51 protein-coding genes and 1 pseudogene (2 of these 52 cut by a window edge) are annotated in these 56,205 nt (G+C 71.5%); 18 read left to right on the top strand and 34 right to left on the bottom strand.

Annotated features, from left to right (window positions below; translation table 11 throughout):
• The 17 genes from dxs to LMU33_RS09825 all read right to left on the bottom strand — a co-directional run.
• Positions 1 to 1,812, bottom strand: the 5' portion of a protein-coding gene (gene dxs / locus LMU33_RS09900) for a 1-deoxy-D-xylulose-5-phosphate synthase (RefSeq protein ID WP_228619261.1). It extends 87 nt beyond the left edge of the window; the window shows 1,812 of its 1,899 coding nt (coding positions 1-1,812); the start codon lies at positions 1,810 to 1,812; its stop codon lies off the left edge, out of view.
• Between the two features lie 39 nt (positions 1,813 to 1,851).
• Positions 1,852 to 2,979 carry a flavodoxin-dependent (E)-4-hydroxy-3-methylbut-2-enyl-diphosphate synthase gene (ispG, locus tag LMU33_RS09895; RefSeq protein WP_228619259.1) on the bottom strand — a complete coding sequence of 376 codons (1,128 nt, stop codon included), beginning with the start codon at positions 2,977 to 2,979 and terminating at the stop codon, positions 1,852 to 1,854.
• A gap of 4 nt (positions 2,980 to 2,983) precedes the next feature.
• A complete protein-coding gene (hpnH, locus tag LMU33_RS09890; protein WP_228619257.1) occupies positions 2,984 to 4,009 on the bottom strand; it encodes an adenosyl-hopene transferase HpnH in 1,026 nt (341 codons plus the stop codon).
• Between the two features lie 5 nt (positions 4,010 to 4,014).
• Positions 4,015 to 4,656, bottom strand: a complete 642-nt coding sequence (locus LMU33_RS09885; protein WP_228619256.1) for a phosphorylase family protein — start codon at positions 4,654 to 4,656, stop codon at positions 4,015 to 4,017.
• A gap of 2 nt (positions 4,657 to 4,658) precedes the next feature.
• Positions 4,659 to 6,686, bottom strand: coding sequence for a squalene--hopene cyclase (gene shc, locus LMU33_RS09880; RefSeq protein ID WP_228619255.1), 2,028 nt, complete (start codon positions 6,684 to 6,686; stop codon positions 4,659 to 4,661).
• A gap of 121 nt (positions 6,687 to 6,807) precedes the next feature.
• The gene (locus tag LMU33_RS09875; protein WP_228619747.1) at positions 6,808 to 7,872 is read right to left on the bottom strand and encodes a polyprenyl synthetase family protein; all 1,065 of its coding nucleotides are present in this window, start codon (positions 7,870 to 7,872) and stop codon (positions 6,808 to 6,810) included.
• Between the two features lie 71 nt (positions 7,873 to 7,943).
• Complete coding sequence (gene hpnE / locus LMU33_RS09870) at positions 7,944 to 9,377, bottom strand: hydroxysqualene dehydroxylase HpnE (protein ID WP_228619253.1); 1,434 nt, start codon at positions 9,375 to 9,377, stop codon at positions 7,944 to 7,946.
• Positions 9,374 to 9,502: a DUF6380 family protein gene (locus LMU33_RS41925; protein WP_372477912.1), complete on the bottom strand. Its 129-nt coding sequence runs from the start codon at positions 9,500 to 9,502 to the stop codon at positions 9,374 to 9,376. Before LMU33_RS41925 ends, hpnE begins: the two co-directional genes overlap by 4 nt.
• The gene (hpnD, locus tag LMU33_RS09865) at positions 9,502 to 10,464 is read right to left on the bottom strand and encodes a presqualene diphosphate synthase HpnD (protein ID WP_228619252.1); all 963 of its coding nucleotides are present in this window, start codon (positions 10,462 to 10,464) and stop codon (positions 9,502 to 9,504) included. Before hpnD ends, LMU33_RS41925 begins: the two co-directional genes overlap by 1 nt.
• The gene (gene hpnC, locus LMU33_RS09860) at positions 10,461 to 11,357 is read right to left on the bottom strand and encodes a squalene synthase HpnC (RefSeq protein ID WP_228619251.1); all 897 of its coding nucleotides are present in this window, start codon (positions 11,355 to 11,357) and stop codon (positions 10,461 to 10,463) included. The genes hpnD and hpnC overlap by 4 nt, the downstream gene beginning before the upstream one ends.
• A 360-nt stretch (positions 11,358 to 11,717) precedes the next feature.
• Complete coding sequence (locus LMU33_RS09855; protein ID WP_228619250.1) at positions 11,718 to 12,530, bottom strand: ABC transporter ATP-binding protein; 813 nt, start codon at positions 12,528 to 12,530, stop codon at positions 11,718 to 11,720.
• On the bottom strand, positions 12,523 to 13,452 hold the full coding sequence (locus LMU33_RS09850; protein WP_228619249.1) for an ABC transporter permease: 930 nt from the start codon (positions 13,450 to 13,452) through the stop codon (positions 12,523 to 12,525). The genes LMU33_RS09855 and LMU33_RS09850 overlap by 8 nt, the downstream gene beginning before the upstream one ends.
• A gap of 125 nt (positions 13,453 to 13,577) precedes the next feature.
• Positions 13,578 to 14,450 (bottom strand): glycosyltransferase family 2 protein, encoded by an 873-nt coding sequence (locus tag LMU33_RS09845; RefSeq protein WP_249813604.1) that lies wholly within the window; start codon positions 14,448 to 14,450, stop codon positions 13,578 to 13,580.
• Between the two features lie 8 nt (positions 14,451 to 14,458).
• Entirely contained in the window at positions 14,459 to 15,238 is a 780-nt protein-coding gene (locus tag LMU33_RS09840) for a CDP-alcohol phosphatidyltransferase family protein (RefSeq protein ID WP_228619246.1), read from the bottom strand.
• Positions 15,216 to 16,277: an iron-containing alcohol dehydrogenase family protein gene (locus tag LMU33_RS09835; RefSeq protein ID WP_228619245.1), complete on the bottom strand. Its 1,062-nt coding sequence runs from the start codon at positions 16,275 to 16,277 to the stop codon at positions 15,216 to 15,218. The genes LMU33_RS09840 and LMU33_RS09835 overlap by 23 nt, the downstream gene beginning before the upstream one ends.
• Positions 16,265 to 17,017, bottom strand: a complete 753-nt coding sequence (locus LMU33_RS09830; RefSeq protein WP_228619243.1) for a phosphocholine cytidylyltransferase family protein — start codon at positions 17,015 to 17,017, stop codon at positions 16,265 to 16,267. The genes LMU33_RS09835 and LMU33_RS09830 overlap by 13 nt, the downstream gene beginning before the upstream one ends.
• Complete coding sequence (locus LMU33_RS09825; RefSeq protein ID WP_228619240.1) at positions 17,014 to 18,819, bottom strand: DUF5941 domain-containing protein; 1,806 nt, start codon at positions 18,817 to 18,819, stop codon at positions 17,014 to 17,016. Before LMU33_RS09825 ends, LMU33_RS09830 begins: the two co-directional genes overlap by 4 nt.
• 358 nt (positions 18,820 to 19,177) lie before the next feature.
• Between LMU33_RS09825 and galE the strand changes: the two genes are divergently transcribed.
• The 3 genes from galE (at position 19,178) to idi (ending at position 22,041) form a co-directional block, all read left to right on the top strand.
• A complete protein-coding gene (galE, locus tag LMU33_RS09820) occupies positions 19,178 to 20,149 on the top strand; it encodes a UDP-glucose 4-epimerase GalE (protein ID WP_228619239.1) in 972 nt (323 codons plus the stop codon).
• A 182-nt stretch (positions 20,150 to 20,331) separates the two neighbouring features.
• Positions 20,332 to 21,273: a cation diffusion facilitator family transporter gene (locus LMU33_RS09815; RefSeq protein WP_228619237.1), complete on the top strand. Its 942-nt coding sequence runs from the start codon at positions 20,332 to 20,334 to the stop codon at positions 21,271 to 21,273.
• A 174-nt stretch (positions 21,274 to 21,447) separates the two neighbouring features.
• Positions 21,448 to 22,041, top strand: coding sequence for an isopentenyl-diphosphate Delta-isomerase (gene idi, locus LMU33_RS09810; RefSeq protein WP_228619234.1), 594 nt, complete (start codon positions 21,448 to 21,450; stop codon positions 22,039 to 22,041).
• A gap of 880 nt (positions 22,042 to 22,921) precedes the next feature.
• Here the strand turns inward: idi and LMU33_RS09805 are convergent.
• Complete coding sequence (locus tag LMU33_RS09805) at positions 22,922 to 23,416, bottom strand: ATP-binding protein (protein ID WP_228619745.1); 495 nt, start codon at positions 23,414 to 23,416, stop codon at positions 22,922 to 22,924.
• 174 nt (positions 23,417 to 23,590) lie between these two features.
• On the bottom strand, positions 23,591 to 24,190 hold the full coding sequence (locus tag LMU33_RS09800) for an HdeD family acid-resistance protein (protein WP_228619232.1): 600 nt from the start codon (positions 24,188 to 24,190) through the stop codon (positions 23,591 to 23,593).
• A gap of 129 nt (positions 24,191 to 24,319) precedes the next feature.
• Between LMU33_RS09800 and LMU33_RS09795 the strand changes: the two genes are divergently transcribed.
• Entirely contained in the window at positions 24,320 to 25,075 is a 756-nt protein-coding gene (locus LMU33_RS09795; RefSeq protein WP_228619230.1) for an enoyl-CoA hydratase/isomerase family protein, read from the top strand.
• Here the strand turns inward: LMU33_RS09795 and LMU33_RS09790 are convergent.
• Both LMU33_RS09790 and LMU33_RS09785 read right to left on the bottom strand, forming a co-directional pair.
• Complete coding sequence (locus tag LMU33_RS09790) at positions 25,062 to 25,697, bottom strand: DJ-1/PfpI family protein (protein ID WP_228619229.1); 636 nt, start codon at positions 25,695 to 25,697, stop codon at positions 25,062 to 25,064. The two genes, LMU33_RS09795 and LMU33_RS09790, sit on opposite strands and share 14 nt — an antisense overlap.
• Positions 25,698 to 25,885: 188 nt before the next feature.
• A complete protein-coding gene (locus LMU33_RS09785; RefSeq protein WP_228619226.1) occupies positions 25,886 to 26,845 on the bottom strand; it encodes a GlxA family transcriptional regulator in 960 nt (319 codons plus the stop codon).
• Between the two features lie 126 nt (positions 26,846 to 26,971).
• On the opposite strand from LMU33_RS09785, the gene LMU33_RS41360 reads away from it, so the two are divergent.
• From LMU33_RS41360 to LMU33_RS09770, 4 genes are all read left to right on the top strand, one after another.
• Positions 26,972 to 27,103: an LPFR motif small protein gene (locus tag LMU33_RS41360; protein WP_308280767.1), complete on the top strand. Its 132-nt coding sequence runs from the start codon at positions 26,972 to 26,974 to the stop codon at positions 27,101 to 27,103.
• Positions 27,104 to 27,206: 103 nt separating this feature from the next.
• Positions 27,207 to 29,606, top strand: a complete 2,400-nt coding sequence (locus tag LMU33_RS09780) for a Tex family protein (RefSeq protein ID WP_228619224.1) — start codon at positions 27,207 to 27,209, stop codon at positions 29,604 to 29,606.
• Positions 29,607 to 29,696: 90 nt separating this feature from the next.
• A complete protein-coding gene (locus LMU33_RS09775; protein ID WP_228619222.1) occupies positions 29,697 to 30,272 on the top strand; it encodes a DinB family protein in 576 nt (191 codons plus the stop codon).
• A 97-nt stretch (positions 30,273 to 30,369) separates the two neighbouring features.
• Entirely contained in the window at positions 30,370 to 31,158 is a 789-nt protein-coding gene (locus LMU33_RS09770) for a calcium-binding protein (RefSeq protein ID WP_228619220.1), read from the top strand.
• An 11-nt stretch (positions 31,159 to 31,169) separates the two neighbouring features.
• Here the strand turns inward: LMU33_RS09770 and LMU33_RS09765 are convergent, their stop codons facing one another.
• Together LMU33_RS09765 and LMU33_RS09760 are read right to left on the bottom strand one after the other, a co-directional pair.
• Positions 31,170 to 32,810, bottom strand: a complete 1,641-nt coding sequence (locus tag LMU33_RS09765) for an ABC-F family ATP-binding cassette domain-containing protein (RefSeq protein WP_228619219.1) — start codon at positions 32,808 to 32,810, stop codon at positions 31,170 to 31,172.
• Positions 32,811 to 32,879: 69 nt separating this feature from the next.
• Complete coding sequence (locus LMU33_RS09760) at positions 32,880 to 33,911, bottom strand: oxidoreductase (protein ID WP_228619217.1); 1,032 nt, start codon at positions 33,909 to 33,911, stop codon at positions 32,880 to 32,882.
• 101 nt (positions 33,912 to 34,012) lie between these two features.
• On the opposite strand from LMU33_RS09760, the gene LMU33_RS09755 reads away from it, so the two are divergent.
• Positions 34,013 to 34,939: an FAD-dependent oxidoreductase gene (locus LMU33_RS09755; RefSeq protein WP_228619743.1), complete on the top strand. Its 927-nt coding sequence runs from the start codon at positions 34,013 to 34,015 to the stop codon at positions 34,937 to 34,939.
• A 133-nt stretch (positions 34,940 to 35,072) separates the two neighbouring features.
• Here the strand turns inward: LMU33_RS09755 and LMU33_RS09750 are convergent, their stop codons facing one another.
• Positions 35,073 to 37,052 (bottom strand): Xaa-Pro dipeptidyl-peptidase, encoded by a 1,980-nt coding sequence (locus LMU33_RS09750; protein ID WP_228619214.1) that lies wholly within the window; start codon positions 37,050 to 37,052, stop codon positions 35,073 to 35,075.
• Between the two features lie 199 nt (positions 37,053 to 37,251).
• Here LMU33_RS09750 and LMU33_RS09745 point away from each other — a divergent pair, with 199 nt between their 5' ends.
• Positions 37,252 to 38,754: a M1 family metallopeptidase gene (locus LMU33_RS09745; RefSeq protein WP_228619212.1), complete on the top strand. Its 1,503-nt coding sequence runs from the start codon at positions 37,252 to 37,254 to the stop codon at positions 38,752 to 38,754.
• A 160-nt stretch (positions 38,755 to 38,914) separates the two neighbouring features.
• Here LMU33_RS09745 and LMU33_RS09740 read toward each other — a convergent pair whose 3' ends face one another.
• Genes LMU33_RS09740 through LMU33_RS09730 form a run of 3 tightly spaced genes read right to left on the bottom strand, consistent with a single transcriptional unit; the run spans position 38,915 to position 41,835 of the window.
• Positions 38,915 to 39,832: an adenosine kinase gene (locus LMU33_RS09740; protein ID WP_228619210.1), complete on the bottom strand. Its 918-nt coding sequence runs from the start codon at positions 39,830 to 39,832 to the stop codon at positions 38,915 to 38,917.
• Positions 39,829 to 40,317: a macro domain-containing protein gene (locus tag LMU33_RS09735; protein ID WP_228619207.1), complete on the bottom strand. Its 489-nt coding sequence runs from the start codon at positions 40,315 to 40,317 to the stop codon at positions 39,829 to 39,831. The genes LMU33_RS09740 and LMU33_RS09735 overlap by 4 nt, the downstream gene beginning before the upstream one ends.
• A 42-nt stretch (positions 40,318 to 40,359) precedes the next feature.
• Entirely contained in the window at positions 40,360 to 41,835 is a 1,476-nt protein-coding gene (locus LMU33_RS09730) for an amino acid permease (protein WP_228619206.1), read from the bottom strand.
• A gap of 234 nt (positions 41,836 to 42,069) precedes the next feature.
• Between LMU33_RS09730 and LMU33_RS09725 the strand changes: the two genes are divergently transcribed.
• Positions 42,070 to 42,807, top strand: a complete 738-nt coding sequence (locus tag LMU33_RS09725; protein WP_228619204.1) for a MerR family transcriptional regulator — start codon at positions 42,070 to 42,072, stop codon at positions 42,805 to 42,807.
• Here LMU33_RS09725 and LMU33_RS09720 read toward each other — a convergent pair.
• The 3 genes from LMU33_RS09720 to LMU33_RS09710 form a co-directional block, all read right to left on the bottom strand.
• Positions 42,793 to 44,976, bottom strand: a complete 2,184-nt coding sequence (locus LMU33_RS09720) for a 3-hydroxyacyl-CoA dehydrogenase NAD-binding domain-containing protein (RefSeq protein ID WP_228619202.1) — start codon at positions 44,974 to 44,976, stop codon at positions 42,793 to 42,795. The two genes, LMU33_RS09725 and LMU33_RS09720, sit on opposite strands and share 15 nt — an antisense overlap.
• A gap of 50 nt (positions 44,977 to 45,026) precedes the next feature.
• Positions 45,027 to 46,241: an acetyl-CoA C-acetyltransferase gene (locus tag LMU33_RS09715; protein WP_228619199.1), complete on the bottom strand. Its 1,215-nt coding sequence runs from the start codon at positions 46,239 to 46,241 to the stop codon at positions 45,027 to 45,029.
• Between the two features lie 72 nt (positions 46,242 to 46,313).
• Complete coding sequence (locus LMU33_RS09710; protein ID WP_228619197.1) at positions 46,314 to 47,471, bottom strand: CaiB/BaiF CoA transferase family protein; 1,158 nt, start codon at positions 47,469 to 47,471, stop codon at positions 46,314 to 46,316.
• A gap of 369 nt (positions 47,472 to 47,840) precedes the next feature.
• Between LMU33_RS09710 and LMU33_RS09705 the strand changes: the two genes are divergently transcribed.
• Together LMU33_RS09705 and LMU33_RS09700 are read left to right on the top strand one after the other, a co-directional pair.
• On the top strand, positions 47,841 to 49,040 hold the full coding sequence (locus tag LMU33_RS09705; RefSeq protein WP_228619195.1) for a saccharopine dehydrogenase family protein: 1,200 nt from the start codon (positions 47,841 to 47,843) through the stop codon (positions 49,038 to 49,040).
• Positions 49,041 to 49,156: 116 nt separating this feature from the next.
• Positions 49,157 to 49,345: a hypothetical protein gene (locus LMU33_RS09700; protein ID WP_228619192.1), complete on the top strand. Its 189-nt coding sequence runs from the start codon at positions 49,157 to 49,159 to the stop codon at positions 49,343 to 49,345.
• Here the strand turns inward: LMU33_RS09700 and LMU33_RS09695 are convergent.
• Positions 49,309 to 50,049, bottom strand: coding sequence for an endonuclease V (locus LMU33_RS09695; protein ID WP_228619190.1), 741 nt, complete (start codon positions 50,047 to 50,049; stop codon positions 49,309 to 49,311). The two genes, LMU33_RS09700 and LMU33_RS09695, sit on opposite strands and share 37 nt — an antisense overlap.
• Positions 50,050 to 50,111: 62 nt before the next feature.
• Here LMU33_RS09695 and LMU33_RS09690 point away from each other — a divergent pair, with 62 nt between their 5' ends.
• On the top strand, positions 50,112 to 50,408 hold the full coding sequence (locus LMU33_RS09690) for a YciI family protein (RefSeq protein ID WP_228619188.1): 297 nt from the start codon (positions 50,112 to 50,114) through the stop codon (positions 50,406 to 50,408).
• 10 nt (positions 50,409 to 50,418) lie between these two features.
• Here the strand turns inward: LMU33_RS09690 and LMU33_RS09685 are convergent, their stop codons facing one another.
• Together LMU33_RS09685 and LMU33_RS09680 are read right to left on the bottom strand one after the other, a co-directional pair.
• Positions 50,419 to 50,757, bottom strand: coding sequence for a plasmid stabilization protein (locus LMU33_RS09685; protein ID WP_228619185.1), 339 nt, complete (start codon positions 50,755 to 50,757; stop codon positions 50,419 to 50,421).
• Positions 50,758 to 50,813: 56 nt separating this feature from the next.
• A complete protein-coding gene (locus LMU33_RS09680; RefSeq protein WP_228619183.1) occupies positions 50,814 to 51,917 on the bottom strand; it encodes a WD40/YVTN/BNR-like repeat-containing protein in 1,104 nt (367 codons plus the stop codon).
• A gap of 207 nt (positions 51,918 to 52,124) precedes the next feature.
• Here LMU33_RS09680 and ssgD point away from each other — a divergent pair, with 207 nt between their 5' ends.
• A complete protein-coding gene (gene ssgD, locus LMU33_RS09675) occupies positions 52,125 to 52,541 on the top strand; it encodes a spore wall synthesis regulator SsgD (protein ID WP_228619180.1) in 417 nt (138 codons plus the stop codon).
• Between the two features lie 336 nt (positions 52,542 to 52,877).
• Here the strand turns inward: ssgD and LMU33_RS41920 are convergent.
• Positions 52,878 to 53,072, bottom strand: a pseudogene (locus LMU33_RS41920) (hypothetical protein); the annotation flags it as partial.
• Positions 53,073 to 53,299: 227 nt separating this feature from the next.
• On the opposite strand from LMU33_RS41920, the gene LMU33_RS09665 reads away from it, so the two are divergent.
• From LMU33_RS09665 to LMU33_RS09655, 3 genes are all read left to right on the top strand, one after another.
• On the top strand, positions 53,300 to 54,925 hold the full coding sequence (locus tag LMU33_RS09665; protein WP_228619178.1) for an ABC-F family ATP-binding cassette domain-containing protein: 1,626 nt from the start codon (positions 53,300 to 53,302) through the stop codon (positions 54,923 to 54,925).
• Between the two features lie 131 nt (positions 54,926 to 55,056).
• The gene (ddaH, locus tag LMU33_RS09660; protein WP_228619177.1) at positions 55,057 to 55,833 is read left to right on the top strand and encodes a dimethylargininase; all 777 of its coding nucleotides are present in this window, start codon (positions 55,057 to 55,059) and stop codon (positions 55,831 to 55,833) included.
• A 259-nt stretch (positions 55,834 to 56,092) separates the two neighbouring features.
• A protein-coding gene (locus LMU33_RS09655) for an acyl-ACP desaturase (RefSeq protein WP_228619175.1) crosses the window boundary here: on the top strand, positions 56,093 to 56,205 show its beginning. The gene runs 862 nt beyond the window's last position; only the first 113 of its 975 coding nucleotides appear in the window; the start codon lies at positions 56,093 to 56,095; the stop codon falls past the right edge of the window.

Here is a 56,205-nt window from a genome sequence, read left to right as displayed (position 1 = left end):
GATGTCGGCCAGCACCTCACCGCGTTTGGCGTGCGCGAGGAACTGCTCCGGAATGCCGAACCGCCGTACCGGCACGTCCACGTCGGCATCGCCGAGGGCCAGCGCCACGGCAGAACCGACGCCCGCGGCACGGCTGTTGTCCTCCACCACGGCCACCAGCCGGTGTTCGGCGGCGAGGCCCGGCAGCGAGGGGTCGACGGGCTTGACCCAACGGGGGTCCACCACCGTGCAGTTGATGCCGCGTGCCTGGAGCAGGTCGGCGGCCTGCAGGCACACCGGGGCCATCACGCCGACGGCCACCAGCAGCACCTCGGGACGTTCGGCGCGGTGCAGGACGTCCATGCCGCCGACCCGGTCGACCGCCGGGACGTCCGGGCCGACCGACTCCTTCGGGAAGCGGACCAGGGTGGGCGCGTCGTCCACGGCGACGGCCTCGCGCAGCTGGGCGCGCAGCTGGCCCGCGTCGCGCGGCGCGGCGATCCTCAGGCCGGGGACGACCTGGAGGACCGACATGTCCCACATGCCGTTGTGGGAGGCCCCGTCGACGCCGGTGACGCCGGCCCGGTCCAGGACGAAGGTGACCCCGCAGCGGTGCAGCGCGACGTCCATCAGCAGCTGGTCGAAGGCGCGGTTGAGGAAGGTGGCGTAGACGGCGACGACCGGGTGCAGCCCGCCGGTGGCGAGGCCGGCCGCGGAGACGGCCGCGTGCTGCTCGGCGATGCCCACGTCCCACACGCGGTCGGGGAAGCGCTCGGCGAACCGGCCGAGGCCGACCGGGTGCAGCATGGCCGCGGTGATGGCGACGACGTCGTCCCGTTCCTCGCCGATCTTCACGATCTCGTCGCCGAACACCGAGGTCCAGGACGGGCCGCCCGCCGGTGCGAGGGGCTCGCAGGTCAGCGGGTCCATCACGCCGACGGTGTGGAAGTGGTCCTCCTCGTGGTTGAGGGCGGGCTCGTAGCCGCGGCCCTTCTCGGTGAGGCAGTGGACGAGAACCGGGCCGTGGAAGCGTTTCGCCCGGCGCAGCGCCGACTCGACGGCCTTGATGTCGTGCCCGTCGATCGGGCCGACGTACTTCAGGCCCAGGTCCTCGAACATGCCCTGCGGGGCGAAGGCGTCCTTGAAGCCCTTCTTCGCGCCGTGCAGGGACTCGTAGATCGTGTTCCCCACGACCGGGGTGCGCAGCAGTACGTCCTTGCCCCAGGCGAGGACCTTCTCGTAGCTGTCGGTGGTGCGCAGGGTGGCCAGGTGGTTGGCGAGGCCGCCGATGGTCGGGGCGTAGGAGCGCTCGTTGTCGTTGACGACGATGATCAGTGGGCGGTCCTTCGCGGCCGCGATGTTGTTCAGCGCCTCCCAGGCCATGCCGCCGGTCAGCGCCCCGTCGCCGATGACCGCGACCACATGGCCCTTCTCCCCCTGCACCTGGTTGGCCTTGGCGAGGCCGTCGGCCCAGCCGAGCGCGGTGGAGGCGTGGCTGTTCTCGATGACGTCGTGCTCGGACTCCTCGCGCGAGGGGTAGCCGGACAGCCCGCCCTTGCCGCGCAGCTTGGAGAAGTCCTGACGTCCTGTCAGCAACTTGTGGACATAGGACTGATGACCGGTGTCCCACAGGATGCGGTCGACCGGCGACTCGAAGACCCGGTGGAGCGCGATGGACAGTTCCACCACCCCCAGATTGGGCCCGAGGTGACCACCGGTCCTCGATACCGCCTGCACCAGGAACTCGCGTATCTCGTGGGACAGTTCGCCGAGTTCCGCCTCGGACAGCGCCTTCAGGTCGCGTGGTGTCCGGATGGTCTCCAGAATGGTCACGCTGGGCCCCCTCTCGGTCCGTGCCGTGCTGTGCTCAACTCATTCGTCTGCGGGGCTCGTCCGCTCGGCGAGCTTCATGGCCTCCTCGATGAGGGTCTCGACGATCTTCGACTCGGGGACGGTCTTGATGACCTCGCCCTTGACGAAGATCTGCCCCTTTCCGTTGCCTGAGGCAACTCCGAGGTCGGCCTCACGGGCCTCGCCCGGACCGTTCACCACGCACCCCATCACCGCGACCCTGAGCGGCACTTCCATGCCGTCCAGGCCCGCCGTGACCTCCTCCGCGAGCTTGTAGACGTCCACCTGGGCGCGCCCGCAGGACGGACAGGAGACGATCTCCAGGCGCCGCTGCCGCAGGCCGAGCGACTCCAGGATCTGGATGCCGACCTTGACCTCCTCGGCGGGCGGGGCGCTCAACGACACCCGGATCGTGTCGCCGATGCCCCGGGAGAGCAGCGCCCCGAAGGCGACGGCCGACTTGATCGTGCCCTGGAACGCCGGGCCGGCCTCGGTGACCCCGAGGTGGAGCGGGTAGTCGCAGCTCTCGGCGAGCTGCCGGTAGGCCTCGATCATCACGACCGGGTCGTTGTGCTTGACCGAGATCTTGATGTCCCGGAAGTCGTGCTCCTCGAAGAGGGAGGCCTCCCAGAGAGCGCTCGCGACCAGCGCCTCGGGGGTGGCCCTGCCGTACTTCTGCAGCAGCCGCCGGTCCAGGGAACCGGCGTTGACCCCGATCCGGATCGGCGTGCCGTGGTCCTTGGCGGCGCGCGCGATCTCCTTCACCTGGTCGTCGAACTTCTTGATGTTGCCCGGGTTCACCCGGACCGCCGCGCAGCCGGCCTCGATGGCCGCGAAGACGTACTTCGGCTGGAAGTGGATGTCTGCGATCACCGGGATCTGGGACTTGCGGGCGATGGTCGCGAGGGCGTCCGCGTCGTCCTGGGTGGGGCACGCCACGCGGACGATCTGGCAGCCGGACGCCGTCAGCTCGGCGATCTGCTGCAGGGTGGCGCCGATGTCCGACGTGCGGGTCGTCGTCATCGACTGCACCGACACCGGGGCCCCGCCCCCGACCGCCACCGGCCCGACCTGGATCTGCCGCGACTGCCGCCGCGGCGCGACCGGCCGGGCCGGCACCTCGGGAACGCCCAAGGGCACGGCGGTCATCGCCTCAGCCCTGCTTCCCGCTCGTCATCGTCTCGCGCGCGGCCCGCAGGGACTCCTTCAGGGAGCCCATCGTGGCGAGTACCGCGGTCGGCTCGTAGCCGCAGTGCGCCATGCAGTTGGCGCAGCGCGGGTCCTTGCCGCGGCCGTACTTGTCCCAGTCGGTCTCCTCGACGAGTTCGCGGTACGTCGACACGTATCCGTCGCTCATCAGGTAGCAGGGGCGCTGCCAGCCGAAGAGGGAGTAGCTCGGGATCGCCCAGGCCGTGCAGGGGAAGTCGACCTTGCCCTCAAGGAAGTCCAGGAACAGCGGGCTCTGGTTGAGCCGCCACTTCTTGCGGTTGCCGCCCGCGAAGGCCTTCTTGAACAGTTCGCGGGTCTGCTGCACTCCGAGGAAGTGCTCCTGGTCGGGGGCCTTTTCGTACGCGTAGGCGGGCGAGAGCATCATCTCGTCCACCTTCAGGTCGTCGTTGAGGTAGTTCAGCACCTCGATGACGGTCTGCGGGGTGTCGGTGTTGAAGAAGGTGGAGTTGGTGGTCACCCGGAAGCCGCGCCGCTTGGCCTCCCTGATGGCCTCGACCGCCTCGTCGAAGGTGCCCTCCTTCGCCACCGAGGCGTCGTGCCGCTCGCGCAGCCCGTCGATGTGCACGGCCCACGCGAAGTACGGCGAGGGCTTGAACTTGTCCATCTTCTTGCGCATGAGAAGGGCGTTCGTGCACAGGAACACGAACTTCTTCCTGGCGACCAACTGCCGTACGATCTCGTCAATCTGAGGGTGCATCAGCGGTTCGCCGCCGGCGATGGACACCATCGGCGCACCGGATTCCAGCACCGCGCCCACGGCCTGGGCGACGGGCATGCGCTGCTTGAGGACGCCTGCCGGATGCTGGATCTTGCCGCAACCCTCGCACTTGAGGTTGCACGCGAACAGCGGCTCCAGCTCGACCAGCAGGGCGAACTTGTCCCTCTTCCTGAGCTTCTGTTCGAACAGGTATGTAGCGACCTTGATTGTCTGGCGCAACGGCATGGCCATCTGGCTCACCTCCGGGGGAGCAGCAAAGAACGGTGCCATTCAAAAAATGCGGGAAGAACAGAACGAAGAACGCGGAAAGCCGATATTCCACCGCGTACCGTGCCGATCCGGACGAGTTCGTGTTCGGGAGCGTCCACGACCACCCTTACGGCCGCAACCGGGCGCTCACCGCCCCGGACGGCCGTGAGGAGCGTGGCCGCCGACTCCATGTCGACCGCGATCGCGCCGGTCGCGAGCAGGTCGGAGCGCTCATGGCCCCGGACGACATGGTCGGAGCCGGTGAGCGGGCCGGTGTGGACCGTGCGTCCGGGCAGGATGCGCACGAGTTCCTTGACGAGCAGTTCGGTGCCCACGCAGGCGACGGCGCCGCGCGGGTCCCGGGTCTCCTCGGCGACCACCAGGTCGCCCGGGTGCATGCCGGGGGCGAGCCCGGCGCAGAAGCCGGTGGCCAGTACGGCCGCGCCGGCCAGCGCCGGGACCGCGAGCTGCCGGGTGACGGAGCGCTCCGCCGCACGGGGGCCCATGCCCGTACGGAGGAAGCTGACCGGCCCGTCCGCCCCGCTCCTGTCCCCGCTGCGCAGGGCGAGGTTCTCGATGCCGAGCGCGCAGGCGATCAGCAGCGGGGCCGGGACGGGCTGGATGCTCAAAGTCAGCTCCCCTTCGCCTCGGGCAGCGGTTTCCTGGCGAGCAGGCCGCGCTCGAAGGGGTCGCCGTGCAGGTACCGGCCGAGCGCGGTGAGCGGGAAGACCTGCCGGTACAGGTGGTAGTTGATGGAGAAGTCCCAGGGGAAGCCCGTGCCGGTGAAGTACGGCTCGTCCCAGGTGCCGTCCTCCCGCTGGGTGTCCGCCAGCCACCGGATGCCGCGCTCGACGGCCTTGGAGTCCTTCTCCCCCGCCGCGAGCAGCGCCATGAGCGCCCACGCGGTCTGCGAGGCCGTGGAGGCGCCGCGGCCGCTCCACTCCTTGACGTACTTGTAGGAGCGCAGGTCCTCGCCCCAGCCGCCGTCGTCGTTCTGCACGCTGTCCAGCCAGCCCACCGCCCGCCGGATCGCCGGGTGCGAGCCGGGCAGGCCGGCCGCGGTCAGCGCGGGCACCACCGAGCCCGTGCCGTAGATGTAGTTGACGCCCCAGCGGCCGAACCACGAGCCGTCCGGCTCCTGTTCGGCGAGCAGCCAGTCGATGGCGCGCCGGGTGCGCGGGTCGTGGGCGAGCCCTTCTGCGGCGAGCATTTCCACGACGTGCGCGGTGACGTCGGCCGACGGCGGGTCGATGACCTCGCCGAAGTCGCAGAACGGCAGCCGGTTCGGGAACGGGCTGGTGTTGTCGACGTCGAAGGCGCCCCAGGCGCCGTTCTTCGACTGCATCCCGAGGTTCCAGCGCACCGCGCGCCCGATCGCCCGGTCCACGCGTTCGGGGTCGTGATGCCGGACCCGGCGCAGCGCGAGGGAGACCTCGGCGGTGTCGTCGATGTCGGGGTAGTTGTCGTTGTGGAACTCGAACGCCCAGCCACCGGGCGGCAGTTGGGGGCGCCGTACGGCCCAGTCGCCGGGCCGGACGATCTCCTCGCCGAGCATCCAGTCGGCCGCCTTGACCAGTTGCGGGTGGTCGGCGGGCAGACCCGCGTCGGCGAGCGCGATGGTGGCGAGGCAGGTGTCCCACACCGGGGACTGGCAGGCCTCGATCATCCGGGCGCCGTCCTCGCGCCAGACGGCGAAACGATCCAGCGAGGCCAGTCCCTCGCGCATCACGGGATGTTCGAGGTCGTAGCCGAGCAGGTGCAGGGCGATGACCGAGTACACGGCCGGGGGCTGGATACCGCCCCAGCAGCCGTCGTTCTCCTGCCGCTCGATGATCCACCGGGCCGCCGAGTTCATCGCGGCCCTGCGGAGTCTGCGCACGGCGACCTTGCGGTAGCCGCGGACAACCTTGTCGAGCCGCTGGAACAGGCCGTCCCAGCTCACCACCGGGGCGAGGGGCTGCGGCGGATTGGGGTTCGCCGGGTCGGTGTGCAGCTCGTCCAGCGGGAACGGCGCCGGGCGCACCGGGCGCTTGGCGGACACGACGGTGAGCGGCACGATCGTCTGCCGCGCCCAGCAGCCGAAGTCGTAGATGTTGAGCGGGAACCAGGTGGGGAAGTAGATCAGCTCCGGCGGGAGTTCGGGCAGGTCCTCCCACTTCCACCAGCCGAACAGGGCGAGCCAGATCCGGGTGAAGACACGGGAGGCGGCGATACCGCCGCGCTCACGGATCCAGGCGGAGGCCTTCGCCATGTGCGCCTCGTCGGGCGCGTCGCCGGCCAGGCGCAGGGCGACGTAGGCCTCGACGGTGGTGGACAGTTCGCCGGGTCCGCCGTAGAAGGTGGCCCAGGTGCCGTCCTCACGCTGCTCGCCGCGGATGAACTTGGCGGCGGCCTGCGTCGTCCCCTCGTCACGGATGCCCAGGAACTGGCGGAGCAGCAGATCCTCGGCGTCCATGGTGACGTTCGTCTCGAGGTCCCCCTTCCACCAGCCCTCGGCGTCCTGCCGCGCGAGCAGGAAGTCGGTGGCGCGCCGGGCGGCGCCTGCGGCGGCTTCTTGTACCCCGGCCGCCTCGGGTGTGGTGATCGCGGTGGTGTCGCTGGCCGCGGCAGCGCGGGGCGGCACGGTCGCCCCGGTGCTTCCGTCGGTCGTCGCTGTCATGGCTTCCCCTTCGTGCAGTCGTGCGAGTCGTGCTGCTGTGGGTCCGCCGTCGGCCGGTGTCCTGATGTCGATCCTCGGACACCGGCCGGCGACTACGCGAGGCGTGTTGGGCCGATAGTGATCATCTCTTTCGTACGACGACGAAGTCGGCGAGCGCCGTGAAGGAGTCGCGTACCCGGCCGGGCATGTCTACGGCGTCGAGGGCTTCGATGGCGATGGTGTGCTGACGGCGCGCTTCCTCCGCCGTCCAGTCGCGTCCGCCGGCCCGCTCGATGAGAGCCGCACGGGCCGCGAACTCCTCCTCGGAGAAGTTCTCGAAGTCGCTGCTCTTGGCGTCCGCGGCGAGGATCTCGCCGAGTTGCTCGGAGGCGGAGCCGCCCGCCGCGAGGGCGGCGACGACCGGCAGGGACTTCTTGCGCTGGCGCAGGTCGCTCCAGGTCTGCTTGCCGGTGGCCTCCGGGTCGCCCCAGATGCCGAGCAGGTCGTCGATGGCCTGGAAGGCGAGGCCGAGGTGGTAGCCGTACCGTTCCAGCGCGTCGGCGGTGTCGTCGTCCGCACCGCCGAGGACCGCGCCGATGGAGCTGGAGGCGGCGAGCAGCGCGCCGGTCTTGTTGCCCTCCATCTCCAGGCACTCCTCGACGCTGACCCGGTCGCGGTGCTCGTAGGAGATGTCCTGCGCCTGACCGTCGATCAGGGCGCGGGTGGCGGTGGTCAGCCGGCGGGTGGCGCGGCCGGCCTCGACGGTGCCGAGCTCCAGCAGGATCTCGTTGGCGAGGGCGAACAGGGCGTCGCCGACCAGGATGGCCTGGGCGGGGCCGTGCACCTTCCAGACGGTGTCGCGGTGCCGGCGCTGTTCGTCGCCGTCCATCAGGTCGTCGTGCAGCAGCGAGAAGTTGTGGACGAGTTCGACGGCGACGGCGCCGGGGATGCCCACCTCGGGCGCGGCGCCGGTGACCTCGGCGGAGAGCACGGCGAGCGCGGGCCGCACGGCCTTGCCGCCGTCGCCGTCGGCCGGGTTGCCGGCCGCGTCGATCCAGCCGAAGTGGTAGGCGGCGACGGTGTCCATGGGAGACGCCAGCCGGTCGACGGCCGCACGCAGGACCGGAGTGGCCAGGGTGCGGCCGCGCTCCAGCAGCGCGGTCACGTCCACCGCGGCCCGCGGGGCGGGCGTCGAGGCCGGGGGCACAGTGGGCACAGTCTCTCCTCTTGTTGCGGTACCGGGGGTGCGGGGGCCTGCCGCGCGCTCGTGCTCGGGCATCACGCCGCCTCCTCGAACTCGAAGAGGTGGCGGGGGCGGGGCCGGCCCAGGGCGCTGAGGGCGGCGTCCGCCGCGCTCACTCCACTGCGGACCGCACTCTCCATGGTCGCGGGCCACCCGGTGGCGGTCCACGCTCCGGCCAGGTACAGGCCGGGGGCTTTGGTGCGGGCGCCGGGCCGCAGCCGCCCGACGCCGGGGGTGGGTGCGAACGTGGCCGTGCGCTCCCGGGTTACGAAGAAGTCCCTCACCACGGCGCCCCGGGTACCCGGAATGAGCCGCTCCAGCTCCGGCAGATAGCGCTCGCGGAGTGCGGCGACCGGCAGATCGATCTCTTCGTGCGCGGCCGACTGGGAAAGCGCCAGGTACTGACCCTCGGTCAGCCCGGAGGCGCCGGTGCGGTCGAAGACCCACTGCACGGGCGTGCCGAGGGCCGCGAAGAAGGGGCGCGCGAGCACCCTGCGGTCGTAGACGACATGGACGTTGAGGATCGGCGCGGTGCCGATTTCCAGCAATTGCCCGGGCGCGTCGAGGGCGCCGGGCGGCAGCAGGTCGTGGGCCTCGCGCTGGGGTACGGCGAGGACGACCGCGTCGGTTTCCAGGTTCTCGCCGGGAACCTGAACGCTCCACGTGCCGTTTTCGTTGGTAGAGACGGAGGTGACGCGTGTACGGACCTCGGTACGGACGCCCGCGGAGTCGAGCGCCTTGCGGGCCAGCCGGTCGTGCAGTTCGCCCAGCGGGACGTGGGCCCAGCCGATGTCGGCCGCGCCCGGGTCGGACAGCAGACCGGTCTTGAACACCATCGCGGCGAGCCCCAGCGAGGCGTCGCCCGCGACCGCGTTGAGGGTGGCGACCCCGACCAGGTCCCACAGGGCCTCGACGGCGCGCTCCGACTGGCCGTGCGCGGCCAGCCAGCCGCCGAAGTCCTGGGTGTCCAGGGTCGGATCGGCGAGGTCGAGCCCCTTCAGCGCGAGCGCGGCCCGCCCGACCGCGGCGCGCTCGGCGAGCGAGAGGTGCGGATAGGCGGCCAGGCTGCGCCCCAGGTGGAGGGGGACGGGCAGCGGGTCGCGCCGCAGCCGGCCGAGCCGCCTGCCCTCGGGCTTGGCGACGTCGACGACGGGCACGTCCAGGCGGTCCTGCAGCGGTGCCAGCGCCGCGCCCTCGATCCGGTCGAGGAACCAGCGGTAGGCAGTGCAGCAGCGCAGGTACACGTGCTGGCCGTTGTCGACGGTCAGGTCGCCGCGCTGGAAGGAGAAGGCGAGGCCGCCCAGCCTGGGCCTGCCTTCGAGCAGGGTGACACGGACGCCGGCGTCGGCGAGCGCGAGCGCCGCGGTGATCCCGGCGAGCCCGCCGCCGATCACGACGGCACTACGGCCTGCCGCGCCCTCTTCTCCCGCAGTGGCGTGCCGCTGTGCGGGGCGTGAGCCGTCGCTCATCGTGCGTCCTTCCATGCGTGGCGAGCGTGCAGGTTGAACGGTGCACGGTCGGCCGTCGCAGTCTGGGACGCCACGCCGCAGCGGAGGGTTGCCTGCCGCGTGTCCCCTGGTTCGGTGAGGTCCATCAGGGGCGCCTCCTGACGGAACGCGGGGAGACGTGGCGCGTCACATGCCGGGTGTCCAGACCGGACAGTCCGCGTACGGCGACGTAGGCCTTCTCGCGTCCGGGCAGCGAGACCCGGCCGCGCAGCACGGCCTCCGGGTCGCGCTCGATGCGGTCCAGCAGCCGGCGGTAGATGCCGGCCATGGCGGCCACGCAGGCGCCGCTGCGCCGGTCGAGCATGGGGAGCAGCCGGTAGCCCTCGGCGAAAAGGGCGCGGGCCCGACGCACTTCGAAGTGCACGAGGCCCGCGAAGTCGGAGCCCTCCGGTGGCGTCGGGCCGTCGAACCCGGCCGAGCAGCCGAACTTGGCGAGGTCGTCGGCGGGCAGATAGGTACGGCCGCCGGCCGCGTCCTCGCGGACGTCTCTGAGGATGTTGGTGAGCTGCAGGGCGAGGCCGAGGGTGTCCGCGTACTCGGATGCACGCTCGGCGCCGCGCGCTCCCGGTTCGGTGCCGAACACGCCGAGCGAGAGACGGCCGATGGCACCGGCGACACACCGGCAGTAGACCCTCAGGTCGTCCCAGGTCTCGTAGGTCTCACCGCGTACGTCCATCTGGACGCCGTCGATAAGCTCGTCGAGGCCGCCGAGCGGGATCGGGAAGGCGCGCGCGGCATGGGCGAGGGCGACGGCGACCGGATCGGTGTCGTCCTCCTCGACCTGGTCCTCCCGGACCCGGGCGAGCAGCGCCCTGGTGTCCTCGAGCCGCGTCAGCTTCACCTCGTCGGCCAGGTCGCCGTCGCCGATGTCGTCCACGCGCCGGGAGAACGCGTACAGCGCCGACATGGCGCGGCGCTTGGGCGTGGGCAGCAAGCGGATGCCGTAGGCGAAGTTGCGTGCCTGCTGCCCGGTGACGGTCTCGCAGTAGCTGTAGGCGGCGAGTACCGGTGCGGACACGTGCGACGGAGAATCCACGGTCCGGATCACCCCTCTCCTCGCAGGATCACGCCCGCCTCACGCAGCAACTGGAGCTTGCGGGGTCGGGGCGGGCCGGGAAGGACGTCGTATTCGGCGGCGGCGATCGCCCGGATCGCCGCCCTTCCCCCCGCCACGAACCCCGCGAGCAGCAGCTTCAACCTGCCGTGGACGCTACCCACCAGGGGGGCGCCTTCATTCAGCAGATCGCGGGCGCGTTGTGCCTCGTATGCAACCAGGGCGCGCACCGATGCGCTCGCGGTTTTTGCGCCAAGATCCGTTTCCTGGACGTGAAAGCGCTTCATGTCCTCGGCCGGGAGGTAGATCCGGTCGCGGCCGAGGTCCTCGGCGACGTCCTGGAGGTGTTCCACGATCTGCAACGCGGTGCAGATCGCGTCGGAGTGCCGGATCCGCTCGGGGGTGGCGGTGCCGGTGACGGCGAGGACGAGGCGGCCGACGGGGTTGGCGGACAGTTCGCAGTAGGCGAGGAGGTCGTCGTAGGTCTCGTAGCGGGTGACGAGCTGGTCCTGGCGGTTGGCGGCGATCAGGCCGAGGAAGGGCTCGGGGGTGAGGGAGCGACGGCGGACGGTGGACTGCAGGCGGCGCAGCAGGGGGTGGCGCGGGGTGCCGTCGAAGACGCGGTGCAGGTCGGCCTCGAAGGCGTCGAGCAGGAGCAGGCGGTCCTCGGCCTCGGCGGGCGACACGCCGAGCAGCCGGGCGTCGGCGCCGCCGGGGGCGAGGTCGCCGTCACCGATGTCGTCCACGAGGCGGGCGAAGCCGTAGACGGCCATGAGATCGGCGCGCCAGGCCCTGGGCAGGAAGAAGGGGGCCACGGGGAAGTTCTCGCTCGCGGCCTTGTCGAGGGTGGCGCGCTCCGGGTCTTGCGCCGTCTCGGTGGCCGTCATCGGGCACTGCCCGGCGCGGGGACGGCACATGCTGCGTTGAGCTGGGGAGTTTCCGTAGCCATTGCCGTCACATCTCCCGTTCTACACTGCCGATCCAACACACACTATTTCGGACACGCCGCCCGGCAATTCGGGGGGTCGCCCTGGCGCGGGGTGTCGCGCATTATCACCCCACTTGCCGCTTTCCGGCACCGGTACAGCTTACGTTGTACAACGCAGCGAGGTCCGTCCGGGTGTCCTGCACATCACAACAACACACCGATTGGCGCCAAGATTCCTCACCCCAACCGGAGTTGACGGTTCCTTTGCAGACGCGGGGCCCCGCCGGGCGGCTCCCGGCGGGGCCCTGGCCGAAACGGGCTACTTGCCCGTGAACTTCTCGTACTCCTTCAGGACCTCGTCGGTCGGTCCGTCCATGCGCAGCTCCCCCCGCTCCAGCCACAGGACGCGGTTGCAGGTGTCGCGGATGGACTTGTTGTTGTGACTGACGAGAAACACCGTGCCGGCCTCCTTGCGCAGTTCCCGGATGCGTTCCTCGGAGCGCATCTGGAATTTGCGGTCACCGGTCGCCAGCGCTTCGTCGATCATCAGGACGTCGTGGTCCTTGGCGGCGGCGATGGAGAACCGCAGCCGGGCGGCCATGCCCGATGAGTACGTGCGCATCGGCAGGGTGATGAAGTCGCCCTTCTCGTTGATCCCCGAGAAATCGACGATCTCCTGGTAGCGCTCCTTGATCTGCTCCCGGGACATCCCCATGGCGAGGCCGCCCAGGATGACGTTCCGCTCGCCGGTCAGGTCGTTCATCAGCGCCGCGTTGACGCCGAGCAGCGAGGGCTGGCCGTCGGTGTAGACCTTGCCCTTCTCGGCGGGCAGCAGGCCGGCGATGGCCCGCAGCAGCGTGGACTTGCCGGAGCCGTTGGAGCCGATCAGGCCGATGGCCTCGCCGCGGTAGGCCACGAAGGACACGCCGCGCACGGCGTGCACCTTGCGCACCCCGCGTGCCGCGTCGTCGGAGCCTCGCTTCAGGATGCGGCTCAGAGCGGCCGTCGCGCTGCCCTTGCCGCCCCCGGCGCCGTTGACGCGGTAGACGATGTGCAGGTCGTCCGCGATGACCGTGGGACGGCGGTCCCCGGTGTGCTGCTCGGCGACCTGCTCGGCGTTCTGCTCAGCCACGGCCGTACCTCTCCTCCGCCTTCCAGAAGTACACGAAGCCGCCGGCGAAGACGACCACGGCCCAGAACAGCGCGATGGCCCACACGTGCGGCGGCAGGTTCGAGGCGCCGTAGCCGTCGATCAGCGCGTAGCGCATCAGGTCCATGTAGATCGCGGCCGGGTTCACCTGGAGCAGCCGGACCGCGATCTCGGAGCGGCCCTCCATGATCTTGTTGATGGAGAACATCACGCCGGAGGTGTACATCCACGTGCGCAGGATGAACGGCATCAGCTGGGCGAGGTCGGGCGTCTTGGCGCCCATGCGCGCCACGATCAGCGCGAGCCCGGTGTTGAACAGGAACTGCAGCACCAGCACGGGCAGGATCAGCAGCCAGGCGAGGCTCGGGTAGCTGCCGAAGCCGATCGCCACGACGAACATCACGATCATCGAGAACAGCAGCTGCTGGAGCTGCTGCAGCGAGAAGGAGATGGGCAGCGAGGCGCGCGGGAAGTGCAGGGCGCGCACCAGGCCCAGGTTGCCGGAGATCGCACGGACACCCGACATCACCGAGCTCTGCGTGAAGGTGAACACGAACACACCCGTGACCAGGAACGGGATGTACACGTCCTGCGACAGACCGCGGCTCGCGTGCAGGATCACGCCGAAGATGAAGTAGTACACGCCCGCGTTCAGCAGCGGCGTCGCCACCTGCCACAGCTGGCCGAGCTTGGCCTGACTGTACTGCGCCGTCAGCTTCGCCTGGGAGAAGGCGAGGACGAAGTGGCGCCGCCCCCACAACTGGCGGACGTACTCGGACAGCGAGGGACGGGCGCCGCTCACGGCGAGCCCGTACTTGGCGGCCAGCTCCGCCGCCGGCAGCCCCTCGTCGGGCGACGGTATCGCGCTCACCGCGACACCGCCGTCATGGGTTGTGTGACTCACGAGTGGAAATCCGGACTCTCTTGGTAAGAAGCTTGGTCTCTTCGGGTAAGAGAAGCTTCTCAGATCACCCGGGGACGGCCCAGCCGGGTCGGTCAGATAACCGGAGGCCGGCCCAGCCGGGTCGGTCAGATAACCGGAGGCCGGCCCAGCCGGGTCAGCCGCCACACCGTGCGCCAGCGCATCGGGCGGCGCGGACCGCACGGAGAGGTCCAGCCCTCCTTGAACCCGCCGAACCATGCCCTCAGGGCGGGTCCGGAGGGCCGGCGCAGCAGGGTGAGCAGCAGCCAGACCCCGAGGTAGACGGGGACCAGCAGGGCGGGGAGGTTGCGGCGGGCCAGCCAGACGCGGTTGCGGGCGACCATGCGGTGGTAGACCGCGTGCCGCGAGGGAGCGGTCGTCGGGTGGTACAGCACCATGTCCGACCGGTAGTCGATCATCCAGCCGGCGTCGAGGGCCCGCCAGGCCAGGTCGGTCTCCTCGTGGGCGTAGAAGAACTCGTCCGGCAGGCCGCCGACCTCGGCGAACACCCGGGTGCGCACGGCGTTGGCGCCGCCGAGGAAGGTGGTCACCCGGGAGGAGCGCATCGGGTCGGAGGCGCGCAGCCGGGGCACATGGCGGCGCTGGGTCTCGCCGGTCTCCGGGTCGGCGATGCGGAAGCTGACGATGCCGAGCTCCGGATCGGCCTCGAAGGCCTCACGGCACAGCTGGGCGGTGTCGTGGCGGGCGAGGAGCCCGTCGTCGTCGAGGAAGAGCAATATGTCGACATCCCGGCCGCTGGGCCCGAAGGCCTCTATGCCGACGTTGCGGCCGCCGGGGATGCCGAGGTTCTCCGGCAGCTCGATCGTCCGCACGCCCTCGGGCACGTCCGGGACCGGCGAGCCGTTGCCGACGACGACCACCTCGACTCGGTCGCCGTCCTGCTTGGCGACCGAGTCGAGCAGGGCCCGCAGTTCCTCGGGCCGGTTGCCCATGGTGATGATGACGGCGCCGACCCGCATGGCCGTGCTCACTTCAGCCTGCTGGAGGCGAGGATGGACACCAGGTGCAGCAGTGTCTGCAGCAGCGCGATGCCGGCCAGCACCGCGACACCCAGCCGGGAGAAGAACAGATCGCCGCGGACCTGGTCGACGATCGCCAGGACCAGGATCAGCAGGGACGCCTCGATGCCGAGGACCAGCCGGTGGAACTTCAGGGCGGCGGCGGCCCGGCGGGCCAGCGCCATGCCCGAGGAGCGCATCTCGGCGGCGGCCTCCTTGACCGGCGGCTTGCCGGCCTGGTGGCGGGCCACGCCGACCAGGTCGGTCTCGGCCTTGATGAGAATCGCGCCGAGCGCGGCCAGCGTGCCGAGGAAGGCCCACAGCCAGTCGATCCGGCCGCCGCCCCACAGGTCGGCGGCGCGCAGGCCGAATCCGACGAGCACGGCGGCGTCGGTCAGGTAGGCGCCGACCCGGTCCAGGTAGACGCCGTTCAGCGAGTACTGCTTCTTCCAGCGCGCGATCTCGCCGTCGACGCAGTCCAGCAGCAGGTACATCTGGACGCACACCACGCCGAGCACGGCGCCCCAGATCCCCGGCACCAGGAGTGCCGGGGCCGCGAGCACGCCGAAGACGGTCATCAGGTACGTGAGCTGGTTGGGCGTGACCCTGGTGTTGACCAGGTAGCGGTCGACCCGCAGGGACACCTCGCGCATGTAGAGGCGTCCCATCCAGTGCTCACCGCTGCGCCGGTCCTTCACCCCCGCGGGGTGGACGACCGGACGGAGTTCAGCTACCGATGGCCTTGACATAGTCGGCGTAGATGTCCTTGATCTGGTTCGGCTTGAGGTCGAGGTGCTCGAGGATCGTGTAGCGGCCGGGACGGGTCTCCGGGGCGAACCCCACCACGCGCACGAACTCGTCCACGGTGAAGCCGATCTCCTCCGGCAGCACGGGCAGCCCGTGCCGGCGCAGCACCTCGGCCGTGTGGACCGCCTCCTCGTGCGCCCCGCGCAGGTACGTCGCGAAGGCCGCGCCCAGGCCGCACTGCTCGCCGTGGGCGGCCGCCCGCTTGGGGAACAGCAGGTCGAAGGCGTGGTTGATCTCGTGGCAGGAGCCGGAGGACGGCCGGGAGTCGCCGGAGATCGACATCGAGATACCGCTGAGGACCAGCGCCTCGGCGAGCACCTGGAGGAAGTCGTTCTCGCCGATGCCACCGGGGTGCCGCAGGACCGCCTCGCCCGCCTGGCGGGCCATGGCCGCGGCGAGACCGTCGATCTTCTCGCCGTTGACCCGGTTCGACAGCTCCCAGTCGGCGACCGCGTTGATGTTGGAGATCGCGTCGCCGATGCCGGCCCGGACGAAGCGGGCCGGGGCCTCGCGGATCACGTCCAGGTCGATGACGACCGCGATCGGGTTCGGCACACCGTAGGAACCGCGCCCGGCGTCGTTGTCGAGCGTCGCGACCGGCGAGCACAGGCCGTCGTGCGCGAGGTTCGTCGGCACGGCGACCAGGGGCAGGCCGACCCGGGCCGAGGCGAACTTCGCGCAGTCGATGATCTTGCCGCCGCCGAGCCCGACCACCGCGTCGTAGTGGCCGGACTTCATCTCGCCGGCCAGCCGGATCGCGTCGTCGAGGGTGCCGCCGCCGACCTCGTACCAGGAGGCACCCGGCAGCGAGGGGGCGATGCGCTCGCGCAGCTTGGCGCCGGAGCCGCCGCTGACGGCGATGGCGAGCCGGCCGGACTGCGCGATGCGCTCGTCGGCGAGGACGCCGGCCAGGTCGTCCAGGGCACCCGGGCGGATGTCCACGACGACCGGCGAGGGAATCAGCCGGGTCAGTAGCGGCACGAGATCTCCCGTCCCTTGGCGAGGTCGTCGTGGTTGTCGATCTCGACCCACTGGACGTCGCCGATCGGCGCCACGTCGATCCGGAAGCCGCGGTTGACCAGCTCCTGGTAGCCGTGCTCGTAGAACTGCTGCGGGTCGGTCTCCCAGACCGTCTTCAGCGCGTCGGCCAGCTCGAGGGCGGCGTCGCCCTCGATGAGCGTGACGCCGATGTACTCGCCGGTTGCCTCGGCGGGGTCCATCAGCTTGGTGATCTTCGTCATGCCCTTCCCGGGGTCGACGACGACCTTCATCTCCTCGTCGGCGAGGGACTTCACGGTGTCCAGCGCGAGGATGATCTTCTTGCCCTCACCACGGGCGGCGAGCAGGGTCTTCTCGACGGAGACCGGGTGCACGGTGTCGCCGTTGGCGAGGATCACGCCGTCCTTGAGGGCGTCCCGGCCGCACCACAGGGAGTAGGCGTTGTTCCACTCCTCGGCCTTGTCGTTGTCGATGAGGGTGAGCTTCAGGCCGTACTTCTGCTCCAGGGCCGCCTTGCGCTCGTACACGGCCTCCTTGCGGTAGCCGACGATGATCGCGACCTCGGTCAGGCCGACCTCGGCGAAGTTGGCGAGGGTGAGGTCCAGCACGGTCGGCTCGCCCTCCACGCCCGCGGGCCCCACCGGCACCAACGCCTTGGGCAGGGTGTCGGTGTAGGGGCGCAGACGGCGTCCGGCGCCGGCTGCCAGCACGAGGCCGATCATGCGGGTTCTCCTTCATCGTGTACGGCTGGGGCCCCTGCGGAGACCCAGAAACGGATGCTCTCGACGAGCACCACGAGGGCGACGGCCACGGCGAGGACCGTGAGCGCGACCGTGAACTGCGAAGCGGTGAGCAGTGCGGCCAGGACGGTGACGAGCAGCGTCCGCCCTTCGTGCCCCCCGATGGAGCGCACCAGCCAGGCCGGGGGCGCTCCGGCGTTGCCGCGGATGCGGTACACCGTGTCGTAGTGATGGTAGGCGACGGCGGCCACCAGGCCGAAAGCGGCAGGAAGGGCGCCGTTCACCGCCGCTTTACCGGCCAGGGCGAGCACGGTGCCGTACTCGGCGGCCCGGAAGAAGGGCGGGACCAGCCAGTCCAGGGCGCCCTTGAGCGGGCGGGCGACGGCGAGGGCCGAGGTGAGGACGTAGACCAGGGCGCCGATCACCGGCAGGGGCGAGCCGTGGCCGGTGAGGGCGGAGCAGGCGACGACCGCGGCGCCGCCGAGGAACGCGACGGCGGGCACGGCGAGACCGGGCAGCCCCCGCTTCGCCACGCGCCGCACGGCATCGCCGAGCGGACCGGGGTCGGCGAGGTCCGCCAGCGCCCGGGCGGCCCGGTCGGTGCGCCGGGCCTTGCGGGTCAGGGAGCGCAGCACACGTCCGGCCGTGGTGTACGTCGCCGCGAGGGCACAGCCGATGAGCAGCGCGTAGAAGGTGATGCGCGGGGTGGTGGCCGCGGTGAGCACCGCGATCATCGCCCAGCGTTCGCCGATGGGCAGCACGATCATCCGCCGCACCCACACCGTCCAGCCGACGCTGTCGAGCTTGTCGGAGAAAGCGGCGGTGGGGCTGGTGTTGGCGGTGGCGTCGTGGTTGGCCTCGTTGAAGGAGAAGTCGACCACGTGCCGGCAGGTCTGCAGGACCATCGCGCCGAGGGCGAGGGCCCATACGTCGTCATGGCCGCCGCCCCGGGCCGCTCCCAGCGCGAGGCCGGCGTAGTAGGCGTACTCCTTGGCCCGGTCGAAGGTGGCGTCGAGCCAGGCACCGAGCGTGGAGTACTTCAGGGCGTAGCGGGCGAGCTGGCCGTCGGTGCAGTCCAGCACGAAGGAGGCGATCAGCAGCACACCGGCCGCGACGAAGCCTGCGCGGGTGCCGGTGGCCGCGCAGCCCGCGGCTATCAGGGCGGTGAGCAGGGAGGCCGTGGTGACCTGGTTCGGGGTCAGGCCGCGGCGGGCGCACCAGCGGGCGAGGTAGCGCGAGTAGGGGCTGATGAAGAACGTGGTGAAGAAGCCGTCGCGGGACTTCACCGCCGACTTCAGGCGCACGGCCTCCTCGTCGACGGCGGCGACGGCCTGCCGCGCCTCGTTGCGGGCCTGCGGGTCGGCGGGGACCGCGGCGACCAGGCTGCCCAGCTCCGGCTTGTGCACCTCGCAGCCGTCGGCGTCGAGTGCGGTGACGACGCGTTCGGCGAGGCTGTCCACCGCGAGCGCGGTCCCGCCGCCGGTGGGGGTCTCGCGGGCCACGGCCCGGGTCAGCGCCTGCCGGGCTTCCGGCTGTGCGGTGACGGCACCTGATACCGCGGAAAGCGGGAAGCGCGGGTCGGTCAGGCCGAGGCGGAGGGCGTGCTGGTGGCCGACGAAACCGGCATCGACCAGGGCCACGCGGTCGCCGGCGGACGCGGCGGCGAGCAGGGTCTCGGCCTCGGCCGCGTCCGCCGCCAACCGGACGTCGAAGCCGAGCGCCCGCAGATCGTTCTCGAGCGACGATCCGGGGACCGGCTGACCGGTGACGATGGCGGTCGACAACCGAACTCACTCCCTGGGTGCAGGCGCGGTGGCGCCGGTCTCGTGCGTGGTGGGGCGCGCCCTGCCGACGGCACCCGGGCGGCATGTCGGCAGAGGCTATCCGATGGGCGCGGGCCCTTGTTCACCGGCCGTTCACGGCCCGGCCCACGGGGGCTGCCCCGGCTTTTGCCGCGATCATCATCGGTGATCCGGGGCCCGGCCACAAAACCGGCGGCCCAGAACCGGGCGAAGCGCCCCGAAGGGGCCTGGGTCTGAAACGATATGCAGCTACCGCCGCGTGGCGCGGCCGGCCACACCCGACCCGCACCCGGCACACGACATCGCCCGCCGAGCTCTGCCCCGCATAGGGTGAACAACCATGACATGGCTGATCACCGGCGGAGCCGGATACATCGGGGCGCATGTGGCACGGGCCATGACCGGCGCCGGGGAGAAGGTCGTGGCGCTGGACGACCTGTCGGCGGCGGTGCCCGCGCGACTGCCCTCGGACGTCCGGCTGGTCGAGGGGTCGACGCTGGACGGGGACCGGCTGCAGCGGGTCTTCCAGGTGTACGGCGTGACCGGCGTCGTCCATCTCGCGGCACGCAAGCAGGTCGCCGAGTCGGTGGCGCAGCCCACCCGCTACTACCGGGAGAACGTCGGCGGTCTGGCCACGCTCCTGGACGCCATCGCCGGGGCGGGAATCCGCCGGCTGGTCTTCTCCTCGTCGGCGGCGGTGTACGGCAACCCGGACGTGGACCTGATCACCGAGGACACCCCGTGCGCGCCGGTGAACCCCTACGGCGAGACCAAGCTGGCCGGTGAGTGGCTGGTACGGGCGGCCGGAAAGGCGCACGGAATCTCCACCGTGTGCCTGCGCTATTTCAACGTGGCGGGCGCGGCGGCGCCGGAACTCGCCGACACCGGTGTGTTCAACATCGTGCCGATGGTCTTCGACCGGCTCACCCGCGACGAGGCCCCGCGGATCTTCGGTGACGACTATCCGACGCCGGACGGCACCTGCATCCGGGACTACATCCATGTGTCCGACCTCGCCGAGGCCCACCTCGCCGCGGCGCGCCGGCTCGCCGACGGTTCTCTGTCCGGCGATCTGACGCTGAACATCGGGCGGGGCGAGGGCGTCTCGGTGCGCGAGCTGATCACGGTCATCGGGGAGGTCACCGGCGACCGCCGGGAGCCGCTGGTGGAGGCGCGCCGGCCGGGGGACGCACCACGCGCGGTCGCCTCGGCCGAGCGGGCCGCCGAGCAGTTGGGCTGGCGGGCCGGGCGCGGGGTGCGCGAGATGGTGGAGTCGGCCTGGCGGGGCTGGCAGCTGCACCACGGGCGCTGAGCAGCCGGGCCGAGCGGGGGCCGACCCACCGGGCCGAGCCGGAGTCGTGCCGCACCCACCCTGACCTGCGTAACGTTTCCGCAGGTCAGGGCACATGACAACGGTGTTCAATGCCGCGTTGCCCCATACCCCCCACCCGTAGTTCACTGGCCCTGCCGGACGGATAGGGAAGGGCGGATGTCATGGGGGCAGGGCACGACCACGGGCACGCACACAGCCATGCGCCGCCCACGGGCACGGCCGCGGCGGCGTACCAGGGTCGGCTGCGGATCGCGCTGGGCATCACGCTCACGATCATGGTGGTGGAGATCGTCGGTGGCCTGGCCGCGGACTCTCTGGCGCTGATCGCGGACGCGGCGCACATGGCGACCGACGCGGTGGGCCTCGTCATGGCCCTGCTCGCGATCCACTTCGCCAACCGCCCGCCGAGCACCAACCGCACCTTCGGTTACGCCCGCGCCGAGATCCTCGCCGCCCTGGCCAACTGCGTGCTGCTGCTCGGGGTCGGCGGCTATGTCCTGTACGAGGCGATCGAGCGGTTCGTGACGCCCGCGGAGACCCGCGGCGGCCTGATGATCGTGTTCGGTCTGATCGGCCTGGTGGCGAACTCGGTCTCGCTGACCCTGCTGATGCGCGGGCAGAAGGAGAGCCTGAACGTGCGCGGCGCCTTCCTGGAGGTCGCCGCCGACGCGCTGGGCTCGTTCGCGGTGCTGGTCTCGGCGGCGGTGATCCTGACCACCGGCTGGCAGGGCGCCGACCCCGTCGCCTCGCTGGTCATCGGTGTGATGATCGTGCCGAGGACGCTGAAGCTGCTGCGCGAGACGCTGGACGTGCTGCTGGAGGCGGCCCCGAAGAACGTCGACATGGCCGAGGTGCGGGCGCACATCCTGGCGCTGGACGGCGTGGAGGACGTACACGACCTGCACGCATGGACGATCACCTCCGGGATGCCGGTCCTGTCGGCGCATGTGGTGGTCAGCTCGGAGGTGCTCAGCGCCATCGGCCACGAGAAGCTGCTCCACGAGCTGCAGGGCTGCCTCGGCGACCACTTCGACGTGGCGCACTGCACCTTCCAGCTGGAGCCGAGCGGGCACGCGGAGCACGAGGCGCGGCTGTGCCACTGACGGGGCCGCACACGCGTTCGACACCCGACCCGGACGGTTCCGTGATCTCCTGACCGGGCACGATGATCTAGGTCCGCCTTCCCGGCGCGCCGCGCGCGGACGTGTGGGGAAGTGCCGGGAGTGCCGGATTCGTACGGCAGACTTGGGGTGCGAAGACCGAGGCGAAGGATGGGTATGCCGATCACACCTGCCACCGCGACGCACAGCTCGTCGAATGGCACCGCGGAGGCGATTTTGCTGGAACTGGTCGACGAGAAGGGTGTGACGATCGGCACGGCGGAGAAGCTCGCCGCCCACCAGCCGCCGGGACAGCTGCACCGCGCGTTCTCGGTGTTCCTCTTCGACGAGCAGGGCCGGCTGCTGCTCCAGCAGCGGGCGCTCGGCAAGTACCACTCCCCCGGTGTGTGGTCCAACACCTGCTGCGGCCACCCGTACCCGGGCGAGGCTCCGTTCTCCGCCGCGGCCCGGCGCACGTTCGAGGAGCTCGGCGTGTCCCCGTCACTGCTGGCCGAGGCGGGTACGGTCCGCTACAACCACCCGGACCCGGCCTCGGGCCTGGTCGAGCAGGAGTACAACCACCTGTTCGTCGGCCTGGTACAGGCACCGCTCGCGCCGGACCCGGAAGAGGTCGCCCAGACCGCCTTCGTCACGGCCACCGAACTCGCCGACCGGCACGCCCGCGACCCCTTCTCGGCCTGGTTCATGACCGTCCTCGACGCGGCCCGCCCGGCAATCAGGGAACTGACGGGACAGTCCACAGGCTGGTGACCACACCTGCGGCGCCACGCCGCCGTAGGCGGGTATGCGGCACTACGACGGCGCCGGCGGGTCTTCGGCACTGGGACGGCGTAGGCGGGTGTTCAACTGGGACGGCGTCGGCGGGCCTGGAGTTCAGCAGTTCCCCGCCAACCGGCGGGCGCCACGCCAGTCTCGCGGGCCCGCGGCACACGTCGGCGTCAACGGGCCCGGAGCGCTACGACGGCGCCGACGGGCCTGCAGTTCAGCAGTCTCGCCTACCGGCGCGGGGCCACGGCAGCCCCGCGAGCCTGTAATACGACGGCAGTCACCGGGCCTCCAGCACTCCGACAGTCTCGCCACCCTGCGGCGCCGCGCGGTCTCCCCGCCTCGCAGCGATACGACAGCGTCAGCGGCATGCAGCGCCACGACCGCGCCAGCGGGCCTGCAGTTCAGCAGTCTCGCCTACCGGCGCGGGGCCACAGCAGCCCCGCGAGCCTGTAATACGACGGCAGTCACCGGGCCTCCAGCACTCCGACAGTCTCGCCACCCTGCGGCGCCGCGCGGTCTCCCCGCCTCGCAGCGACAGCGTCAGCGGCATGCAGCGCCACGACCGCGCCAGCGGGCCTGCAGTTCAGCAGTCTCGCCTACCGGCGCGGGGCCACGGCAGCCTCCCGGGGCCTGGAGTGCGACGGCAGTCTCCGGGCCTGCAGCGCTCCGACAGTCTCGCCCGCCTGCTGAGCCGCGCGGTCTCGCCGGCCAGCGCGGGCCGGCGCGGGCCACGGCAACCTCGCGAGCCTGCAGCGCAACGAAAGTCTCGTCGGGGTCGGGGCCACGCACTCTCGCGCGGCGCTCCCGTTCGGCGGCCTCGTCGGCCCCGGCCGTCTCGTGGGACTGTGTCGTTGAGGCGGTTCTACGGCAGCGCCGCGGGCTTGAGCGGGAGGGCGGCCCAGATGACCTTGCCGCCGCTCGCGGTGTGCTCCACGTCGACCGTCCCGCCGGCCTCCCGCGCCACCTCGCGGACCAGCAGCAGGCCCCGGCCACCGGTCTGCCCGTGGTCGGCCTCCAGGGCGGTCGGGCGGTAGGGGTGGTTGTCCTCAACGGACACCCGCACCCACTCGGCCCCGACGGCGACCTCCACGGCCAGCATCGGCGACAGCAGCGCCGCGTGCCGTACCGCGTTGGTGACCAGCTCGGAGACGATCAGCAGCAGGCCGTACACCAGCTCGTCGGAGACCGGCACGCCCTGGCGCAGCAGCAGGTCCCGTACGGCGTGCCGGGCCTGCGGGACCGAGGCGTCCACCGCGGCGGCGGTGAACCGCCAGACGCCTTCGTACGGCAGTGGATCGGGCGGCCGCTCGGCGCCCCACGCTGGGCGCGGCCCGTCCCCGCGCCCGTGGTTGTCCATCGTCCGGTCGCCACCCTCACGCTCGATTGTCACCACACGTCGAGTGTTGGTAACGATCCGCTCCGGTCCGCAGGACTGAACACAAGTCAGCGGGTATCGAACGGTTTCTGACCGAGTGCGTATGACACGGTCACGTGTGGGACTGTTCCTGTCGCCCGGACGCCGGTTCGCGAACTAGTCGGGTCGTAGGGGTTCGGCCTCCCCCTGTTCCGAGACGAGACCGACGATACGGCGCCCACCGTAGCCGGTGGCCACGAGGCCGAGGCCGTCGAAGAGCAGGGCGAGCGAGAAGAAGGCGCCGATGACGTACTGGCTGCTGCTCGGCCAGGAACCGAGGACCAGGATCCCGAGCAACAGGTCGAAGGCGCCGAGCAGGAGCGTCCAGCCCAGCTGCGGTCCGCGCACGACCAGGCCGCCGACCAGCCGGAAGAAGCCCGCGGAGAGGAACAGCAGCGCGGCGAACATGGTGAGCGCGGCGGCCGTGGCGTGCGGCAGGCGGATGACGACGACGCCGGCCGCGATGTTCAGGGCGGCGACGACGCCACCGAGCCAGAAGAAGCTGGTGCCGCGGGCCTGGACCGCGTGCAGCAGGCCGACGATCCCGCCGATCAGCAGCAGCCAGCCGAACAGCAGCATCGAGGTGAGCGTGGCGGCCGCGGTGTAGACGAGCCCGACGACACCGGCGAGCACGAGGAGCACGCCGAGTGCGGTGAGCCAGCTGAAGCCGCGGTGGAGTTTCGTCGCACTGTCTCTGCGTGTGCCGGCCCTGGCCATTCGCCGCCTCCTCGGTCCACGCCGTACACCACCCCCTACCTCTTTGTCCCCATTGGGCGGGTTCAGTAACGCATGCCTCGGCCGACCCGCACCCTCCGTGCCGGTCGGACCCCCCGATACGATCCGCGCATGGAGCCCCAGCTGTCACACCGCATCGATGGCGCTGTCGCCACCGTCGTCATCGGCAACCCGGCCAAGCGCAACGCCATGACCGCCGCGATGTGGCGGGCCCTGCCGCCGCTGCTGGACGAGTTGGCGCGCGACCGCGGCGTACGGGCGCTGGTGCTCACGGGCGAGGGCGGGACCTTCTGCGCGGGCGCGGACATCAGCACGCTCCAGGGCTCCCCGGAAGAGGCACAGCGGCTCGCCGTGGCCGCCGAGGAGGCGCTCGCCGCGTTCCCCAAGCCGACCGTGGCCGCCGTGCGCGGGCACTGTGTGGGCGGCGGGGCACAGCTCGCCGCGGCCTGCGATCTCCGCCTGGCGGAGGAGGGCGCGCTGTTCGGGGTGACTCCCGCGCGGCTCGGCATCGTGTACCCGGCCTCCTCGACCCGCCGCCTGGTCTCGCTGGTGGGTCCGGCCACCGCCAAGTACCTGTTGTTCACGGCCGAGTTGATCGACACCGGCCGGGCGCTGACCACCGGGCTGGTGGACGAGGTGCTGCCGGAGGGCGAACTGGGCAAGCGGGTCGCGGAGTTGGCCCGGGTCCTGGTCTCCCGCTCGCAGCTCACCCAGGCCGCCGCGAAGGAGTTCACGAGCGGCCGTACCGACCGGGACGCCCACTGGGCGCGGGCGGCCCGCGGCAACCCCGACACCGCGGAAGGGGTCGCCGCGTTCCTGGAGCGCCGACAGCCGCGCTTCACCTGGAGCGTGGCTACGTCAGGCTGAACCGGCTGCCCGCGCGGAACTCCTCGACCAGGTGCGCGGGCGCCTTCTGCGGGGAACCCGCGTCATACGGCGGCTGGGGGTCGTACTCCGTCAGCAGCTGGACGGCCTGGGCGTGTTCGTCGCCCGCGATCCGGCCGGACAGGGTCAGGGCCATGTCGATGCCGGAGGAGACCCCGGCGGCGGTGACGTACTTGCCGTCGGTCACGACCCGCTCGCCCGTCGGTTCGGCGCCGAACTCCTTCAGCAGGTCCAGGGCGACCCAGTGGCTGGTGGCCCGGCGGCCCTGGAGCAGTCCGGCGGCGGCGAGCAGCAGCGAGCCGGAGCAGACCGAGGTCGTCCAGGTGGTCGTCGCGTCGGCGGCGCGCAGCCAGTCCAGCAGGGCCGGGTTCTTCAGCTGGTCCATGGTGCCGGGGCCGCCGGACACGACGACGATGTCGGGGCGGGGCACCTCGTCGAGGGCCTTGTCCGCCGTGAGGGCGAGGAAGCCGGTGTCGGTACGGACGGGTCCGGCCTGCTCGGCGACGAAGTCGACCCGCGCGTCGGGGAGCCGGCTGAGGATCTCGTAGGGGCCCACGACGTCCAGGGCGGTGAAACGGTCGTACACGAGCATGGCGATCTGCATGGTGTGTCCCTTCGGTGGTCGAAGCGGCGTTGCGGGCGGGCCGCGGTTCCTCGGTGGCCGGGGTCAGTGGGCGATCGCTGTCGTCCGTCAGTGGCCGGGGTCTGTGGGCGATCGCTGTCGTCGGCGTGCGTCAGTGGTCGGTTCCGCGGGAGGACACCGGTCGTGAGCGGCCGTCGGCGATGGCGGGCTCAGTGGGCCGTGGCCGGGCGGAAGCGGCGGCGGTACTCGGCGGGGGCCGTGCCGAGGGCCTTGACGAAGGCGCGGCGCATGGCCTCGGGGGTGCCGTAGCCGCTGGCGCGGGCGACCTCCTCGATGTTGTCGGGCGTGTCCTCCAGCAGACGGCGGGCGTGTTCCAGCCGGACCCGGTCGACGTAGCGGCCGGGGGTCATGCCGGTCTCCTCGCGGAAGGCGCGCGCGAAGTGGCGCGGTGAAAGGCGGGCGCGGGCGGCGAGCGCCTCGACCGTCAGGTCACCCGCCGGATGCTCGGTGATCCAGCGCTGCACCTCCCGCAGCGGTGCGCGCTGCGCGGTCTGCGCGGCGAGCTGTGCGCTGAACTGCGCCTGGTTGCCGGGCCGGCGCAGGAAGACCACCAGGTGCCGGGCGACGGCGAGCGCGACGTCCCGGTCCAGGTCCTCCTCGACCAGGGCGAGGGCCAGGTCGATGCCGGAGGTCACCCCGGCCGAGGTGGCGACGTGCCCGTCCCGGACGAAGATGGGCTCCGGGTCCACGACGACGGCCGGGTGGTCACGGGCGAGCCTGTCGCAGTAGGCCCAGTGGGTCGTCGCCCGGCGGCCGTCCAGGAGATGGGCGGCGGCCAGCAGGACGGCGCCCGTGCACACCGAGACCAGGCGCGGGACACGCGGTCCGCGGGCGCCCAGCCAGTCGACCAGCCGGGGGTCGGGGTGGCGCGTGCCCTCGCCGCCGGGCACCAGCAGGGTGTGCGGGTCGGCGGCGGCGGTGAGCGCCTCGTCCGGTACGAGGGTCAGGCCGCTGGACGTGCGCACCGGGCCGCCGTCCAGGGAGGCCGTACGGATCCGGTACGTGCCCGGCGTGTGCTGCTCGGCGCCCGCGAACACCTCGAGCGGCCCGGTGACGTCGAGGCTCTGGACGCCGTCGAAGAGGACGAAGAGAACGGTTCGCTGGGCCATGCCCCCGATTCTTCGCCCCGGGGAGCGTGGCCACAATGACGCGTTTCCCACCTTTTCTGCCACGGCGGGGATGAGAGCCGTGCGGCGAGGCACCCGACCCCAGCCGGCCGACGGGAGGAGATTTTCGTGTTCGCTGCCATCGCAGACGTACTGCGCCAGGTCGGCGGGGCCGTCGCCACCGTGGTCACGCTGCCGTTCAGGGCCGTGGCCCGGCTGTTCGGCGGGGCCTCGGCCGGCGCGGGCGGGCGCCGGGCCTGAGAAACGGGCCGGCGGCCCGCCGGGATGTCGCCCTGATCCCCGGTTGTCGGTGTCACCTGCCACAATTGCCGCGCAACCTCAGTGGAGAAGGCGGTACGGGATCGTGACGACACCCGGGTCCATCGAAGCAGGATCCATCGAAGGCAGGATCGCCGAGGAGCTCGGCGTACGGGAGCGGCAGGTGAAGGCCGCGGTGGAACTGCTCGACGGCGGTTCGACGGTGCCCTTCATCGCCCGCTACCGCAAGGAAGCGACCGAGATGCTCGACGACGCGCAGCTGCGCACGCTCGAGGAGCGGCTGCGCTATCTGCGGGAGCTGGAGGAGCGGCGGACCGCGATCCTGGAGTCGGTGCGCGAGCAGGGCAAGCTCACCGACGAGCTGGAGGCCCGCATCCGCGGCGCCGAGACCAAGGCCCGCCTGGAGGACATCTACCTCCCGTACAAGCCCAAGCGGCGCACCAAGGCGCAGATCGCGCGCGAGGCGGGCCTGGAGCCGCTGGCGGAGGGCCTGCTCGGCGACCCGTCCGTCGAGCCCCTCGCCGCCGCGGCCGCGTTCGTGGACGCCGACAAGGGTGTCGCCGACCCGCAGGCCGCCCTGGAGGGCGCGCGGGCGATCCTCACCGAGCGGTTCTCGGAGGACGCCGACCTGATCGGCGAGCTGCGCGAGCGCATGTGGGTGCGCGGGCGGCTGGCCGCGAAGGTACGGGAGGGCAAGGAGGAGGCCGGCGCCAAGTTCGCCGACTACTTCGACTTCGCCGAGCCGTTCACCGAGCTGCCCTCCCACCGGATCCTCGCGATGCTGCGCGGCGAGAAGGAGGAGGTCCTGGACCTCGTCCTGGAGCCGGAGGAGCCCACGGAGGGTCCCTCCTCGTACGAGGGCATCGTCGCGAACCGGTTCGGGATCGCCGACCGGGGCCGGCCCGCCGACAAGTGGCTGACGGACACGGTCCGCTGGGCCTGGCGCACCCGCATCCTCGTCCACCTCGGTATCGACCTGCGGCTGCGACTGCGGACGGCCGCCGAGGACGAGGCGGTCGACGTCTTCGCCGCCAACCTGCGCGACCTGCTGCTGGCCGCCCCGGCCGGCACCCGCGCGACGCTGGGCCTGGACCCCGGTTTCCGTACGGGCGTGAAGGTCGCCGTGGTCGACGCCACCGGCAAGGTCGTCGCCACGGACGTGATCTATCCGCACGTCCCGGCCAACAAGTGGGACGAGGCCCTCGCCAAGCTGGCCCGGCTCGCGAAGGAGCACGCGGTCGAGCTGATCGCGATCGGCAACGGCACGGCCTCCCGGGAGACCGACAAGCTCGCCGGTGAACTGATCGCCAAGCACCCGGAGTTGAAGCTCACCAAGGTGATGGTGTCGGAGGCGGGGGCGTCGGTGTACTCGGCCTCGCAGTACGCCTCGCAGGAGCTGCCGGGCATGGACGTGTCGCTGCGCGGCGCGGTGTCCATCGCCCGGCGGCTGCAGGACCCGCTGGCCGAGCTGGTGAAGATCGATCCGAAGTCCATCGGCGTCGGCCAGTACCAGCACGACCTGTCCGAGGTGAAGCTGTCCCGCTCGCTGGACGCGGTCGTGGAGGACTGTGTGAACGGCGTCGGCGTGGACGTCAACACCGCGTCCGTGCCGCTCCTGTCGCGGGTGTCGGGCATCTCCTCCGGTCTCGCCGAGAACATCGTGGCGCACCGGGACGCCAACGGCCCGTTCAAGTCCCGCTCCGAGCTGAAGAAGGTGGCGCGGCTCGGCCCGAAGGCGTACGAGCAGTGCGCGGGCTTCCTGCGCATCCGCGGCGGCGACGACCCGCTGGACGCGTCCAGCGTGCACCCCGAGGCCTACCCGGTGGTCCGCCGCATGGTGAAGACCAGCGGCCAGGAGGTCGCCTCCCTCATCGGCAACACCGGTGTGCTGCGCTCGCTGAAGCCCACCGAGTTCGTGGACGACACGTTCGGTCTGCCGACCGTGACGGACATCCTGAAGGAGTTGGAGAAGCCGGGCCGCGACCCGCGTCCCGCCTTCAGGACGGCGACCTTCAAGGAGGGCGTGGAGAAGATCTCCGACCTGTCCGCCGGGATGATCCTGGAGGGCGTGGTGACGAACGTGGCCGCGTTCGGCGCGTTCGTGGACGTCGGCGTCCACCAGGACGGCCTGGTGCATGTGTCGGCCATGTCCAAGACGTTCGTCAAGGACCCGCGCGACGTCGCCAAGCCGGGTGACATCGTCAAGGTGAAGGTCCTCGACGTGGACATCCCGCGCAAGCGGATCGCGCTGACCCTGCGCCTGGACGACGAGGCCGCGCCGCAGGGGCAGGGCGGCGGCCGGCAGCAGCGCGGCGGCGGCGCCCGGCCGCCCCAGCAGCGGCAGGGCGGCGGCCAGGGCCGGCGCGAGGGCCGTGGTGGCGACCGCGGTGGCGACCGGGGCGGCCGCCAGGCCCCGCCGCCCGCCAACAGCGCCATGGCCGACGCGTTGCGGCGGGCCGGTCTGGTGGATCCGAAGAAGCGCTGACGGGTGGGGTCCGGGCCGGGCGAGTCGATCGTCCGGCCCGGACCCGCAAAACCGGGTGCCCGGAGATCACCTGGTTGCCAGACTCACCCCATGACCGTCACGGACCCCAAGCACGACCTCCAGGTGTATCTCCAGGACGCCCGCGACGTCCTCCTGTGGAAGCTGGAGGGCCTGTCCGAGTACGACGTCCGGCGCCCCCTGACCCCGACGGGGACCAATCTGCTGGGGCTGGTCAAGCACCTCACCGGCGCCGAAGCCCTCTACTTCGGCGCGACCTACGGGCGGCCCTTCGACGGAGCGGCCCTGTGGTGCACCGGGGACGCGGAACCCAACGCCGACCTGTGGGCCCGGCCGGACGAGAGCCGCCAGGACATCGTCGGCCGGTACCGCGCGGCCTGCGCGCACTCCGACGAGACCGTCGCCTCACTGCCCCTGGACGCGGTCGGCCGGATCCCCGGGGACGAGGGCAGGGAGGTGACGCTGCACCACAGCCTCACCCACATGATCGCCGAGACCCAGCGGCACGCCGGACACGCCGACATCGTCCGGGAGTTGATCGACGGGGCGACGGGGCAGCGACCGGACGGCACCAACATGGCACCCGGGGACCGAGCCGCTTGGGCGGCGCACCGGGAGCGGGTGCAGCGGGCGGCCGAAAAGGCTTGACGGAAACGTCTGTTGCGCGAACGGTCGGATCACTACTATTCGATCGGTTTCGACTTCTGCCCTGTTTCCGGGCGAAAACTCATCCTTATGGGGACACATGTTCAGACGTTCCGCCGTCGCGGCCCTGTCGGGCGCGCTGGCACTGTCGGCCCTCACCGTGACGGCCGCCCGGGCCGACTCCGGCGACGGAGACACCCAGGTCCTCCTGGCCGTCGTCAACGGCGGCGAGCCGGTCGTGCTGGGCGCGATGACGAAGAAGACGGTCACGCTCAGCATCAGCGCGAGCGACGACTCCGGGATCAAGGACGCCTACGGCTTCCTCTACCACGGCTCGTTCGACAATCCCGACGGCTCCGCCGGCCCCGGTTCCGACACTCCGCTGACCTGCACCCCGGTCGCCGGAAGCAGCACCACCTCCACCTGCACCGCCAGCATCACCATCGACCCGAACGCGATGCTCATCAACGCCAACGCCGGTACCTGGCACATCTGGACGTCCGTGGACGCCAACGACTTCGACTACGTCGACACGGAGAACGCGGGCACCTTCCTGATGAAGCGTGCCGCCAAGCTGACCGTCGACGCCTCTCCCGAGCCGGTGGCCGCGGGAGCCACGGTCACCGTCAAGGGCGCGCTGACCCGCGCCAACTGGGGCAAGGGCGGCACCTACAGCGGGTACGCGGGCCAGTCGGTGAAGCTGCAGTTCCGGAAGGCCGGCGCCACGACGTACACCACCGTGAAGACGGTGACCAGTGGCACCGACGGCGTCCTCAAGACCACGGCGACGGCCACCGCGGACGGCTACTGGCGCTGGAGCTTCGCCGGGACCGGCACGACGGGGCCGGCCAAGGCCTCCGGCGACTACGTCGACGTCACCACGGGCTGAACCGGCGGGCCCTAACGCTCCGTCACCTTCCCCGCCGCCACCTCCAGGCGGCGGGTCACCCGGACCGCGTCCAGCATGCGCCGGTCGTGGGTGACCAGCAGCAAAGTACCCTCGTAGGAGTCGAGGGCGGACTCCAGCTGTTCGATGGCGGGCAGGTCGAGATGGTTCGTCGGCTCGTCCAGGACGAGGAGGTTCACTCCCCGGCCCTGGAGCAACGCGAGGGCGGCGCGGGTGCGTTCGCCCGGGGAGAGGGTCGCGGCCGGGCGCAGGACGTGGTCGGACTTCAGGCCGAACTTGGCGAGCAGGGTGCGGACCTCGACCGGCTCGGTGTCGGGGACGGCCGCGCAGAACGCGTCCAGCAGGGACTCGGGGCCGTGGAAGAGCCCCCGGGCCTGGTCGACCTCGCCGACCAGGACGCCCGAGCCGAGCGCCGCGTGCCCCGAGTCGAGCGGGACACGGCCGAGCAGCGCGCCCAGCAGGGTGGACTTGCCGGCGCCGTTGGCCCCGGTGACCGCGACCCGGTCCGCCCAGTCGATCTGCAGGGACACCGGGCCGAAGGTGAAGTCGCCGCGCCGGACCTCGGCGTCCCGCAGGCTCGCCACGACCGCTCCGGAGCGCGGGGCGGCGGCGATCTCCATGCGCAGCTCCCACTCCTTGCGCGGCTCCTCCACCACATCCAGGCGCTCGATCATGCGCTGGGTCTGCCGCGCCTTGGCCGCCTGCTTCTCGCTGGCCTCGCTGCGGAACTTGCGGCCGATCTTGTCATTGTCGTTGCCTGCCTTGCGCCGGGCGTTCTTCACGCCCTTGTCCATCCAGGCCCGCTGCATCTGCGCGCGGTCCTGGAGGGCGGCCTTCTTGTCGGCGAACTCCTCGTAGTCCTCGCGCGCGTGCCGCCGGGCCACCTCGCGCTCCTCCAGATAGCCCGCGTAGCCACCGCCGTAGAGGTTGATCTGCCGCTGCGCCAGGTCCAGTTCCAGGACCTTGGTGACCGTGCGGGTGAGGAACTCGCGGTCGTGGCTGACGACGACCGTGCCGGCGCGCAGGCCGGTGACGAAGCGCTCCAGGCGCTCCAGGCCGTCGAGGTCGAGGTCGTTGGTGGGCTCGTCCAGGAGGAAGACGTCGTAGCGGGACAGCAGCAGCGAGGCGAGCCCGGCGCGGGCCGCCTGGCCGCCGGACAGCGCGGTCATCGGCTGGTCCAGGTCCACGGCGAGACCGAGCGAGTCGGCGATCTCCTCCGCGCGCTCCTCCAGGTCGGCGCCGCCGAGGCCGAGCCAGCGCTCCAGCGCGGTCGCATAGGCGTCGTCGGCGCCGGGTGCCCCGTCCACGAGTGCCTGAGTGGCCTCGTCCATGACGCGCTGGGCCTCGGCGACACCCGTACGACGGGCCAGGAACTCCCGGACGGTCTCGCCCGGCCTGCGCTCCGGCTCCTGCGGCAGATGACCGACGATCGCGGTCGGCGGGGACAGCCGCAGCTCGCCTTCTTCGGGCGCGGTGAGTCCGGCGAGCAGTTTCAGCAGGGTGGACTTGCCCGCGCCGTTGGCACCGACGAGACCGATCACGTCGCCGGGCGCGACGACGAGGTCCAGCCCGGAGAAGAGGGAACGGTCGCCGTGCCCGGCGGCGAGGTTCTTGGCGACGAGGGTGGCAGTCATCAGGAAGCCGATCCTAATGGGCCCGGCACCCCTGTCTCAGCCCGGCTTCCGGTGGGCCCGCCCCGCGCCTCACCCCCGCCTGCCCCCGGTGACCGGCGCCGCGAGCACGCCCCCCGTCGTGCGGGCGACGAGGTACGCCTCCCCCTTGACCGCCTTCGGGTCCAGTGGGACGCGGTGCCGGCCGGGTTCCAGGACGCCGTCGAACACGTCGCGGGTGTGGGTGCGGTAGAGCCGGTCGAGGCGGTAGGCGGTGATCCGTACCTGGCATGCCGAGGTCACCTCGACGTCCGCGGTGCTGCCGGCGGCGGCCAGCCCCACGAGCCGGCGCTGCGGGAGCGGGCTGCGGTCGAGGGCGTGCTCGATCTGGGCGACCAGCAGCGGCACGATCGGGGCAAGGCCGTCCACCCGGGCGATGTCGACCCCGGCGCGCTCGAAGGCCTCCAGTACGGCGGCCCGGTCGGCCTCTCCGACCGCGCGGCCGAAGGCGACCGCGCCGTAATCGCGCAGTTCCTCGGCGGGGACGGCCCGTGCGTCCTGGGTGATGTCGGCGCCGATGCCGATCGTGCGCAGCGCGGCGGCAAGCTTGGCCAGGACCGCGACCCGGGCGCCGATCAGCAGCACGCGCCGACGGGGCGCGGCGGAGCGCTCCATCAGGGCGCCGAGTGCGGCGCGGTACTCGGCGCCCTGGAAGCGGAACGGCCCTATGCCGTGGTAACCGTTGAGCTCGAGGTCGGCGTGCTCGTCCGTCTGCCAGGCGAAGTCCCGCCAGATGTAGTCCTCGCCGTCGCGCTCGATGACGGCGGTGACCGCCCCGCAGCCCAGGTCCGCGCACTCGGGACAGCCGTAGATGACGAACCGGCCTTCGGGAAGCGGCGGTTCGGCCTCCAGGAGCAGTGCGCGCACCTGCGCGGTGAAGATGGCGGGCGGGATGTCCGAGGCGAGCGGGGAGACGGCGTCCAGGTCGGAGAGCCGGAACAGCAGCGGACGGCCGTCCACGACGAAGTCCACGAAGTCGCGGTGGACCTGGTAGCCGCCGTCGGCGAGCACACCGCCGGCGCGGATCGCCGGTGCCAGGTCGAAGGTCGCGTATGCGGCAGACATGCTGTGAGTATCCCCACACCGGCACGGATGTGAGCGCGGCATGACAGAGTCGTCCGGACAGGGCCTATCGTCCTGGCGTGGACAGCGAGCCGAGTGACGCAGTGATCGTGGTCGGGAGCGGGGTCGCCGGGCTGACGACGGCCCTGGTCCTGGCGGAGTCCGGCCGCCGGGTACGGGTATGGGCGCGGGAGCCCGCCGAGCGTACGACCTCGGCGGTCGCGGGCGGTCTGTGGTGGCCGTACCGCATCGAACCCGAGCCGCTGGTCGGTGCGTGGGCTCTCGAGTCCCTCGCCGTGTACGAGGAGTTGTCGGACCGGCCGGACGAGACGGGCGTACGCCTGGTCGACGGCGTACACCGGGGGACCCGGCTGGACGAACTGGGCACCTGGGCGGGCCGGGTGCCGGGACTGCGGGCGGTGGCCGACGGTCTCGCGGCGCGGCTGCCGGTGATCGACATGCCGGTGCACCTGGCGTGGCTGCGGGAGCGGCTCGCGAAGGCGGGAGGCGTGGTCGAGACGCGCGAGGTGACCGACCTCGCCGGGGTGCCCGCGCCGGTCGTGGTCAACTGCACGGGCCTGGGCGCGCGTTCACTGGTGCCGGACCCGGCGGTGCGTCCCGTGCGCGGGCAGCTGGTGGTCGTGGAGAACCCGGGGGTCACGACCTGGTTCACCTCCGTCGGCCATTCCTCCGACCACTCCTCCGCCGCCTCCACGTACTTCATCCCGCAGCCGGGCGGTCTGCTGCTCGGCGGTACGGCGGAGGAGGACGACTGGTCCCTGGAGCCGGACCCGGCCACCGCCGCGGCGATCGTGGCCCGCTGCGCGGCGGTCCGCCCGGAGATCGCGCAGGCGCGGGTGCTGGGCCACCGGGTGGGGCTGCGCCCGGCCAGGCACGCGGTACGACTGCAGCGGCAGCCGCTGCCGGACGGCCGCGTGCTGGTGCACAACTACGGCCATGGCGGGGCCGGGATCACGGTGGCGTGGGGGTGCGCACGGGAGGCGGCCGGGTTGGCGTTCCCGGCCGCCTGAAAGGTGCCCGCCGCTACGCACCCCGAAAGGGGCGCGGCGCTGTATCGACATGCGGCTCCGCCGCGTGGGCGCGACCAGCCACAACGGAGCCGCAGCGGCCGGACCGCCCAAGCCACGCAGTGACCGGCGTCGGTCAGTTCGCCGGAATGTGCTGGGCGGCGTGCGGTGCGCGGACGCCGGTCAGCCGTGCCGGGGCGGGAGCCATGGCCGTCGTGCCACCGGTGGCCCGGGCGAACGCCGGCGCCCCACCGACCAGCGGGAGCCCGGCCGTCGTACCCGACAGGGACACCGTGACGGTCGGCTTGGTGGACGGCGGGTCGATGAGGTCCTTGTCCGTGCCCGCGATGATCAGGGCCAGCCGGTGACCCTTGGGAACGACGTGGTCGGTGGCCGCGAGACGAAGAGTCGTCGTGTACGCCTTGCCCGGGGTGAGCGGGACACCCTTGCCGAGCGAGGCGTAGTGGCCGAGGTCTGCCCATCCGCGGCTGAACACGGTGTAGTCGACCTTGGCCGTCCTGGCCGCCGTCTCCTTGAAGCAGGCGCTGTCCCCGGCCGTGCTCTCGCCCCAGCAGGTGCGGTTGGTGAGGGTGGTGATGCCCTCGCCGCTGTCGGCGTAGTCGCGGATGGTGTCCGGGCCGAGGTCGACCAGGACGGCGGACAGGTGGGCCGAGGTGGTGGTCGGTGTCGCGGTCACCGTCACGGTCGACGAGCCGGACAGGCGCAGGTCGTGGCTGAGCGGCGCGGTGAGGAAGCCGGCCTTCTCCGGAGTCGGCGTGGTGAGGTGCGCCGCCCAGTCGGTCTCGCTCAGCTTCGGGTCGTCGGTGATGGTCTCGGTGCCGGTGGCCGGGTGCAGGCCGAGGGTGCCGACGCCCGCCAGGGTGCCGGGAGCCGGGTGCAGAACGGTGGTGCGGGTGGTCTGCGGGGGCCAGACGCGGGAGGTCACCCACTGGTCGGGGTGGCGTTCGATGTCGGCCATCGGCTCACGGTCGATGCCGTTGTCGTAGCCGAGGAGTTCATGGTCGAACCAGCGGTGCAGGGTGTCCACCCAGGCGCCGCGCCGGTAGTCGAAGGGGTCGACGTGGCCGGTCTGGGAGAGCCAGATCTTGCGCTCGACGCCGTGCTTCGCCAGGGCGTCCCACCACTGGCCGAAGTGTTTGGTGCGGACGTTGAGGTCCTGCATGCCGTGCACCAGGAACACGCTGGCGCGCACCTTGGCCGCGTCCTTGACGTAGTCCCGCTCGGTCCACAGCGGGGTCCAGTCGCCGCTGCGCGGGCTGCCGTCGGCGAGTTTCTTCTGTACGGCGGCGCAGTGGGCGTGCGCCGCGTCGCTCTCGACGTAACCGGCCAGTTCGCCGGGGCCGCCGTCGTACAGCGGGGCGCCCTGCGCGAAGTAGTAGTCGTACCAGGAGGAGATGCCGCTGATCGGGACGATGGTCTTCAGGCCCTTCACGCCGGTGGCGGCGACGCCGTTGGCGATCGTGGCGTCCCAGCTCTTGCCGATCATGCCCGTGCGGCCATTGGTCCAGGTCGCTCGGACGGTCGACGTCCCGGTCCGGCTGGTGTACGCCTTGGCGCGGCCGTTCAGCCAGTCGATGACGGCCTTCGCGGACTGGATGTCGGAGCGGCCGCCGACGTCGACGCAGCCGTCGGAGCGGTTGGTGCCGGCGAGGTCGACGCCGACGAACGCGTAGCCGCGGGGCACGAAGTAGTTGTCGTAGAACAGCGGCATCTGCACGACGTGGCCCTGCGCGTCGTACGTCTTGACCTGGCTCTCGTTGCCGCGTCCGCAGCAGGAGTAGTAGGGGCTGGCGTCCATGATGACGGGCACCTTGCGGCCCTGGCGGGCGGGTTCGGCGGGCCGGACGATGTCGGCGGCGACGCGGTCGGCGTGGCCGTCGCCGTCCTCGTCGAGCCCCGTGTCCACCCATACGGACTCGCGGACGGCGTGGGCGTAGGAGTAGACGGGCCCGCTCTCGCGCGGGGCCCGGCTCGCGCCGGTGGCGGCGTGTGCGGCGGACGGGGTGAGGAAGGCGGCCGTCAGGATGGCGACGACCGCGGTCGCGAGCGCTCTCCAGATCGTGAAGCGCGTGCGAACGAGGATGCGAATCGGCATGCGCGGACGGTACTCCGGTGAACTCCGGCTGCAGAAGGGGGCTTTACGGCACTCCGCGGGCACATGACGGCTGAATGGCGATCGTGTGACAGCGGGGGCCATGGACAGGGCAGGGGCCACAGGGACTGAATAGGCTCCGAACAGCGTTCCCCGAACGATCTTCCGAACAGACTTGCAGTCCAGACGACTTGGAGCTGACGTGCACCGCAGAATCATCGCGCCGGGCGCACTCGCGGCGGCCTCCCTTCTGCTGGCGATCCCGGCATCGGCCGCGAGCTTCTCCCCCGGCGCGCCGGGCATCGGCGACCCCTACTACCCGTACTACGGCAACGGTGGCTACGACGTCTCGCACTACGACCTGAGGCTGCAGTACCAGCCGAAGTCGGACGAGTTGCAGGGCACGGCGACGATCCTGGCGCGGACCACGCAGGACCTGTCCAGCTTCGACCTGGACTTCCTGCTGGACGTGAGCGAGGTACGGGTCAACGGCGCGAAGGCCGCCTTCACCACCTCCGGGCAGCACGAGCTGGTGATCACGCCGAAGACACCGCTGGCCAAGGGCACGGCGATCACGGTGGTGGTCCGCTACAGCGGGGTGCCGTCGACGAAGAGCGCCTACGGCTTCAACACCTGGCACCGCACGCCCGACGGCGCCGTCGCGGCCGACGAGCCCGAAGCGGCCTGGTGGTGGTTCCCGAGCAACGACCACCCGAGCGACAAGGCCACCTACGACGTGTCGGTGGCCGTGCCGGACGGCACCCAGGCCCTCTCCAACGGCACCCTCCAGTCCACAAGTTCGAAGCTCGGCTGGACCCGCTACAACTGGCGGGAGAACAAGCCGCAGGCGACGTATCTGGCCACCCTCGCCATCGGCAAGTTCGACATCACGACCAGCACCTCCGACGGCGGGGTACCGGTCGTCAACGCCTACAGCAAGGACCTCGGCGACAACGACGGCGCCGCGCGGGCGAGCGTGGAGCGCACCGGGGAGATCGTCGACTGGCTCAGCGGCTACTTCGGGCCCTACCCGTTCAGCACCGCAGGCGGATACGTGCCGAACACCACCACCGGGTATGCGCTGGAGACGCAGACCCGCGTCTACTACAGCCCGAAGCAGTTCGCGAACGGCTCCAACACCTCCGTGGTCGTGCACGAGCTGGCCCACCAGTGGTACGGCGACGACGTGTCGCTGAAGGGCTGGAAGGACATCTGGATCAACGAGGGCTTCGCCCGGTACGCGCAGTGGCTGTGGTCGGAGCACGAGGGCGAGGGCACCACACAGGAACTCGCCGACTACGTGTACGCCTCCCATCCGGCCGACGACGCTTTCTGGACGGTCAAGCCGGGCGACCCTGGCCCGGACGACCAGTTCGACCTCGCCGTCTACGACCGTGGAGCGCTCGCCATCCAGGCGCTGCGCAACGAGATCGGTGACGACGCGTTCTTCCGCGTTCTGAAGGGCTGGCCGCAGGAGCACGCGTACGGCAACGCCTCGGTGGCCGACTTCCAGAAGTACGCCGAGCAGGTGTCCGGCAAGCCTCTCGCGGCGCTGTTCGACACCTGGCTGTTCCAGCCGTCGAAGCCGGCCGCACCCGCGGCACGCGCCGCCTCCCTGGCGAAGGCGGACACGTCGGTGACCCAGCCGAAGTCGTGGAAGAAGATCGAGGCGACGAACGACATCCACGACGCACGCGGCCACTGACCCGGACCGGTCCGGGCCGCCTCGGCTCTGCCGCCGGGCCGCTGCAGGGCCTCGACTCCGCCGCCCGCCGGCGCGGGAGCCCGGCCCTGCTGTCCGGCGTGCACGAGCTCCGCTCTGGCATCCGGCCGGCGCAGGCGCCCGGCGCCGCTGTCCGGTCGGTTCAGGGTCTCGGTTCCGTCGATCGTTTGAGCAGTTCGTCCCGGCCTATCGACTCCGCTCGGGAGGCCGGGACGGTGCAGGCGTAGGCGCCCGCTACCGCGCCGTAGCGGGCGCAGGTCTCGGGCGGCTCTCCGGCGAGGCGGCCGTAGAGGAACGCGGCGGCGAAGGCGTCGCCCGCGCCGTTGGAATCCACCACCGGCGCGGGTGGCAAGGCCACGGGCACGCGGCTCAGCTCGCCGTCTGCCAGCAGATACGCGCCCTCGGCTCCGGCGGTGGCGACGACCACCTCGGCCCTGCCCCGCTCGGCGATCCGCCGCATCGTCCGCTCGGTGTCGGTCAGGGCGGCGGCCGACAGGAAGACGACGTCCGCCCCGCGGGCGAACGGCTCGTGGTACGGGTTCTCCCCGTCCCAGTCGTGCAGATCCGTGGACAGGGGTACGCCCGTCGCCCTCAGCACCGGCAGCGCCTCGGCACAGGGCTGGGTGATGGTCACGTGCACATGGCGGCTCGCCCCGGCCAGCGCGCGCAGCAGCTCCGGCGGGAAGCGGTCGCCGGGGCGGGCTCGGCTGGTGTCGTACAGGGACAGGCGGCGGCCGTCCGGGCCGACGAGGTTGACCGCCCGTTTGGTACCGGCGGGCTGCGGGAGTGCGGTCAGTGCGATGCCGTGCTCGCGGTGCAGGGCCCGCACGAGGTCGCCCTCGGGGTCGTCGCCGAGCAGGTCGAGGTGGTGGGTGCGCAGGCCGAGTGCGGCAAGGCTCAGCGCGACGAAGTCGCCGGTCTGCCCGGCGCGGGTGCGGATCCCGGAGTCGATCATGTAGCTGTCGGCGTACGGAAGGGGCAGCTCGGGGACGTGGATGATCGTGTCCACGCCCGCTCCGCCCAGCACCAGGACGTCCGCCGCAGGGGGGTGTGAGCTCATCCGCGGCCCTCTCCGTGGTCGTACACCGTCACCTTGATCCCTCGCTTCACCAGCCGCTCGGTGATGAGCGGCTCTGTGCGGGACCAGGTGCCGCCCGCCAGGCCGCAGCCTATGCGGGGCATGTGCACGGACGCGCCCAGTTCGATCACTTCGCCGGCGAGCCGGGCGAGGGCCGTGTCGATCGCCTCGTAGCGGACGGGAACGCCCTTGCTGCCCCTCCGGATGCCGCGCTGGCCGATCATGTTGGCCACCCAGACATACGGCTCGACCCGTACCAGTTGGACGGCGCCCAGCCCGAAGTCGTTCTTCGCGCGGTCGCGGTGCCATGCGCGGTACGCCGCCTCCGGCTCAGGCCAGCGTCGCGAGAGTGCGAGCACGAAGCCCTTCCCCCAGCCGCCGATGTCGTTGCAGACATGGGCGATCACCTTGGCGCCCTTGACCGACGGCACGGTGGCGTCACCTCGGACATACAAGATCTCCGACATGACGCCACCGTAGGCGGTGCCACTGACAGTGGCGCTGAGCTGTTACTTCGTGAGTTCGGACAGCTCCTGGTCGGTGTTCTTCGACACCCGGCGGCGCACGCCGAACCAGCCGGCGACCAGCATCACGGCGATCACCGGAATCAGCAGGATGGTCTTCCGGCCGACGTCGGGGTCGTTCCACATCATGCCGAGGCAGATCAGCAGGAACGCGATAGTGGCGATCTCGGTGACCGGGCTGAACTTCAGCTGGAAGTGCGGCCGGGTCGCGAGGCCAGCGCGGGCGCGGCGGACGAAGACCATGTGGCAGATCATGATGATCACCCAGGTGCTGATGATGCCGAGGGAGGCGATGTTCAGCACGATCTCGAAGGCCTGGCTGGGCATGAGGTAGTTCAGGCCGACGCCGAGCACACAGACCGCGCAGGTCAGCAGGATGCCGCCGTAGGGGACCTGGCTGCGGTTCATACGGGCGGTGAACTTCGGGGCGGAGCCCGCCATGGCCATGGAGCGCAGGATGCGGCCGGTGGAGTACAGGCCGGAGTTCAGCGAGGACATGGCCGCGGTCAGGACGACCAGGTTCATCACGTCACCGGCCGCCGGGACGCCGATCTTCGACAGGACCGTGACGAACGGGCTCTCGTCGGCGGAGTACACCGAGCCGGGCAGCAGCAGGGCGAGCAGCACGACCGAGCCGACGTAGAACAGGCCGACACGCCACATGATCGAGTTCACCGCGCGCGGGACGACCTTCTCCGGCTCGGCGGTCTCGCCGGCCGCGATACCGACCAGCTCCAGGGCGGCGTAGGCGAAGATCACGCCCTGCATGACCAGGACGACCGGCATCGCGCCGTGCGGGAAGAGCCCGCCGTGGTCGGTGACGACGTTCAGGCCGGGGGTGTGGCCGCCGACCTTGTGCTGGGTGGCGAGCAGGAAAATGCTGATCAGCATGAAGCCGACGATGGTGGCGACCTTGATGATCGAGAACCAGAACTCCAGCTCGCCGAAGATCTTCACCGAGATCAGGTTCACGGCCAGAACCACCGCGAGGGCGATCAGGGCGAGCACCCACTGGGGAATGCTGGTGAACATGCTCCAGTAGTGCGTGTAGAGCGCGATCGCGGTGATGTCGGCGATGCCGGTGGTCGACCAGTTCAGGAAGTACATCCAGCCGGCGACGTAGGCGCCCTTCTCACCGAGGAACTCGCGCGCGTAGGACACGAAGGACCCGGAGGACGGGCGGTACAGGACCAGCTCGCCGAGGGCCCGGACGACGAAGAAGGCGAAGACGCCGCAGACCAGGTAGGCCAGGGCGAGCGCCGGGCCGGCGTTGTGCAGGCGCCCGCCGGCGCCCAGGAGGAGTCCGGTGCCGATGGCGCCACCGATGGCGATCATGTTGACGTGGCGGGCCTTGAGGTCCTTGCTGTAACCGGCGTCGCCCGCGTCCGCGGGCGTCTGGGCCGCCTGCGCCGCCTGGGTGCGGGCGGGGGCCTGTGCCGATTCCACGGCGTCCTTGCTCACGGGTGGTTCACTTCCTGGTGCGCCCGGACCTCGTGGGTCCGGGGGACGTGCAGGGCTTGGTCCGCACCACCCTGTTGAGTCGCGGCACAGACCAAGCCAGCAGCTTCCCAGAAGGAATCACCCCCACGCGGTGGCCCATGTCACACAGCGTTACTTCTCACATGATCAACGCAGGGTTCACACACCGTTCACCTCGGGTTTCACAGCATCGGTGAGACAGCGATACTGCTGCACATGACCACCGATGCCGGGGACACGCCCCTCACCGTCGACGAGCTGGCCGCCCGCGCGGGTGTCACGGTGCGCACCGTCCGCTTCTACGGCAGCAAGGGTCTGCTGCCGCCTCCGGTGATCGGCCCGCGCCGGGTGGGGCACTACGGGCCGGAGCACCTGGCCCGGCTGGCCCTGATCGAGGAGTTGCAGCAGCAGGGCATGACCCTGTCGGCGATCGAGCGCTACCTGGGGCAACTGCCGGCCGACCTCTCCCCGCACGACCTGGCCATCCACCGTGCCGTGGTCGCGTCCTGGGCGCCGGACACCGTCGACACGGTGTCGCGGGAGGAGCTGGAGCGGCGAGCCGGACGGCCGCTCGCCGCCGAGGACGTGGAACGGCTGGCGGCGATGAACGTCGTCATGGCAGCGGAGGGCTCGGAGGGCGACACCTTCCGGGTGGACTCCGGGCTGCTCCGGCTCGGGGTGCAGCTGCTCGACGTCCCGCTGTCGCAGGAGGTGATCCTCGCGGCGCGCAAGGTGCTCATCGAGCACTCGCGCGCCGCGGCCCATGAGCTCTCCCAGCTCTTCCGCGGCGAGGTCGCGGAGCGTGACGCGCGGGACGTGAAGTCCCTGTCGGCGCACATGCACCCTCTGGTGGTGCAGTCGCTGCTGACGACGTTCCAGCGCTCGCTACGGGAAGAGCTGAGCGAGTGGGTCATCCGGCCGGAACCGGCCGAGCCCGGCTCAGGAGCGGACTGAGTCGGCGAACGGCTCCCCCTTCTCGGCCTTCTCCACGAGCAGCGCGGGCGGGGTGAAACGCTCGCCGTAGGCCTCGGCCAGCTCACGCGCGCGTGCCACGAATCCGGGCAGGCCCCCCTCGTAGCCGTTGATGTACTGGAGCACACCGCCGGTCCAGCCAGGGAAGCCGATGCCGAAGATCGAGCCGATGTTGGCGTCGGCGACCGAGGTCAGCACGCCCTCCTCCAGGAGGCGCACGGTGTCGAGCGCTTCGGAGAAGAGCATCCGCTCCTGCATGTCCCGGAAGGGGATCTCGCACCCGGGCCTGGTGAAGTGCTCGCGCAGACCCGGCCAGAGTCCGGCCCGCCTGCCGTCCTCGGTGTAGTCGTAGAAGCCGGCGCCGCCGCTGCGGCCGGGGCGGCCGAACTCGTCGACCATACGGTCGATGACCGCCTCGGCCGGGTGCGCGGTCCAGGTGCCGCCCGTCTCCTCCACGGCCCGCTTCGTCTCGTTGCGGATCTTGCGCGGGAGGGTGAGGGTCAGCTCGTCCATGAGGGAGAGGACCTTGGCCGGGTAGCCGGCCTGGGCGGCGGCCTGCTCCACGGAGGCGGGCTCGATGCCCTCGCCGACCATGGCGACGCCCTCGTTGATGAAGTGGCCGATCACGCGGGAGGTGAAGAAGCCGCGCGAGTCGTTCACGACGATCGGCGTCTTGTTGATCTGCCGGACCAGGTCGAAGGCCCGGGCCAGGGCCTCGTCGCCGGTGCGCTCGCCCTTGATGATCTCCACCAGGGGCATCTTGTCGACCGGGGAGAAGAAGTGCAGCCCGATGAAGTCGGCCTGGCGGTCCACGCCCTCGGCGAGCGTCGTGATGGGCAGGGTGGAGGTGTTGGAGCACAGCAGCGCGTCGGGCGCGACGACGGACTCGATCTCCTGGAACACCTTGTGCTTGAGCGAGGTGTCCTCGAAGACGGCCTCGATCACCGCGTCGCAGCCCGCGAGGTCGGCGGCCTCGGCGGTGGGTGTGATCCGGGCGAGCAGCGCGTCCGCCTTCTCCTGGCTGGTACGGCCCTTGGCGACGGCCTTGGCGCACAGCTTCTCGGAGTAACCCTTGCCCTTGGTCGCCGCCTCCAGGGAGACGTCCTTGAGGACGACGTCGATACCGGCGCGGGCACACGAGTAGGCGATGCCGGCGCCCATCATGCCGGCGCCGAGCACCGCGACCTTGCGGACCTTGCGGGCCTCGATGCCCTTCGGGCGGTTGGCGCCGGAGTTGACCGCCTGGAGGTCGAAGAAGAACGCCTGGATCATGTTCTTCGAGGTCTGCCCGGCGGCCAGCTCCACGAAGTAGCGGGCCTCGATGACCTGAGCGGTCTCGAAGTCGACCTGGGAGCCCTCGACGGCCGCGGCGAGGATGTTGCGGGGAGCCGGGTAGGGGGCGCCGTTCGTCTGCTTGCGCAGGGTGGCCGGGAAGGCGGGCAGGTTCGCGGCGAACTTCGGGTTGGCGGGCGTACCGCCGGGGATCTTGTAGCCGGGCTTGTCCCAGGGCTGCTGCGACTCGGGGTTGGCGTCGATGAAGGCGCGGGCCTTGGCGTGCAGTTCCTCGGGCGTGGCGGCGACCTCGTGGACGAGGCCGTTCTCCTGGGCGCGGCGTGCGTTGTACTGCTGGCCCTGGAGGAGCACCTTCAGCAGGGCGTCGGCGATGCCCAGCAGCCGTACGGTGCGGACGACGCCGCCTCCGCCGGGGAGCAGGCCCAGGGTGACCTCGGGGCAGCCGATCTTGGTGCCGGAGGTGTCGAGGGCGACCCGGTGATGGCAGGCGAGGGCCAGTTCGAAGCCGCCGCCCAGGGCCGCACCGTTGATGGCGGCGACGACGGGCTTGCCGAGGGTCTCGATGCGGCGCAGGTTGCGCTTGATGGCGAGGCCGCCGTCGAAGAGGTCCTGGGCGGTCTCCGGGGTGACCCGGATCAGGTCGCGCAGGTCGCCGCCCGCGAAGAAGGTCTTCTTGGCGGAGGTGAAGATGATGCCGCGGACGGAGTCCCGCTCGGCCTCCAGGCGGTCGGTGATCGCGGCGAGGGACTCGCGGAACGCCTGGTTCATGGTGTTCGCGGACTGGTCGGGGTCGTCCAGGACGAGGGTGACGACACCGGTGTCGTCCTGCTCCCAGCGGATGGTGGTGCTCTCGGTCATGACAGTCGTCTCCGTTGAGGTCTCGGAAGTCTCGTGATTCCGCGGGGAGTTCAGATGCGCTCGACGATGGTGGCGATGCCCATGCCGCCGCCGACGCACAGGGTGGCGAGGCCGTAGCGCTTGTCCTGGCGCTCCAGCTCGTCGATGAGCGAGCCGAGGATCATCGCACCGGTCGCGCCGAGGGGGTGGCCGAGGGCGATGGCGCCGCCGTTGACGTTGACCTTGTCCAGCGACAGACCCATGTCCTTGACGAAGCGCAGGACCACCGCGGCGAACGCCTCGTTGATCTCGACCAGGTCGATGTCGTCGATGGTGAGACCGGCCCTGGCCAGGGCCTTGCGGGTGGCGGGGGCGGGTCCGGTGAGCATGATGGTGGGCTCGGAGCCGGAGACGGCGGCGGAGACGATCCGCGCGCGCGGGGTGAGGCCGTGGCGCTCGCCGACCTCCTTGGAGCCGATCGCGACGAGCGAGGCGCCGTCGACGATGCCGGAGGAGTTGCCCGCGTGGTGGACGTGGTCGATCTTCTCGACCCAGTGGTACTTCTGCAGCGCGACCGCGTCGAAGCCGCCGAGTTCGCCGATGTCCGCGAAGGACGGCTTGAGCTTGGCGAGGGAGTCGGCGGTGGTGCCGGGGCGCAGATGCTCGTCGTGGTCGAGGACGACCAGGCCGCTGCGGTCCTTCACGGGGACGACGGAGCGGTCGAAGCGGCCCTCCTTCCAGGCCGTGGCGGCGCGCTCCTGGGACAGGGCCGCGTACTCGTCGACGTCCCGGCGGGAGAAGCCCTCGATGGTGGCGATCAGGTCGGCGCCGATGCCCTGCGGCACGAAGTTGACGGCGAGGTTGGTCATCGGGTCGTTGAACCAGGCGCCGCCGTCGGAGGCCATCGGCACCCGGGACATGGACTCCACACCGCCCGCGAGGACCAGGTCCTCCCAGCCGGAACGGACCTTGGCGGCGGCCAGGTTGACGGCCTCCAGGCCCGAGGCACAGAAGCGGTTCTCCTGTACGCCGGCGACCGTGTCGGGCAGTCCGGCGGCGATCGCGGCGATCCGGGCGATGTCGGAACCCTGGTCGCCGACGGGGCCGACGACACCGAGCACGATGTCGTCGACGGCGGCCGGGTCGAGGCCGGGGAAGCGGTCGCGGATCTCGTGGATGAGGCCGACGACCAGGTCGATGGGCTTGGTGCCGTGCAGGGCGCCGTTCGCCTTGCCGCGGCCGCGCGGGGTGCGGATCGCGTCGTACACGTACGCTTCGGTGCTCACTGGTGTGCCTTTCGGGAGGGTGGGCCGAGCGGGGTGGGCGGGGTCGGCCGGCGTCGGTGAACGGGTCGTGGTTCAGGTGTCGGTGGCCGGATGGTCGTCCGCGGGTGCGGGTATCCCCCAGTCCCGCGCCACCGCCTCCGTGTCGGCGCCCGGCAGGGCGGGGCCGGTACGGACGCACGTGGGGGTGGCGGAGAAACGGGGGGCGGGGGCCGGCTGGGTGATGCCGGCGTGGTCGGTGAAGGTGCCGCGGGCGGCCAGGTGCGGGTGGTGCGGGGCCTCGCGCAGGGACAGCACGGGGGCCACACAGGCGTCGGTTCCCTCGAAGAGGGCCGTCCACTCGTCCCGGGTCCGGGACTTGAAGCGGGCGGCTACGCGCTCGCGAAACTCGTCCCAGCGGCTCCAGTCCCTGTGGGCCGGTGCCAGGTCGTCCAGGCCGAGCAGGCGCAGGAACTCCGCGTAGAACTGCCCCTCCAGGGCTCCGACCGCCATGTACTTGCCGTCGGCCGTCTCGTAGGTGCCGTAGTAGGGGCAGCCGCCGTCGAGGAGGTTGGCGGCGCGCCGGTCCTGCCAGCCGCCGGCCGCGAGCATGCCGTGGATCATCGCCGAGAGGTGGGCCGTGCCGTCCACGATGGCGGCGTCGACGACCTGTCCGGTGCCGGTCACGCGCGCGTGGTGGAGCGCGGCGAGGACACCGACGACCAGGTAGAGGGAACCGCCCGCGTAGTCGCCGAGCAGGTTGGCGGGAAAGACCGGGGGCTCGTCCGGCCGGCCGGTCATGCCGAGGGTGCCGGTCAGCGCGATGTACGCCACGTCGTGGCCCGCGCGCTCGGCGAGTGGGCCGTCCTGCCCCCAGCCGGTCATACGGCCGTAGACCAGGCGGGGGTTGCGGGCGTGGCACTCCTCGGGGCCTACGCCGAGGCGCTCGGCGACGCCCGGGCGGTAGCCCTCGATGAGGATGTCGGCCCGTTCGGCGAGGTCCAGCACGCGCGCGCGGCCGTCCGGTGCCTTCAGGTCGACGACGATCGAGCGCTTGTTGCGGTTGGTGACGTCGTACGCGGGATCGATGCCCAGGCCGGGGCCGCCCGGCCGGTCCACCCGGACCACGTCCGCGCCCAGGTCCGCGAGGAGCATGGCGGCGAACGGGCCCGGACCGATGCCGGCCAGTTCGACCACGCGCACGCCGGAGAGCGGCCCGCCGCCCGGCGTCGCCGGCGTCTCTGCCGTCGTCATGCGTCCTGCCCCCAAAAGCATGTGTGACACAACTGATGTAACACCGGTGATGCTAGGAACGCCTTCCACCGGACACAAGACCTAACGAGCAAGCGCTTAGTCAAGTGCCCGGCTCCATGGGGATCGCCCGGGAGGGTGAAAGACGGCGGCGCCGCGGCCCGCGCCGACGACGTCGCTCCGGAGCACGACGGCGAGACCCTGCGGGTGGCCACCGTCGTCCACACCGAGGAACTCGCGCGCTTTCTCCCTCTTTGTCAGGGCGTTCCTGGCTGCGGCCACCACTGCCTCCGGGCTGGTCGTCGTCGCTCGCTCCCCTCACGCTAGCCTCGGCCACCGACAGCGGCGCGGGCTGCGGGACGAAGGGGTGTCATGAGCAGGCTAAATAGGGCAGATCGTCCCTACGACCTCGTGCTTTTCGGAGCCACCGGCTTCGTCGGCACCCTCACGGCGGAGTACCTCGCCGCGCACGCGCCGAAGGACCTGCGCTGGGCGGTGGCCGGCCGCGACGAACGCAAGCTGGAGCGGCTGCGCGAGCGCCTGCCGGGCGGGGCGGACGTCGGTGTCCTGCGGGCCGACGTGTCCGAACCCGCGACCCTGCGCGCCCTCGCCGAGCACGCGCGCGTGGTCGCCACGACCGTCGGGCCGTACGTGCTGTACGGCGAGGAGCTGGTCGCCGCCTGCGCGGACGCCGGGACCGACTACCTGGATCTGACCGGCGAGCCGGAGTTCGTCGACCTGATGTACGTCCGGCACGACGCACGCGCGCGGGAGACGGGCGGGCGCCTGCTGCACGCGTGCGGCTTCGACTCCGTACCCCACGACCTGGGTGTGTACTTCACGGTCCGGCAGCTGCCCGAGGGCGTACCGCTGACCGTGGACGGATACGTGACCGCCGACGCTGCCTTCTCCGGCGGCACCCTGGCCTCGGCGCTGAACCAGTTCGCCCGCGGCCGGCAGCTGCTGGCCGCGGCGCGCGAGCGGGGCCGGCACGAGCCGCGGCTGATGGGGCGGCGGGTCGCGGCGCCGACGGGCGCGCCCCGGTTCGCCAAGGAGGTCGGCGCGTGGGCGCTGCCGCTGCCGACCGTCGACCCGCAGATCGTGCGCCGCTCGGCGAAGGCGCTCCGCCGGTACGGCCCCGACTTCCGCTACCGGCACTACGCGGCGGTGCGGCACCTGCCGGTCGCCCTCGGCGGGGTCGCCGCCGTCGGCGCGGTACTGGCGGCCGCCCAACTGCCGCCCGCCCGGCGCTGGTTGTCGGGCCGGCTGCAGCCGGGGGACGGGCCGAGCCCGGAGCGGCGGGCGCGGAGCCGGTTCGCCGTGCGTTTCGTCGGCGAGGGCGGCGGGCGGCGCGTGTTCACGGAGGTCTCGGGCGGCGACCCCGGCTACGACGAGACGGCGAAGATGTTCGCCGAGGCGGCCCTCAGCCTGGCCTTCGACGACCTCCCGCCGACGGCCGGGCAGGTCACCACGGCGCAGGCGATGGGTGACGCCCTGACCGAGCGGCTGCGCGCCGCGGGAATCACCTTCCGGGTCGCGGCCACCGGCCCGGGCACCTCCTCCCCCGTTTGAGACTTTCGCAGCCGGCGTCCCCGGGCACCTGCGGCCATCGCCACGAAAGTCTCACCGGGCCCGTCAATGAAACGATTGAGGCTCAAGTCCGCTGAGCCGAAGGAGGCGGGAGAGGCATGAAGTTCGTGCTCGAAGTGACCGTGGACGAGGGCGCGCAAGGGCAGGAGCGCGCCGGCGAGCTGGGGCGCATCCTGCGCTACTGGGGCGGGAACCTCCACCACTACGCCCTCGAACCCGGAGACGGCTCGGCCGTCTACGACTCGGCGTATCAGGAGGTCGGCGCCTGGCGCGTCGTCGCCTCCTGAGCGCCGCCTCCGGCGTTCTGTGCCGCTTCCCGCAGCGCCCGGCGGCACAGGGCGTCCGCCCGCCGCGTGGTCTCCGGCAGCCGGTAGCGCGGGGTGAGGGCCAGCGTGTGGGCGACGGCGTTGTCCAGGCTCACCCGGTGGCCGACGGAGACGAAGACCGGTTTGACGCCGTCCCGGGTGCGCAGTGCGCGCCCGACCTCCTCGTCCCCGGCGAGCAGCGGGGCGGAAGCTCCCCGCGCCGGGTCCGGATCGTCGTACGTGAAGGTGAACGGGTTCTTGGCGACGCCGATGACCGGCAGGCCGGTGAACACGCCGAGGTGGCTCGCGAGGCCGAAGCGACGCGGATGGGCCAGGCCGTAGCCGTCGCACACGACCAGGCCGGGCGGGCACGGCAGCCGGTCCAGGGCGGCCCGCACGGTCGGGATCTCGCGGAAGGCGAGGAGGCCGGGCACGTACGGGAAGGAGACCCGGCCGACGGCCGTCGCCTCGGCCACCACGTCCAGGGACGCGGCGTCCAGCACGACGGCCGCCGCGGCGACGAGGTCGAGCTCGTCGTCGTAGGCGACGTCGACCCCGGTGACCCGGCCCGTGCCGGGCTCGGGTCCGCGCTCGTCGAGCACCACCCGTCCGCGCAGCCCGTCCTGCACCGCGCGGGCCTCTTCCTCGGTCGCGGGCCAGCCCGCGGGTACGCCAACGGTCGTCATGGTGACCTGAACTGTACGGTTCCAGCGGCCCGTTGTCGGAGCCGGGGGGTACGCTCGCGATCATGTTCGTACTGGAACTGACCTACACCGCACCCCTCGACGCCGTGGACGCGCTCCTGCCGGACCACGTGGCGTGGCTCGAGGAGCAGTACGAGAAGGGCTTCTTCCTCGCCTCCGGGCGCAAGAACCCCCGGGACGGCGGGGTGATCCTCGCCGTCGCCGAGAACCGCGCCCGGATCGAGGAGCTCGTCGCGGGCGATCCCTTCGTCGTCGGCGGCGTGTGCACGTATCGCATCGCGGAGTTCATCGCCACCAAGACGGCTCCGGAGCTGGCCCGCCACCGGCAGACGCCGGGCTGACCGCGGCCGTTCATCCCTTCCTGGCGTTCAGCGCGCGCTGCAGCTGGTCCTTGTTCATGTTCGAACGGCCCTCGATGCCGCGCTGCTTCGCCTCGTTGTACAGCTGGTCGCGGGTCGGGCCCTGGGAGCCGACCCGGTTGCCCGACCGCTGACCGCCGCGCTTGCTGGACGACATGTCCTGCGTCGAGCTGCGGCTCGCGGTCTTGGACTCGCCGGCGCGGGCGCGCTCCTTGTTGACCGTCCGCGCGGCGATCTCCTTGGCGCGCCCGGTGCTCTCGCCTCGGTCCTGCGCGCTCTTCTTGATGTGCTCGTACTGACGCTCGCGCTTGGAGCTGGAACCGGCGGGCATGATCGCTCCCTTCGTCTCGGATCCCGTGCGACTCGAGTACCCGGTTCCCGCCCACCTCAGCGTTCCAGCCGCGCGACCCTCCCCTGCTCTCCGGCCGCCCAGCAGCTGAGGTCGGGCGTGCAGTCCACGGTGTCGTAGGAGCCGGTGTCGATCGTGCGCCAGGTGCGGCCCGCGTCAGTGGTGAGGTCGGTACCGGTGGGGCCGACGGCGAGTGCGGCTGTGCGGCTGTGCGGCAGCCAGGCGGCCCCCGAGCGGTAGGCGGGCGGGGACGTGGCGGCCGGGGTCCAAGTGCGGCCGCCGTCGGCGGTGAACGCGGCGGCCTGTGGCGAGGCCTGGTCGGGGCGGTAGTCGCCGCCGACGGCGAGGCCGTGGCCGCGGTCGCGGAAGGCGAGCGAGAAGACGCCCTTGGCGGGATCGCCGGCCGGCACCGGTGTGTCGGCGGCCGTCCAGGTCAGTCCGCGGTCGGCGGAGTGCAGCACGCGCGCGTGGGCGCCGCCGCCGGTGGCCAGCCAGACGTCCTTCGGGCCCGAGGTGACCAGGCACTGGCCGCTCGCGGCGAAGCCCGCCTCACCGTCCAGCGCGGGCGGCATGCCCGCCGGGGGCAGCATCCGCCAGGAGCGTCCGCCGTCGCTCGTCGACAGGATGCGGAACCTTCCGTCCACGGGGTCGCTCATCGCGAGGCCGTGCCGGCGGTCGAAGAAGGCCAGGCAGTCGTAGAACGCCTTCGGGTCGGTGTTGCGGAAGGACTCCGTCCAGCTCGCCCCGCCGTCCTCGGTGCGGTACACGCGGGACGCCTCACCCTCGCCGATGGCCAGCACCACGGCGCGCCGCGCGTCGAACGCCTCGACGTCCCGGAACTGCAGATCGGCCGCGCCCGGCGGAGAGACGTTCCGCCAGCTCGCTCCGCCGTCGGTCGTGCGCAGCACCGTGCCGCCGGTACCGGCCAGCCAGGCGGTACGCCGGTCGACGGCCGCCAGGCCCCGGAAGCGGACCTGCGGGGTGCCCGGATCCTTCGGCGCCCAGTGCGGCCTCCCCTGCCCGAGGGGCCCCGCCTCGGCGGAGGGCACGGTCAGTGCGCCCAACGCCGCCCCGCACGCCACCCCCGCCGCCACCAGCCTGCTCGTACGTCCTCTGCGTCGCGTGCTCCCCAAACGCCTCATGGCGGGCGAAGCTAGCCCACCGGCCCGACTCCGTCCAGAGGCCAACTGCCGCCCGCCGCAGGCACGAACGAGCGGGTCCGCGCCATGCATGAACGCGGTGACCGAGGTCACTCGTGATTCCTGTGCACGGATCGGCCGGATCCGTCGTCTCTTCCGGTGCCGGGTGCACACCCGGGCGCAGTCCAGCCGTCACGAGGGAGCAAGGCGTTGTCCACCGTCATCGAGCAGCCCGTAGAGGCGCGTCTCGTCGCCGCCGCACCGCGCATGCCGAGCATTCCCGCCACGCTGCGCTACGACCGACGCGATCCGTTCGCCGTCGTCATGACCTTCCCGGCCCCGGCCACCCTGGAGGGGGTCGAGGTGCGCTGGACCTTCTCCCGCGAGCTGCTCACGGCCGGGCTGCACCAGTCCGAGGGGCACGGGGACGTCCGGGTGCGGCCGTACGGCTACGACCGCACCGTGCTGGAGTTCCACGCCCCCGAGGGCACCGCGATCGTGCACGTGCGCTCGGGCGAGATCCGGCGCTTCCTGGAGGCGACCAGCGCGCTGGTGCCCGTCGGCCTCGAACACCTCCAGCTCGACCTCGACCACGGCCTGGCCGAACTGATGCGGGACGCCTGCTGAGCGCTGCGCGCGCGAAGCCGAGCGCCACGCGCGCGTGAAGCCGGGCGTACGGCTGCGCGCGCGTGGCCGGCCGGTTCGGCTCGTCGTACGCGACGCCGAGGGTGGCCGGCTCGGCCACGGCGGGCGCGCCGGGGAAGACCGACACGTCGACCGGCCTTCGATGCCCGCGACCAGCTCCTTCACCGTCCCCGGGTCGACGGCCCCGGGGACGAGGATCCGTCGGCGCCCGCCGCACGGAAGGCCGCCGCCCGCTCCAGGGTCGTGCGGCACGCCCGCCTCGTGCCGGGCGTCCTCGATGTCGACACCGACCGCGCCGGCGGCGAGCACCGCCCGTACGGCGTCGGCAACCCCGGCCAGGTCGGTGGCGTAGCCGGCCTCGATGTCCGCGCCGACCGGGACGCGTACGACGGCGGCGATGCGGGCCACGGCCCCGCCTGCGCGGTCGCGGCCGAGGCGGTCGCCGACAGACGCCGGCCGAGGGCGGCCCTTAATTGCGTTGACAGCCCCCAGCCGCCCTTCTACGGTGTACATCGGTCCTGTTGCCGTCGATTGGAGAAGGACGTTGCTCGTCTGAGGTCCTGAGGCATCGCGTCGCACCGGTTGAGGTGTGTGCGCGGCGTACGACCTCGGCGTCCGAGCCGTCCTCGGGCACAGGCCCTTTTCCGTGGCCTCCTCGTGCCCCACGACCTTTCGGTTCCCGCCTCGCGGTGTCTCGACATGCGTCCACCCGACCGCACGAAACCCTTCGCGAGGCCCTCATGTCATCTTCCCTCACCTGTACGTCCCTGTCCTTCACCTGGGCCGACGGCACCGCCGTCCTCGACGGCCTCGACATCGCCTTCGGGCCCGGCCGTACCGGTCTCGTCGGCGTCAACGGATCAGGGAAATCGACCCTGTTGAAACTGCTGGCCGGTGAACTCACCCCGTCCGACGGCACCGTCAAGGTGTCCGGCGAGGTCGGTCACCTCCCGCAGAACGTCACCCTCGACACCGCACTCCGCGTCGACCAGGCCCTCGGCATCGCCGAACGGCGGGCCGCGCTGCACGCCATCGAGGCGGGCGACGTCGCCGAGGAGCACTTCGAGACGCTGGGCGACGACTGGGACGTGGAGGAACGCGCCCTCGTCACGCTCGGCGAGCTCGGTCTCGGCCACATCGGCCTGGACCGCACGGTCGGCGAGGTCTCCGGTGGCGAGTCGGTGCTGCTGCGGCTGGCCGCGCTGCTGCTGCGCCGTCCTGACGTGCTGCTGCTGGACGAGCCCACCAACAACCTCGACCTGTATGCGCGCCGACGGCTGTACCACGCCGTATCCGCGTGGCCGGGCGTACTGGTCGTGGTCAGCCACGACCGGGAACTGCTCGACCTGGTCGACCAGATCGCCGAGCTGCGCTCCGGGGAGGTCACCTGGTACGGCGGCAACTTCTCGGCGTACGAAGAGGCTCTGGCCGTCGAGCAGGAGGCGGCCGAGCGGACGGTGCGCGTCGCCGAGGCCGATGTGCGCAAGCAGAAGCGCGAACTGGCCGACGCCCAGGTGAAACTGGCCCGGCGCAAGCGGTACGGGCAGAAGATGTGGGACTCCAAGCGCGAGCCGAAGATCGTCATGGGTGCCCGCAAACGCGCCGCCCAGGAGTCGGCGGGCAAGCACCGCATCATGCACGAGGAGCGGCTCGCCGAGGCCAGGGAGCGCCTGGACGAGGCGGCGGAGGCGGTACGGGACGACGACGAGATCCGCGTCGACCTGCCGTACACCGCCGTGCCGCCCGGCCGGCAGGTGCTCACCCTGCAGAACCTGGAAATGGCCTACCACGCGCGCGTGGAGGGCATTCTCGATCTGCGGGGCCCGGAGCGGATCGCGCTGGTCGGCCGCAACGGCGCCGGCAAGACGACGCTGTTGCGGACCGTCGCAGGGCAGCTGGCACCGGTGGCCGGCGAGGCGCGGGCGCACGTCCCGCTGCGCTTCCTGCCCCAGCGGCTGGACGTGCTGGACGACGAGCTCACGGTGGCAGAGAACGTGGCCCGGTTCGCGCCGGGCGCCACCAACAACCGGATCCGGGCGCGGCTCGCCCGCTTCCTGTTCCGGGGCGCGCGGGCCGACCAGAAGGCGGCCACCCTGTCGGGCGGAGAGCGGTTCCGGGCGGCCCTCGCCGCGCTGATGCTCGCCGAGCCGCCACCCCAGCTGCTGCTGCTCGACGAGCCGACCAACAACCTCGACATGGCGAGCGTGCGGCAGCTGACCTCGGCCCTGGAGTCGTACGAGGGCGCACTGCTCGTGGCCAGCCACGACCTGCCGTTCCTCGAGTCGATCGGCATCACCCGCTGGCTGCTGATGGAGGAGGGAGAGCTGAGGGAGATCTCGCCGGAGGACATCGGGGCCTCGACCTAGGGTCCGACGTCTCAGGAGGGCCACAGCCTGACAACGAGGGTTTTGTCGTGGCCGGGACGGATTGCATGATGGCGGACCGGTGCCGTCTCACCGGCACCGGAAAACCGCACCATCGATTCGAAAGGTCCCTCGTGCCCAGCAAGAAGGCCCTCGTCCGCCGCCCCAGCCCCCGCCTCGCCGAAGGCCTGGTGACGCACATCGAGCGGGAGAAGGTCGATGCCGGGCTCGCCGCCGAGCAGTGGGAGGCCTACGTCGAGGCCCTGAGTGCGCACGGCTGGGAGACGATCGAGGTCGACCCGGAGGACGACTGCCCGGACTCGGTGTTCGTCGAGGACACCGTCGTCATGTACAAGAACGTGGCGTTGATCACCCGGCCCGGCGCGGAGTCCCGGCGCGCGGAGACCGCCGGCGTCGAGGAGGCGGTGGCCCGGCTCGGCTGCTCGGTGAACTGGATCTGGGAGCCGGGCACCCTGGACGGCGGCGACGTCCTGAAGGTCGGCGACACGGTGTACGTCGGCCGCGGCGGGCGCACCAACGCGGCCGGCGTGCAGCAGGTGCGGGCCGCCTTCGAGCCGCTGGGCGCGCGCGTGGTGGCCGTTCCCGTGAGCAAGGTGCTGCACCTGAAGTCCGCCGTGACCGCGCTGCCCGACGGCACGGTGATCGGGCACATACCGAAGGTCGACCGGCCGTCGCTGTTCCCCGGCTTCCTGTCGGTGCCGGAGGAGTCCGGCTCGCACGTGGTGCTGCTCGGCGGGCACAAGCTGCTGATGGCGGCGAGCGCGCCGAAGACCGCGGAGCTGCTGACCGATCTCGGCCACGAGGTGGTCACGGTGGACATCAGCGAGTTCGAGAAGCTCGAGGGCTGTGTGACGTGCCTCTCGGTACGGCTCCGGGAGCTGTACGCCTGACGGGCGGTGCTGTCACTCCGAAGGCCCCGGATCCGTGCATCCCGGGGCCTCCGGCCTGTCCTGGAGAGGCCGACGCAGCCACGCCGAAACACCCGGGAGGGCCAGTTCCGCCCTACTGATCAGCGATCTTTACAGTGGCCTTAACCTACGGCTTCGTAACCTACGCTTTCGTAGCCTACGATCACGTAGGTTTCCGGCACCGCTCGCCGGACCGCCGCCTGATTCTCCCCCGTTGTTCGGCGTCCCCCCTGGAGTTCCCGTGACGATCACCTCCCCTCACCTCGGCAGCCCGTCCGCCTGGACCGACGCGCGGCTGCTGTTCGCACTGGAGGAAGTGGTCGAGACGGAACTGAACCGGCATCTGAAGGTCGC

The sequence above is a fragment of the Streptomyces barringtoniae genome (genome assembly GCF_020819595.1).
GTDB lineage: Bacteria > Actinomycetota > Actinomycetes > Streptomycetales > Streptomycetaceae > Streptomyces > Streptomyces barringtoniae.
The sequence above is the reverse complement of the archived record's forward strand: the minus strand, read 5'-3'. Positions and strand labels throughout refer to the sequence as shown.

What these genes read in the sequence shown, in the direction of transcription:
- ispG (WP_228619259.1), bottom strand. Translation starts at nt 2,979, where the DNA reads ATGACCGCCGTGCCCTTGGGCGTTCCCGAGGTGCCGGCCCGGCCGGTC.
- hpnH (WP_228619257.1), bottom strand. Translation starts at nt 4,009, where the DNA reads ATGGCCATGCCGTTGCGCCAGACAATCAAGGTCGCTACATACCTGTTC.
- shc (WP_228619255.1), bottom strand. Translation starts at nt 6,686, where the DNA reads ATGACAGCGACGACCGACGGAAGCACCGGGGCGACCGTGCCGCCCCGC.
- hpnE (WP_228619253.1), bottom strand. Translation starts at nt 9,377, where the DNA reads ATGAGCGACGGCTCACGCCCCGCACAGCGGCACGCCACTGCGGGAGAA.
- LMU33_RS41925 (WP_372477912.1), bottom strand. Translation starts at nt 9,502, where the DNA reads ATGGACCTCACCGAACCAGGGGACACGCGGCAGGCAACCCTCCGCTGC.
- hpnC (WP_228619251.1), bottom strand. Translation starts at nt 11,357, where the DNA reads ATGACGGCCACCGAGACGGCGCAAGACCCGGAGCGCGCCACCCTCGAC.
- LMU33_RS09845 (WP_249813604.1), bottom strand. Translation starts at nt 14,450, where the DNA reads ATGCGGGTCGGCGCCGTCATCATCACCATGGGCAACCGGCCCGAGGAA.
- LMU33_RS09840 (WP_228619246.1), bottom strand. Translation starts at nt 15,238, where the DNA reads ATGTCAAGGCCATCGGTAGCTGAACTCCGTCCGGTCGTCCACCCCGCG.
- LMU33_RS09830 (WP_228619243.1), bottom strand. Translation starts at nt 17,017, where the DNA reads ATGATCGGCCTCGTGCTGGCAGCCGGCGCCGGACGCCGTCTGCGCCCC.
- galE (WP_228619239.1), top strand. Translation starts at nt 19,178, where the DNA reads ATGACATGGCTGATCACCGGCGGAGCCGGATACATCGGGGCGCATGTG.
- LMU33_RS09815 (WP_228619237.1), top strand. Translation starts at nt 20,332, where the DNA reads ATGGGGGCAGGGCACGACCACGGGCACGCACACAGCCATGCGCCGCCC.
- idi (WP_228619234.1), top strand. Translation starts at nt 21,448, where the DNA reads ATGCCGATCACACCTGCCACCGCGACGCACAGCTCGTCGAATGGCACC.
- LMU33_RS09805 (WP_228619745.1), bottom strand. Translation starts at nt 23,416, where the DNA reads ATGGACAACCACGGGCGCGGGGACGGGCCGCGCCCAGCGTGGGGCGCC.
- LMU33_RS09800 (WP_228619232.1), bottom strand. Translation starts at nt 24,190, where the DNA reads ATGGCCAGGGCCGGCACACGCAGAGACAGTGCGACGAAACTCCACCGC.
- LMU33_RS09795 (WP_228619230.1), top strand. Translation starts at nt 24,320, where the DNA reads ATGGAGCCCCAGCTGTCACACCGCATCGATGGCGCTGTCGCCACCGTC.
- LMU33_RS09790 (WP_228619229.1), bottom strand. Translation starts at nt 25,697, where the DNA reads ATGCAGATCGCCATGCTCGTGTACGACCGTTTCACCGCCCTGGACGTC.
- LMU33_RS09785 (WP_228619226.1), bottom strand. Translation starts at nt 26,845, where the DNA reads ATGGCCCAGCGAACCGTTCTCTTCGTCCTCTTCGACGGCGTCCAGAGC.
- LMU33_RS09775 (WP_228619222.1), top strand. Translation starts at nt 29,697, where the DNA reads ATGACCGTCACGGACCCCAAGCACGACCTCCAGGTGTATCTCCAGGAC.
- LMU33_RS09770 (WP_228619220.1), top strand. Translation starts at nt 30,370, where the DNA reads ATGTTCAGACGTTCCGCCGTCGCGGCCCTGTCGGGCGCGCTGGCACTG.
- LMU33_RS09765 (WP_228619219.1), bottom strand. Translation starts at nt 32,810, where the DNA reads ATGACTGCCACCCTCGTCGCCAAGAACCTCGCCGCCGGGCACGGCGAC.
- LMU33_RS09760 (WP_228619217.1), bottom strand. Translation starts at nt 33,911, where the DNA reads ATGTCTGCCGCATACGCGACCTTCGACCTGGCACCGGCGATCCGCGCC.
- LMU33_RS09750 (WP_228619214.1), bottom strand. Translation starts at nt 37,052, where the DNA reads ATGCCGATTCGCATCCTCGTTCGCACGCGCTTCACGATCTGGAGAGCG.
- LMU33_RS09740 (WP_228619210.1), bottom strand. Translation starts at nt 39,832, where the DNA reads ATGAGCTCACACCCCCCTGCGGCGGACGTCCTGGTGCTGGGCGGAGCG.
- LMU33_RS09735 (WP_228619207.1), bottom strand. Translation starts at nt 40,317, where the DNA reads ATGTCGGAGATCTTGTATGTCCGAGGTGACGCCACCGTGCCGTCGGTC.
- LMU33_RS09725 (WP_228619204.1), top strand. Translation starts at nt 42,070, where the DNA reads ATGACCACCGATGCCGGGGACACGCCCCTCACCGTCGACGAGCTGGCC.
- LMU33_RS09720 (WP_228619202.1), bottom strand. Translation starts at nt 44,976, where the DNA reads ATGACCGAGAGCACCACCATCCGCTGGGAGCAGGACGACACCGGTGTC.
- LMU33_RS09710 (WP_228619197.1), bottom strand. Translation starts at nt 47,471, where the DNA reads ATGACGACGGCAGAGACGCCGGCGACGCCGGGCGGCGGGCCGCTCTCC.
- LMU33_RS09705 (WP_228619195.1), top strand. Translation starts at nt 47,841, where the DNA reads ATGAGCAGGCTAAATAGGGCAGATCGTCCCTACGACCTCGTGCTTTTC.
- LMU33_RS09700 (WP_228619192.1), top strand. Translation starts at nt 49,157, where the DNA reads ATGAAGTTCGTGCTCGAAGTGACCGTGGACGAGGGCGCGCAAGGGCAG.
- LMU33_RS09695 (WP_228619190.1), bottom strand. Translation starts at nt 50,049, where the DNA reads ATGACGACCGTTGGCGTACCCGCGGGCTGGCCCGCGACCGAGGAAGAG.
- LMU33_RS09690 (WP_228619188.1), top strand. Translation starts at nt 50,112, where the DNA reads ATGTTCGTACTGGAACTGACCTACACCGCACCCCTCGACGCCGTGGAC.
- LMU33_RS09685 (WP_228619185.1), bottom strand. Translation starts at nt 50,757, where the DNA reads ATGCCCGCCGGTTCCAGCTCCAAGCGCGAGCGTCAGTACGAGCACATC.
- LMU33_RS09680 (WP_228619183.1), bottom strand. Translation starts at nt 51,917, where the DNA reads ATGAGGCGTTTGGGGAGCACGCGACGCAGAGGACGTACGAGCAGGCTG.
- LMU33_RS09665 (WP_228619178.1), top strand. Translation starts at nt 53,300, where the DNA reads ATGTCATCTTCCCTCACCTGTACGTCCCTGTCCTTCACCTGGGCCGAC.